Origin of the sequence: Olsenella sp. An285 (assembly GCF_002159625.1) — a bacterium.
GTDB lineage: Bacteria > Actinomycetota > Coriobacteriia > Coriobacteriales > Atopobiaceae > Thermophilibacter > Thermophilibacter avicola.
This window is the reverse complement of sequence record NZ_NFIZ01000007.1, coordinates 1-57,671: the sequence shown is the minus strand read 5'-3', so window position 1 is coordinate 57,671 and position 57,671 is coordinate 1. Positions and strand designations below refer to the sequence as shown.

The window sequence follows — 57,671 nt, the reverse complement described above, 5'->3', positions numbered from 1 at the left end:
TGCGGGAATGGTCTCGCGGGGCCACCGCTCTTCTCGCGGCGATTTGATCATTGCGTATTATGCCCACGATGAGTCCGCCTGTCGTCGAAGCGGGCCCGGGAGACGCGGAAGCGAGCTCACGCGCCTCCCTCGCATCACTACAACCCCTCACCCCCCTCTTGACGTTCGTCCGAAATCGGACTAACCTAGCTCCTCGCACACGGCGAGATAACGGCCTACGCAGGGGGGAAGACTCGAAATGGCAAACGAACCCGAGGTCACAAGCGCACGAGCGCTCGACGTGCTCTACCAAAAGACCGACAAGATCTACTACGAGTTCGCGCGCGGCTGCGGCCTCTCGGAGACGGCGTACTGGATTCTCTATGCCCTTGAGGTGTCCGGCGGTAGTGTCACGCAGTCGACCATCGCGGAGGAGTTCTCGTACTCCAAGCAGACGGTCAACTCCTCGCTCAAGACGCTCGCCTCCCGCGGCCTGGTGGAGGTGACGCCCGCGGCGCCCGGCAGCCGCGCCAAGCTCGTCACGCTCACGGCGGCGGGCCGCGCCTTCAGCGACGAGCGCATCGTGCCCGCCATCGCCGCCGAGGACCGCGCGTTCCGGAGCCTCTCGCCCGAGGAGCGCTCCGAGTTCCTGCGCCTGGCTGCCGCCTACACCGCCGCCATCGACCGCGAGCTCAGCTCGCTATGACAGATAACCCTGTCCCCTTTGTCATGAGAGAGGAGAATCGTTGAGCCAGAGCAACCGCACGACCAGGGACTACAGCAAGCGCACGTCCGCGCGCCTGCTCGTGAGCCTCCTGTCTCCGTACAAGAAGCTGCTCCTAGCCATCCTGTTCACGTCCATCTGCGACATGACGGGCATGCTCTACATTCCCACGCAGCTCTCCGCCATGGTCAACGTGGCGGTGAACACGCGCGACATGAGCGCCCTCATGGGGCACGGCGTGGCCATGCTCATCGCCGCGCTCGTGGGCTCGGGCGGCTACATCACCTCGGTCTTCCTCGCCTCGCGCCTCTGCGCCAAGGTGGGGCGTGACCTGCGCACGCGCGTCTACGACCACTCGCTCGCGTTCTCGGGCTCGGACTTCAACTCCTTTGGCACCGGCTCCATGATCACGCGCACGCTCTCCGACGCCAACGTGGTGCAGCAGACGCTGCTCATGTCCATCCTCATGATCTTCCCCGTGCCCATCGCGTGCGTGATCTCCATCTGGCTCGCGTTCTCCACCGACGTCGTGATGGGCTGGGTGCTCCTGGCCGTCACGCTTGCCATCATCGCCATCTCGGTCGCGGCCGTGGCCAAGTCCGCGCCCATCTTCACGCGTCTCCAGGGCTTCATCGACAACATGAACACGCGCCTGCGCGAGTCCATCACCGGCGTGCGCGTGATCCGCGCCTTTGGCAAGGAGCCGCACGAGCGCGCCCGCCTGGACGAGACCTTCACCGAGTACGCGAGCAACGCCATCCGCGTGAACCTGGTCTTCGCGGTCACGGACTCCATGACGTTCTTCCTCATGAACGTGGTCGAGGCCACCATCATGTGGGTGGGCGCGGACCGCGTGGGCGCCCACGCCATGCAGATCGGCTCGATCTCCGCCCTGGTGGAGTACGCGATGCTCATCATGATGTTCATGATGATGGCGCAGTTCGCGATCCTGCAGGTGCCGCGCGCCCTGGCGTGCCTCACCCGCGCGGCCGAGGTCCTGGACGTGGAGCCGGAGATCGAGGACGCGGCCGCCCCCGCGGCGCTCCCCGCGGCGTGCGAGGCCGGGGACGAGGTCGCCCGCTTCGACCACGTGAGCCTGCGCTTCTCGGACGCGGACGAGGACACCCTGCACGACATCTCCTTCGCGCTGCGTCGCGGCCAGACCACGGCGATCATCGGCAACACGGGGTCGGGCAAGTCCACCATCGCCAAGATGCTCCTGCGCTTCAACGACGTCACGGGCGGCAGCCTCTCCTTCAACGGCGTGGACGTGCGCCGGATCACCCAGGAGGAGCTCCGCGGCCGCATCTCTTACGTCCCGCAGAAGGCGTGGCTCTTCTCGGGCACCATCGCGGACAACCTGCGCCACGGTGACGCCGACGCCACGGACGAGCGCCTCTGGCACGCGCTCGACGTCGCGCAGGGCGGCTTCGTCCGGGAGCTCGCGCACGGCCTGGGCACCCGCGTGGCACAGGGCGGCACGAACTTCTCCGGAGGCCAGCGCCAGCGCCTGGCAATCGCCCGCGCGCTCGTGCGCCGGGCTGACCTCTACGTCTTTGACGACTCGTTCTCCGCGCTCGACTACAAGACCGACGCCGCGCTGCGCCACGCGCTCGCCGGCGAGCTCACGGACGCCGCGACGCTCATCATCGCCCAGCGCGTGAGCACCATCCACGACGCGGATCAGATCGTGGTGCTGCGCGACGGCGAGGTAGTGGGCCTGGGGACCCACGACGATCTCATGGAGACCTGCCCCACCTACCGTGCCATCGCCGACTCCCAGACGAGAGGGGGAGACGCCAATGCCTAGCGAGAAGAACCTCGAGCTCGACGAGCTCGATCAGCTCAAGCGGGGCCGCGGGCCCCAGACCAAGGCCCAGCCGGGGCCCGACGAGGAGCTCGACGTCCCCTCCGACGCCCTCGGCACCGCGGCGCGCCTTTGGTCCGCTGCCGCGGGCCAGCGCTGGAGGCTCGTGGTGGCCGCGCTCTGCTCGGTGCTCTACGTCGCCGGCAGCCTGGGCGCCACCGCCTACAGCGCGGGGCTCATCGACCACCTCTGGGCCAACATCCAGGCGGCCTTTGCCGCGGGCGAGCCCTTCGTGGTGTCGCTGGACAACGCCGGCATAGAGATCCTCACCTTCATGGGCATCTGGACCGCGGCCTGGGCGGCCTACACCGTGCAGGCGCTCGTCATGGCGAGCTTCGCCGAGCGGCTGAACCTTGGCCTGCGCGGGCAGATCGCAGACAAGCTCTCGCGCCTGCCGCTCTCGTACTACGACGCGCACCAGCCCGGTGACACCATCAGCCGCGCCACCAACGACCTCGACAAGATCTCCGAGGTCCTGCAGAGAGGCCTGCTCCAGCTGCTCATCGCCGTGTCCATGGTGGGCGGGGCCATCATCCTCATGGCCACCTACGACCTCATGCTCACGGGCGTCTTCGTTGCCTTTGCCCTCGTGGCCTCCGGCGTGACCAAGCTCGTGACCGCCCAGACGCTCAAGCTCGCGGCGGCTCGCCAGGCCGCGCTCGGCGAGCTCACCGGGCGCGTGGAGGAGGCCTACAGCGGCCGCGCCGTCATCAAGGCCTTCGGTCGCGAGGACGCCAGCATGGCCGAGATCGCCGCCGCGGCCGAGGACCTGGCGGAGACCTCCGCCACCGCGGACTTCGTCACCAACGGCATCGCCCCGGCCATCCGCCTGCTCATGCGTCTCTGTCAGGTGACCGTGGGGCTTCTCGCCGGCGGCATGCTCGTGATGGGGCAGATCTCCGTGGGTGTCTTCCAGGCGTTCTTCCAGTACGTGATGCAGGCCTCCGAGCCGCTCACGCAGCTCTCCCTCACGGTGAACATGCTGCAGGGCGCCCTCGCCGCCGCCGAGCGCGTCTTCGCGCTCGTGGACGAGCCCGAGGTCGTGCCCGACCCCGCCGTTCCGGCTCCGCTGCCGGAGCCCGTGCGCGGGCGCGTGGCCTTCGAGCACGTGCGCTTTGGCTACGCTTCGGACCGCCCGCTCATGCGCGACGTCTCCCTCGTGGCTGAGCCCGGCCAGAAGGTGGCCATCGTGGGCGCCACGGGCGCCGGCAAGACCACCCTCATCAACCTCCTCATGCGCTTCTACGAGGTCGACGGCGGGCGGATCACGCTCGACGGCGTGGACACCCGCGAGCTCACGCGCGCCGAGCTGCGCCGTCAGTTTGGCATGGTGCTGCAGGACGCCTGGCTCTTCGAGGGCACCATCACCGAGAACATCGCCTACGGCAAGCTCGGCGCCACCCGCGAGGAGGTGGAGGCCGCCGCGCGTGCCGCGCACGTGGACTTCTTCGTGCGCACCCTGCCGCACGGCTACGACACCATGCTCTCCAACGACGCCGAGAACATCTCCCAGGGACAGCGTCAGCTCCTCACCATTGCCCGCGCCATGCTCACGGACCCGGCGATCCTCATCCTCGACGAGGCCACCTCGAGCGTGGACACTCGCACCGAGCAGGCTATCGTTCGCGCGATGGAGGCCATCATGGAGAACCGCACGAGCTTCGTCATCGCGCACCGACTCTCGACGATCGTGGACGCCGACCTCATCCTCGTGATGGAGAAGGGCAACATCATCGAGCAGGGCACCCACGAGGAGCTGCTCGCGGCGGGCGGCGCCTACGCCGAGCTCTATCGCTCGCAGTTCGCGTAGCGGGCGGGGCGGCGGGCCGAGGTCCTTCTCGGCACCGCCGTCCTTCTCGCCGTCCTTGGTTGCCCGCCCTCGCGGAGCGTCCGCAAACGCCCAATAAGAGCTTCTGCCAACAATTGGCCCGAGTTCGGCCGGATTGTTGGCAGAAGCTCTTTCTCGGTGACGCGCCACGACGAGAAGAACCACGTGCCGAGAAGAACCGCGGCCCGTCACGAAAAACGGCGGCCCCGAGGGACCGCCGCCGTCACTCCGTCAGACGCGCGAGACCTAGTCGCAGGCGCCGCAGCTCTCGCACTTCTCGCTCTTGGGCGCGCCGCCCTTGTTGCGCTGGTCGGTGTTGTAGAAGCCGGAGCCCTTGAAGACGATCCCGGAGGGGTCGAAGACGCGCTCGGCCTCGTGCCCGCAGCTGGGGCAGCTGACCTTGGGGTGGGCGCTCATGGGGTGCTCCACCTCAAACGTGGCTCCGCAGTCCGGGCAGTGATAGTCGTAACGTGCCATGGTTCCCTCCGTGACGCTGAATCTCAGGGCGCGCGACCTCATCGCGCAATCAAACGCATGTTACTTTACCCAACGCGCGCGCTTTTCTCGGCGAGAATCGCGCTTGGCACGCAAATCCCCGACTGGCGCGCGCTATCATGGGCGCCGCGGCGGCCGCCGCGAGGGCGCGAGGGGAGAGGCGATGGACGTAGCGGGTGCGATCTTCGACTGCGACGGGACGCTGGTCGACTCGATGGGCATGTGGGCGCGCGTGTGGGACTGGCTGTGCGAGCGCCACGGTGCCGAGCCCGTGCCCCTGGCGGAGATAGAGTCGCTCTCGTTTCGTGACACGTGCGCGCTCCTGCACGAGCGCCGCTCGATCGGCGGCTCCGTGGACGAGCTCTACGAGGAGGCCTGCGCGCACGTTCGCGAGTCGTATCGTACCGAGGTCGCCCTCATGCCGGGCGCGCGCGAGTTCCTGGAGGAGCTCTCCCGCGCCGGCGTGCCCATGGTGATCGCCTCGTCCACGCCCGTCCGCGAGCTCAGGTGCTGCCTGGAGGCCCACGGCCTTGCGGGCTACTTCCGCGACGTGGTGAGCACCGAGGACGTGGGCGGCCGCGACAAGGAGTTTCCCGACGTCTACCTCGAGGCCCTGCGGCGCCTGGGCACGCCGCTCGAGGGCACGTGGGTCTTCGAGGACGCGCCCTTTGGCGCGCGCACCTCCCGCCGTGCGGGGTTTGCCGTCGTGGGCCTCATGAACGATCACGACGGCCGGCGCGAGGAGGACGTGCGCCCGCACTGCGACGTCTTCGTGCACGGGTTCGCCGAGCTCTCGCTCGCCCTGCTGCGCGACTACGAGCGGCCCGCGACGGTGACAGGCGCCCCGATGCGCGCCCTTCTGGTGGCGGGCTCGCCCGAGCCGAGCTCGCCGGCGCTCGTGGCCTCGCTCGCCGCCGAGGCTGACTACGTCGTCTGCGCGGACGGCGGGGCGGACGCGTGTCGGGCTGCGGGCGTGGCGCCCGACGTCTTCTGCGGCGACTTCGACTCCGCCACGGGCGAGGCCGCCGCGTGGGCCCGCTCCGTCGCGCGCTCCTGCGTTCCCTTTCCAAGCGAGAAGTACGCCACGGACCTCGCGCTCGCGCTGGACTGCGCCCGCCATGAGGCGGCACGGCGCGGTTCTCCGCTCTCCGTCACGCTCACGTGCGCCTCGGGCGGCAGGCCGGACCACGCGCTCGCCGTGGTGGGGCAGCTCGCGGGCGCAGGGTGCGCCGGCGCGCGGATCGTGGAGGACGGCTACGAGATGAGGGTCGTCTCCGCGGCGGGGGAGCGCGAGTGGCGCCTGGGGCCGGGGGCCGTCGGGCGCACGTTCTCCGCTATCGCGGTGGCCCCGGGCACGCGCGTGGACGAGCGCGGGATGCGCTGGGAGCTCGAGGACAAGCCGATGGACCTTCTCGGCGACCTGGGCGTTTCCAACGTGGTCACGAGCGCGAGCGCCTGCGTCGCCTGCCGCGCGGGCGCGGTGGCGTGCTTCCTGCTGCGGGGCGAGGGCGCGTGAGTCCGGCGCTTTGCCACCACAGGTAGTCCGCGGCAACACAAACGCCACAATTCTTTGGGGTTGACCGGGGTTTTCACTTGCGGCTTCACGGGTGTGTGCTATATTCGTACGGCTATGAAAGATGCGGGCGCGAGAGAGCGCCGCGCCCCTGAGGAGGTACGAGCATGTCCAAGGTTTGTGAGTTCTGCGGCAAGCACGCCGTTGCGGGTCATTCCATCAGCCACTCCCACCGCGTGGTTAATCGCACGTTCAAGCCCAACATCCAGCGCGTCACCGTGGTCGTCGACGGTCACCGCCGCAAGGCCAACGTCTGCTCCCGCTGCCTCAAGTCCGGCAAGATCGCCCGCAGCTAGCACGTTTCTCATCGCATCGCAGGGGGAGGCCTTCGGGTCTCCCTATTTTTTGCCGCGCGTCGGGCGTCGTGCGAGCTGTGGTTCTTCTCGCCGCGCCGCCCGAATGCCGCGCCCGTCAGAATCTCCCGGCGATTGGGCAACATCTTTGATGCCAACGGCCCCGCGCGTGGCCCCGCGCCTGTCTGTCGGCTTGTGGAAACTCCTGTTACTTCAATTCATACAAGCAACAATTTGTCATTGGTTTTGAGCGAGACGCGCGTCGGCCCCAAGTCATAAAATGTTTTGCCCAATCGCCGGGGTGGTGTGACGAGACGGCCAAACCCGGGGACGCCCCGCTGGGGGAGTACCCAAAGGCCGCCGTTTTTTGCCCATCGGGCCGTCTGCCCTGGGGTCCTCGCCCGGCTCACGGCCCCATAACGCCCCGCGCGGCGAGAAGAGCGCCCGGCGCGGCGCCCTCCCGCGAGCCCATGCGAATTGTTCCAGACGCGTTTCAGGTTCGAAGCCGCGCCGTTTCCGCTTGGCTCACTTTTGTTTCTTTTGTGACGTTCTTCCGCTCCACGGGACTAAAGTAGCCCGTGCATTGACCCCACGGGAGGGAGAACATCATGACCATGGCAGACATTTCCAGGCGCCGCTTTGTCCAGGCGATGGGCGCGATCTCCGCGACCAGCGCGTTCGCGCTCGCCGGCTGCAACAGCCAGCGCGCCAGCGAGGCCGGCGACTCCGGCAACGAGGGCAGCTCCGAGGGCGGCGTCGCCGACACCATCACCTTTGCCCAGGGCGCCGACCCGCGCGGCCTCGACCCCGCCTACGTCGACGACGGCGAGTCCGCGAAGATCATGTGCAACATCTACGACACGCTGCTCAACTACGACACCGAGTCCTGCGACATCGTCCCGGGCCTGGCCGACCTGCCGGAGATCTCCGATGACGGCCTCACCTACACCTTCAAGCTGCACGAGGGCGTCAAGTTCCACGACGGCACCGACTGCAACGCCGAGGCCGTGAAGAAGAACATCGACCGCCAGCTCGAGCCCAACCGCACCGCGGACATGCCGTACGCCGGCTTCGTCTACGGCGCAGAGGACACCAACAATGGCGTCGCCTCCGTCGAGGCCACCGACGACACCACGCTCGTCATCACCCTGCGCGCCGCCTCCACGGCCTTCATCAAGAACATTGCGATGGCCCTCGCCGCGCCCGTCGTGGCCCCCTCGGCCTACGAGAACGGCGCCAACTCCATCGAGAACCCCATCGGCTCCGGCCCCTACAAGTTCGTCTCCTGGGAGAAGGGCCAGAACGTGGTCCTCGAGGCCAACGAGGACTACTGGGACACCGAGAACGCCCCCAAGACCAAGAACGTCATCTTCCGCTTCATTGCCGAGAACTCCAGCCGCGTGACCGCCCTCACCAACGGCGAGGTCGACATCATCGACGGCATCGACGCCTCCGTGGTGCCCACCATCACCGACGCCGGCTTCTCCCTCTTTGAGGAGGACGGCATGAACATCAACTACCTGGCGTTCCGCAACGACTCCGGCCAGTTCACCACCGTCGAGGCCCGTCGCGCCTTCTGCCAGGCGGTGAACGTGGAGGAGATGGTCCAGAGCCTCTACGGCGACTACGCCGGCGTCGCCACCTCCGTCATGCCGCTCTGGATGGCTCCCTACGACGAGGCCGTCACCCAGACCGCCTATGACCCCGAGGCCGCCAAGGCCGCCTTCGAGGAGCTCGGCATCACCGAGGTCTCCCTCTACACGTACTCCAACGTGCGCCCGTACAACTCCATCGGCGGCACCGCGCTCGCCGAGGCCATCCAGGGCTACCTGCAGGAGGTCGGCGTCACGGTGAACATCTCCCAGTACGACTGGACCACCTACCAGACCAAGGTCGAGACCGACTCGTTCGACTGCTGCCTCTACGGCTGGGTGGGCGACAACGGCGACCCGGACAACTTCATGAACCTCCTCGCCGACTCCAACGTCTCCATGAACGTCGGCCGCTACGACAACGACGAGTACAAGGCCCTCATCCAGCAGGGTCTCGCCACCGAGGAGGGCGAGGAGCGCGACAACATCTACCTCCAGTGCGAGCAGATGGTCGCCGACCAGATGCCGTGGATGGTCATCTCCCACTCCAAGAACCTCGCGGGCTACAACCCCAACGTCCAGGGCTTCTACTACCACCCCACGGGCGTCGTCCACCTGCAGGGCGTCACCAAGACCGCCTAGCGGACAAGCGCGGCTCTCGATCTGACCGAAACGGGAACGGGCCGACCTGCGCGGCCCGTTCCCTGCTATGCGCCGGCGCGCCCGCGCCGAGCCACGAGTGAAAGGAGGAACGCGTGCTCAAGTACGTGCTCAAGCGCATCCTGCTTGCGATACCGGTGCTGCTGGGCGTCTCGATCATCGTCTTTCTGATCATGCGCGTGTTCTCTGCCGACCCGGCGCCCGTCGTCCTGGGACAGCACGCCACCGCCGAGGCCATGGAGGCGTGGCGAGACGCCAACGGCCTCAACGACCCCATCCTCGTCCAGTACTTCAACTTCCTCACGGGCGCCCTCACCGGCAACCTGGGGGAGAGCTACTACACGCATGCGGCCGTGACCGACGAGCTGCTCTCGCGCTTCCCGGCCACCGTCGAGCTCGCGCTCGTGGCCATCATCATCGCCGGCGTGGTGGGCGTCGCCCTGGGCGTGGTCTCCGCCACGCACAAGAACTCGCCCGTCGACGGCCTGGCCACGATCCTTGCCCTCGTGGGCGTCTCGATGCCCATCTTCTGGCTGGGCGTGCTCTTCATCATCCTCTTTGCCGGCGTGCTCCACGTGCTGCCCAGCTCCGGCCGCATCGACCCCTTGCTGCAGCCGGTGGGCGGCACGGGGCTCTACCTGCTCGACACGCTGCTCTCCGGCGACTTCGAGGCCTTCGTTGACGCGGCGCGCCACATCGTGCTGCCGGCGCTCGCGCTCTCCATGTACTCGATGGCCGTCATCACGCGCATGACGCGCTCGAGCATGCTCGAGACCCTGAACGAGGACTACGTCCGCACCGCGCGCGCCAAGGGCCTCAAGCGCGGGCGCGTGAACAAGCACCACGCCCTGCGCAACGCCATGCTGCCCGTGACCACCGTCATCGGCCTCCAGCTGGGGAGCCTCCTCGGCGGCGCCATGCTCACCGAGACCGTCTTCGCCTGGCCGGGAATCGGCAAGTACGTCGTGGACTGCATCCTCAAGTCGGACTACCCGGTGGTCCAGGGCGCGGTCCTTCTCATCGCGGTGATCTTCGTCGTGATCAACCTCGTGGTGGACGTCATCTACGCCTACCTCGACCCGCGCATCACCTACGGCAAGGAAGAGGGGTGATAGGCATGGCAGAGGCAACCGTCCAGGCGCCGCAGGGTCCCCAGGCGGACCAGAAGGGCGCGGCCGCCGAGAAGACCGAGTCGCTGTGGAAGGACGTCTGGTACTCGCTCAGGAGAAACGTCCCCGCCATGGTGAGCCTCGGCGTGATCGTTCTTCTCGCCATCGTGGCGATCGTCACCTTCGTTGCGCCGCAGGTGCTCCCGTACGACCCGTACCAGCAGGACCTCTCGGTCTCCTTCCAGGGCCCGAGCCCGGAGCACTGGTTCGGCACGGACCAGCAGGGCCGCGACATCTTGTGCCGCATCCTCGTGGGCAGCCAGATCTCGCTCACGGTGGGCCTGCTCTCCGTGGCGATCTCGCTCTCCATCGGCGTCACGCTGGGCGCCATCGCGGGATACAAGGGCGGCGTGGTGGACACCATCATCATGCGCGTCATGGACATGATGCTCGCCATCCCGTCGATCCTTCTGGCCATCGCCTTCATGGCGGCCCTGGGCCAGGGCATCGACAAGGCCATCGTGGCGATCGGCCTCGTCTCCATTCCCGAGTACGCGCGCATCGTGCGCAGCCAGGTGCTCGCCGTCAAGCAGTCCGACTACGTGGCGGCCGCGCGCGTCATCGGCGACTCCGACGCCACGATCATCTTCCGCCACGTGCTTCCCAACGTCATGCCGTCGATCATCGTACGCGCCACGCTGGGCATCTCGAGCGCCATCCTCGACGCGGCGGCCCTGGGCTTCCTCGGCCTCGGCGTCCAGCCGCCGGCGGCGGAGTGGGGCGACATGCTCGGCCGCGGCCGCAACTACATCTTCTCGGCCCCGCACGCCATGATCTTCCCGGGCCTCGCCATCACCGTGACCGTGCTGGCGTTCAACCTGCTCGGAGACGGCATCCGCGACGCCTTCGACCCCAAGAGCAGGAACAGGTGATCACATGGCACTGCTAGAGGTACACGATCTCGTCACCGAGTTCCCCACGCGCAAGGGCGTCGTGCGCGCCGTCAACGGCGTGACCTTCGACCTCGAGCGCGGCGAGATCCTCGCCGTGGTGGGCGAGTCCGGCTCGGGCAAGTCCGTCACGTCGCTCTCCATCATGGGGCTCCTCCAGGAGCCGGGCCACGTGGCCGGCGGCTCCATCACCTTCGACGGCAAGGACCTCCTCGCCGCCTCCGAGGCCGAGATGGAGCAGGTCCGCGGCGGGCAGATCTCCATGATCTTCCAGGAGCCCATGACCTCGCTCAACCCCGTCTACCGCGTGGGCGACCAGATCGTCGAGGCCATCCGCACGCACACCAAGATGAGCAAGAAGGACGCCTGGGCGCGCGCCGTCGAGATGCTGCGCGTGGTGGGCATCCCCAGCCCCGAGGAGCGCGCCCGCGACTTCCCGCACCAGATGTCCGGCGGCATGCGCCAGCGCGTGATGATCGCCATGGCGCTCTCGTGCGACCCCAAGCTCCTCATTGCCGACGAGCCCACCACCGCCCTGGACGTGACCATCCAGGCGCAGATCCTCGACCTCATCTACAAGCTGCGCGACGAGTTCAACATGGCCGTCCTGCTCATCACGCACGACCTGGGCGTGGTCTCGGAGGTGGCAGACCGCGTGGTGGTCATGTACTGCGGCCAGGTGGTGGAGGAGGGCGAGAAGTTCGAGATCTTCGAGCGCCCGCTGCACCCCTACACGCTGGGCCTGCTGAACTCCATCCCGCGCCTGGAGGACGAGTCCTCCGAGCGCCTGTACATGATCAAGGGCTCCGTTCCCAACCCGCTGGACATGCCGGCGGGGTGCCCCTTCTCCGACCGCTGCGACCGCTGCACCGAGCGCTGCCGCACCGAGCGCCCCGAGCTCACCACCGTGCCCGGGACCACGCGCCGCGTGCGCTGCTTCCTCTACGAGGACGAGGCCGAGGTCGAGCGCGCCGTCCAGGCAACCGTTGACGCGCACCAGGTCAAGGCCTCCCTCGAGGCGCAGGAGCGCGCGAGGATCCAGGAGGCCATGAGGGCCGCCGCGCGCGGTCGCGGGGACGACGAGACCACCGGGGAGGTGCGCTAGATGGCAGACAACAGGAGCGACAACCTCATCGAGGTGCAGCACCTCACCAAGAGCTTCGTCGCCGACACCAACTTCTTTGGCAAGCCCACGTCCTTCGTCCAGGCGGTGGACGACGTGAGCTTCACCATCCGCCGCGGCGAGGCGTTTGGCCTGGTGGGCGAGTCCGGCTGCGGCAAGACCACCATCGGAAAGATGCTCGTGGGCCTGCTCAAGCCCACCAGCGGCAAGATCATCTTCGAGGGGCGCGACATCACCGCCATGAGCACCAAGGAGCGCCGCAGCCTCTGCAGCGACATCCAGCTCATCTTCCAGGACCCCTACGCGAGCCTCAACCCGCGCATGACCATCGCGCAGATCGTGGCGGAGCCCATCCGCACCAACAAGCTGCTTCCCGAGGACAAGATCGAGGCGCGCGTGGACGAGCTCCTGGAGTGCGTGGGCCTGGCGTCCTACATGAAGAACCGCTACCCGCACGAGTTCTCCGGCGGCCAGCGCCAGCGCGTGGGCATCGCGCGCGCCCTCGCGGTGAACCCCAAGCTCATCGTCTGCGACGAGCCGGTCTCCGCGCTGGACGTCTCCATCCAGGCGCAGGTCCTGAACCTCCTGGACGACCTCAAGGACCAGTTTGGCCTCACGTACCTCTTCATCGCGCACGGCCTCAACGTGGTGAAGCACATCTCCGACCGCGTGGGCGTCATGTACCTGGGCCGCCTCATGGAGATCGCGCCCAAGAACAGCCTCTACAGCGAGCCCCTGTGCCCGTACACCCAGGCGCTTCTCTCGGCGATCCCCAGTCCCGACCCCAAGCTCCAGCGCCGTCGCATCATCCTCGAGGGCGACGTCCCGAGCCCCATCGACCCGCCGGCCGGCTGCCGCTTCGCGAGCCGCTGCTTCGCCAAGGTGGGCGCCTGCGACGTTGCCTCGCCCAAGCTGCGCGAGGTCCTGCCCGACCACGCGTGCGCGTGCCACCGCTACGACAACGTGGCCGCCGCGCGCGTGCGCGAGCTCGCCGTTGCCATGCAGCACGAGGCGGCTCGCCCGAGCTACGGGCGCGGTTCCGACCTCGTTAACGCAGACCCGGTCGTGGCGCCGGACGCAGAGTAGGGGAGTCCCGGCTGCGCGTTCTTCTCGGCAATTCCGGGTTTTGGACTGTCGCTCCCCCGCACCCGATGGTTTGGGTGCGGGGGAGCGACGTTTTGCGCCTCCGGAGTGTCGCGCTTTTGCACCGCAGCCGCTGGCGTGCGGGAAAGCGACAGTTTGCGGGCCCAGACCGTCGCGCTTTTGCACCCCAACCGTTTGCGTGCGGGAAAGCGACAGTTCTCGGACCCAGACCGTCGCGCTTTTGCACCTCAACGGCTGGCGTGCGGGAAAGCGACGAAACGTGCCGAGAAGGACGGCGCCTCGCTACGGCATCATGGTCAGGCGGCGGTACGCGTCGGCGCCCGCCAGCAGCACGCGCTCGTCGAAGTCGAACGTGTCCGCGTGGAGCGGCGTGCCGGTGCCCGTGCCCAGCAGCAGGAAGACGCCGGGCAGGTGCCGCTGGTAGAAGGAGAAGTCCTCGGCAATGAGGAGCGGCTCCGGCACGCGGGTGAGCTCGGGGAGCGTCGCCTCCACGGCCGAGTAGAGCGAGGGGTCGTTGGCCACCGGCGGATAGCCCTCGGAGAAGGTGACGCTGACCTCGCAGCCCTCCGTGCGCGCCGCGTTCTTTGCGAGCGTGGTCACGGCCTCGCGCGCCCGGTCGAACATATCGTCGGAGAAGACGCGCAGGCTGCCCTCGGCGCGAGCCGCCCCGGCGATGGCGTTTCGCACCGTGCCGGCCTCGAGCCGCCCGAAGCGCAGCAGGCACGGCTCGCCCGCCTCCTTCTGGAGCCTCCCGCACATGGCCTCGGCCGAGGGGACGAAGCGCGCCGCCGCCGCCAGGGCGTCGCGGCCCTCGCGCCAGCGGGCGATGTGGCTCGAGCGGCCGGCGTACTCCACGGTCACCTCGCTCGAGCGGGCGAGGAGCGCCCCCGGGCGCGACGCCAGGGAGCCCGCCGGCAGGTCCGGCCAGAGGTGGAAGCCAAAGATCCGGTCGGCCCCGCAGCGCTCGAAGACCCCGCTCTCGCAGACCAGCCTCGCGCCCCCGGTGGTCTCCTCGGCGGGCTGGAACACCACGAGCACGTTGCGGGGCAGGTTGGCGGCGCTCGTCCCCGACACGCGGCCGGAGACGACGTCGTCCACCCAGGTGGCGGCCGCGAGCGCCATGGCCATGTGGCCGTCGTGGCCGCAGGCGTGCATGCGGCCGGGGCGCGTGCTCGCGTACGCCGCGCCCGTGCGCTCCGTCACGGGAAGGGCGTCCATGTCCGAGCGCAGGGCCGTCGCGCGGTCGCGGCCCAGGTCGAACCACGCGCAGACGCAGCCCTCGCAGGGCTCGAGCACCTCGCAGGAGAGCCCCTCCAGCACGCCGCGCACGTAGGCGAGCGTCTCCGGCAGGTCAAAGTCGAGCTCCGGGATGCGATGGAGGTCGCGCCTCCAGGTGCGCAGACGCTCGAGCTCAGGGTTCTTCTCGTCAGGCATCTCTCTCCCCGCTGTCAGGTTTTTGTTGCCAGTGTATCAACCGGAGGCAGAGTGGAAGCATCCCGTCACAAAGCCGTGCTACAGTGGCAACACTCGATAGAGGCGCGGGCAAGAAGGCTCGCGGGGCAGCCGGCAGGCGTCACGACCCCGCGGGGAGGCGAGCCCGCCGAACTCCGCTCCCGGGCACGGGCGCGGGGTGGGCCTGCGGGGAAGACCCGCAGGACTGTCTGCAAGCAACTGCAGGAGCGCTATCAGGGAGACGTGCATGGAACACGCAGCTAAGCACCCGTTTGTGAGCAAGGAGCAGCTCGTCGCCATTGCCGAGCGCTATCCCACGCCCTTTCACCTGTACGACGAGGCGGGCATCCGAGCCAACGCGGAGGCGGTGCTCGATGCCTTCTCGTGGAACCCGGGCTTTCGCGAGTACTTCGCCGTCAAGGCAAACCCCAACCCCGCGCTGATCAAGATCCTGGCCGAGTACGGCTGTGGCTGCGACTGCTCCAGCTACACGGAGCTCCTCATCGCGCGTGCCCTTGGCATCACGGGCGAGAAGATCATGTTCTCCTCCAATGACACGCCGGCGGAGGACTTTGCCCTCGCGCGCGAGCTCGGCGCGATCGTGAACTTCGACGACATCAGCCACATCCCCTTCTTCGAGGAGGTGGCAGGCCCCGTCCCCGCCACCGTGAGCTGCCGCTTCAACCCCGGCGGGCTCTTCCGCCTTGCCAACGGCATCATGGACAACCCGGGCGACTCCAAGTACGGCATGACCGAGGAGCAGCTCTTCGAGGCGTACCGCATGCTGCGGGACCGCGGGGCGAAGGAGTTCGGGCTGCATGCTTTTCTCGCTAGCAACACGCACGGCAACGACTACTACCCCGCGCTCGCCCGCATCCTCTTTGAGCTCGCGGTTCGCCTCTCGCGCGAGTGCGGCGTGCACGTGGGCTTCGTGAACCTCTCCGGCGGCGTGGGCATCCCGTACCGCCCGGACGAGGAGCCCTGCGACATCCGCGCCATCGGCGAGGGCGTGCGGCGCGCCTACGAGGAGGTCCTCGTGCTCGCGGGCATGGGTGACGTGGCCATCTTCTGCGAGATGGGCCGCTTCATGCTGGGGCCGTACGGCTGCCTGGTCACGCGCGCCATCCACGAGAAGCGGATCTACAAGGACTACCTGGGCGTGGACGCGAGCGCCGTGGACCTCATCCGCCCCGCCATGTACGGCGCCTACCACCACATCACGGTGATGGGGCAGGCGGGCGGACCGGACAAGTCCGCCTGGGCGGCTACGCGCACCTATGACGTCACGGGCTGCCTCTGCGAGAACAACGACAAGTTCGCCATCGACCGCGAGCTTCCCGAGGTCGAGCGCGGGGACCTGCTCGTCATCCACGACACCGGGGCCCACGGGTACTCGATGGGCTACAACTACAACGGTCGGCTCAGGTCCGCGGAGGTGCTGCTGCGCGAGGATGGCTCCACCGAGCTCATCCGCCGCGCCGAGAAGCCCTCGGACTACTTCGCCACCCTTGACCTGCAAATCTGACAAGGGGACAGTCCCTTTGTCATGTTACGTGAACCGAAGAAAGGCAACGCCATGGACATGACCAACCTCACCGGATCCATTGTCGCGCTCGTCACGCCGTTCAACGAGGACGGCTCCATCGACTTCGAGGGCCTCGAGCGTCTCGTCGACTTCCACCTGGAGAACGGCACGGACGGCATCCTCGTGCTCGGCACCACCGGCGAGTCCTCCACCATGACCGACGAGGAGGACCTTGCCGTCGCGCGCTGCGTCATCGAGCGCGTGGCCGGTCGCGTGCCCGTCATAGGCGGCGCGGGCTCCAACGCCACCTTCGAGTCCGAGCGCAAGGCCGCCGGCCTGGTCAAGCTCGGCATCGACGGCCTGCTGCTCATCACGCCCTACTACAACAAGTCAAACGAGGAGGGCATCTACCGCCACTTCACCGCGGTCCTGGACAAGGTGGACGTCCCCTGCATCCTCTACAACATCCCCGGCCGCACCGGCTGCTCCATCAGCGAGAAGAACCTCGCGCGCCTGGCCGCCCACCCCAACGCGTGGGGCCTCAAGGAGGCCTCCGGCTCCATCGAGTACGCGACCATGGCGGCCCAGTACCTCTCCGACGACTTCCGCATGTTCTCCGGCAACGATGACATCGTGGTGCCGCTCATGAGCCTTGGCGCCAAGGGCGTCATCTCCGTGTGGGCCGACGTCGCGCCGGCCACGGTGCACAAGATGTGCGCGGACTTCCTCTCCGGCGACATCGCGGCGGCCCGCGCGACGCAGCTCGAGAACCTCGAGCTCATCCACTCGCTCTTCTGTGAGGTCAACCCCATTCCGGTGAAGTGCGCCCTGGCCGAGATGGGCCTCATCGGCGAGTACTACCGCCAGCCGCTCTGGACCATCTCCGACGTCGGCCGCGCCCGCGTGGTCGCCGCCCTCAGGGGGGCTGGTCTCCTTGGCTAGCGCGATCGTCGTCGGCGGCTCCGGCCGCATGGGGCGCCTCGTGCGCGAGGAGCTCGTGGCGCGGGGCTTCGAGCTCGTTGGGTCCTACGACGTCGACAACATCGCCGACCTGGACGGGGGAGCGCCCGCGGCGGACGTCGTCGTGGACTTCTCCGCGCCGGCGTCCCTTTCGCACGTGGTGGCGTACGCGCAGCGCACGGGTGCGGCGGTCGTCTCCGGAACCACCGGTCTTTCCGCCGAGCAGCTCTCCCAGCTCCGGGCACTTGGCGAGAAGAACCGCGTGATCTGGGCCTCCAACTACTCCCTGGGCGTGGCGGTCCTGCGCCGCGCCACTGCGATGGCCGCCGAGGCCTTGGCGGACTGGGACGTCGAGATCGTGGAGACGCACCACAACCAGAAGGTCGATGCCCCTAGCGGCACGGCGAAGGCCCTTCTCGCCGCCGTGGATCCGTCGGGGGAGCGCCCGGTGGTGGACGGTCGCTCCGGCATCGTGGGCGCGCGCGTCCCCGGGGAGATCGGCATGCACGCGCTGCGCGGAGGTACCGTCGCCGGCACGCACGAGGTGCACTTCTTCGGCACGGACGAGGAGGTCTGCCTCACGCACCGCGCCGCGAGCCGCCAGATCTTCGTGGCGGGCGCCGTCCGCGCGGCCGAGCGCCTGCTCGAGCGCGACCCCGGCTTCTACGACTTCGACGCCCTGATGTTCGGGTAACCTAGCGAGAGCGATACCACCGCCTCTGGTACCCCGACCGCCGGAAACTGGGGGCGCGTGCGGGTCGACGGTTCTTCTCGCCCGCGAGTTCTTCGCGCGTTCTCAGCGCGAAGCTGTCCGAGCGGGGAGAAGAACCGTCGACCCGCCCCCCATGCAACGAAAGGAGCCACTCCCTTGAACGCCCAGGAGATCATCGACTTCATCGCCAACGCGCCCAAGAAGACGCCCGTCAAGCTCTACGTGCGCGAGCGCTGCGGCATGCGCCTGGACTGGGGGAGCGCCCACGTCTACGGCGGGCGCGAGGGCAAGATCGTCTTTGGCGAGTGGGCCGAGCTCTCCGCCATCATCCAGAGGAACGCCGAGTGCATCGAGTACCTCGACGTCGAGGCCGACCGCCGCAACTCCGCCGTGCCCCTGCTCGACGTGCGCGGCGTGAACGCCCGCATCGAGCCGGGCGCCATCATCCGCGACCGCGTGGAGATCGGCGACGGCGCGGTGATCATGATGGGCGCGATCATCAACATCGGTGCCGTCGTGGGACCGGGCACCATGATCGACATGGGCGCCGTCCTCGGCGGACGCGCCACCGTGGGCGCCAACTGCCACGTGGGCGCGGGCACCGTCCTCGCCGGCGTGGTGGAGCCCGCGAGCGCCGTGCCCGTGGTCGTGGAGGACAACGTGATGATCGGCGCCAACGCGGTGGTGCTCGAGGGCGTGCGCGTGGGCGAGGGGGCCGTCGTGGCCGCGGGTGCCGTCTGCGTGGAGGACGTGCCCGCCGGCGCCGTCGTGGCGGGGGTGCCCGCCCGCGTGATCAAGATGCGCGACGCCCAGACAGACTCCAAGACCGGCCTCGTGGAGGCGCTGCGCAGGCTGTAGCCGCAGCGCGCCGGTAGGGGCGTTCTTCTCGCCATCGCCGCCCGTCGAGTGCGCAATGTACAGAAATCCCGGAGTTCCCGAGACGTTCCCCCAGCTGGGCGTCAGGGAAGTCCGGGATTTCTGTACATTGGCTCGCGGAGGGTGGGAACGGGCGCGCCGAGAAGGGCGTGCCGTCGCGGGCGGGCACCGAGAAGTGCGCAGCGAGCCGCGAGGTCTCAACTGCGCCGGCGCTGCGCTATACTTGACGAAATGTGTGTGCGAAACTTCCGCCAGCGAGAGGAGACCACATGTCTGGTGTCGTTCCGGGAACGCTGAGGGTGTCCAACGACTGCATCGCCGACCTTGCCGGCTACGCCGCGCTCGAGTGCTACGGCGTCGTGGGCATGGCCGAGATTGACGAGCAGGCCGGCGTCGCCCGCCTGCTCCCGTCCTTCCGCCTGAGGAAGGGGATCGACGTGGCCGCCTCGGGCGGGCGCGTCTCGGTTGACCTCCACGTGATCGTCGAGCAGGGCGTCAACATGGCCTCTGTGGTCGGCAACCTCACGAGCTCCGTGAAGTTCCTGCTCAAGCAGATCGCCGAGCTGGAGAACGTTGACGTCAAGGTGCACATCGAGGGCCTCCGCAACGCCCGCTAGCACTCCGAGAAAGAACCGAGGTACTCGAAGATGATTTCGACCGTCATCCGCACCTGCTTCCCCGCCGCCGCCAAGGTCGTGGCCGACCGCGCGGAGGAGATCAACAAGCTCAACGTCTTCCCGGTGCCGGACGGAGACACGGGCACCAACATGTCGCTCACCCTCAACACCGTGGTGAAGGAGGTCGAGGCACTGCCCGCGGGCGCCTCGATCGACGACATCGCCAAGGCCATCACGCACGGCTCGCTCATGGGCGCGCGCGGCAACTCGGGCGTCATCACGTCTCAGATCCTGCGCGGCATCGCGGAGGGTCTCACGGACGCCAAGAACCAGGACAAGCCCACCCCGGGTGACATCGCCCACGCGTGGCGCCGCGGCGTGAAGGTCGCCTTCAAGGCGGTGCGCAAGCCCGTCGAGGGCACCATCCTCACCGTCCTGCGCGACGTCTCCGCCAAGGCGGACCAGCTCGAGAAGAGTCGCGACCTCACCTGCCGCGAGATGCTCGACGCCCTGGTGGTGGAGGCCTACGAGTCCGTGGCACGCACGCCCGAGCTGCTTCCCGTCCTCAAGGAGAACGGCGTCGTGGACTCGGGCGCCTTCGGCTTCGCCGTCTTCCTCGAGGCCTTCGTCAACGCCGCCACCGGCAAGGCCGGCGAGCTCACCGACTTCAAGACCACCGTCGACGCGAAGGCCGACGTCTCCGCCAAGGTCCAGATCGAGCTCAACGACGACTGGGAGGGCTCCGAGTTCCGCTACTGCAACGAGTTCCTCTTCAAGGCCGAGAAGCCCTTCGACGTCGACGAGTCCCTCGCGCACCTGGCCACCCTGGGCGACTGCGAGCTCATCGTGGGCGCCTACCCCGACTTCAAGGTGCACGTGCACTCCAACGAGCCCAACCGCGTGCTCGAGTACATGCTCCAGTTTGGCCAGGTCTACGAGGTCTTCATCCACAACATGGACATGGAGTCCCACGACCGCACGGCCAAGATCGCGGCCGACCAGGCCGAGGCCGCGGGCCAGGCCGAGGGGCTGCCGCACAAGGCCCTGGGCTTCGTGGCCGTGGCCGCAGGCTCCGGCGAGGAGGAGATCCTGCGCTCCCTGGGCGTCGACGTGGTGGTCTCCGGCGGCCAGACGATGAACCCGTCCACCGCCGACATCCTCAGCGCCATCGAGCAGGTCAACGCCGACAGCGTGATCGTGCTCCCGGGCAACGGCAACATCCGCATGGCCGCCGAGGCCGCCGCGAGCGCATGCGAGGGCGCCAAGGTGGCCGTGGTGCCCACCAAGACCGTGCTCCAGGGCTTCTCCGCCATGTTCGTCGTGGACCCCGAGGGCACCCTCGAGGACAACGTCGAGGCCATGACCGAGGCCATCCAGGACGTTCGCGGCGGCGAGGTCACCACCGCCGTGCGCGACTCCCAGGCGGCGGACGGCAGCCCCATTCACGCCGGCGACGTCATGGGCATCCAGGACGACTCCATCGACGTCGTGGGCTCCTCCGTGGAGCAGGTCACCCTCGACCTCATTGCCAAGATGCAGGACGAGGAGGAGGGCGACTCCCTCACCATCCTCGCCGGCCAGGACATGGACGACGAGGCCTTCGAGAGGCTCGTCGCCGCCATCGAGGAGGCGCAGCCCGACCTCGAGGTCGACCCGCACCGCGGCGAGCAGCCCCTCTACCCCGTGATCTTCTCCATCGAGTAGGGCTCCGGGGGCTCTTGGGGGCGCGTCTTTCCATAGCAACGGCAGCGGAGAGGGTGCAGAGAACCTGCGCCCTCTCTGACTCTGTCTCGAGGCTGCGCTACGTCTCCGGCGCGCGTCTCGAGGCGCTCGAGCGGCTGGGGCTCCATCGCGTTCGCGACCTGCTGCTCCACATACCTCACCGTTACCTCGACTTCACGCACGTGACCAAGATCGGGCTTGCGGACGTGGGCCAGGACGCCACCGTGGTGGGCACCGTCGACCGCGTGAGGCTCAAGCGCCCGCGCCCCCGCATGCAGATCGTCGAGGTCTCCGTCATGGACGAGACGGGCGTGCTCGTGGCAACGTTCTTCCGGCAGCCCTGGATCGCCGAGCAGCTCAAGCCCGGCGACGTGGTGGCGCTCTCCGGCAAGGTGACCTTTGCCTACGGCTTCAGGCAGATGAAGGCCCCCTTCCACGAGGTCGTGGGCTCCTCGGCGGACGCCGGCGGCTACGCGCGCGTGCTCCCCGTGCACCCGGTGGGGGAGGGCGTCACCGCCTCCTGGATGCGGCGGATCGTGTCATCCGCGCTGCGTGACGTGGGTGACGTCTGCGACTGGCTCCCGGCCGCGCTCTGCGCCCGCCACGGGCTCGTGACGCTCGGGCGCGCCCTGCGTGACGTCCACTTCCCGCCGTCGCTTCCCGCCGCGGAGGTCGCGCGCCGGCGGCTTGCCTACGACGAGCTCCTGAGCCTCCAGCTTGCGCTTCTCACCAGAAGGAGCGTGGAGCTCGCGCACGCCACCCCCGTGGAGCACGTCACGGACGGCCCCCACGTGCGGGCCCTTCTCGACGCGCTGCCCTTCTCGCTCACGGACGAGCAGCGCGCCGCCGCGGACGACATCCTGGCCGACATGGCCGCCCCCCGCGTGATGAACCGCCTGCTCCTGGGAGACGTGGGCACGGGCAAGACCGCCGTTGCCGCCGTGGCCCTGGCCGCCGTTGCTGACACGGGGACGCAGGCCGCCGTCATGGCCCCCACCTCGGTCCTCGCCCGCCAGTACGCGGAGAAGCTCGGGCCCGTCCTTGATGCGGCGGGGGTGAGCTGGGCCCTCGTCACCGGCTCCACGCCGGCTGACGAGCGCGTGCGGGCGGAGGCCCGCGCCGCCGCCGGCGAGCTCAGCGTGGTCTTTGGCACCACGGCCCTTCTCTCGGAGGGCCTGGAGTTCCGGGCGCTCTCCCTCGTGGTCATAGACGAGCAGCACCGCTTTGGCGTGGACCAGCGCGCCGCCCTCCGGCGCAAGGGCCCCGGCGCGGACCTCCTTGCCATGACGGCCACGCCCATCCCGCGCACGCTCGCGCTCTCGCTCTACGGGGACGTCGACCTCTCGCGGATACGCCGCCGGCCCCGCGCCGGAGCCGGCATCACCACCAAGGTGGTGCCGCCGGAGAGCCTCGACCTCGCGTGGGGCGCGGTGCGCGACGCGGTGGCAGCGGGCCACCAGGCATACGTCATCTGCCCTCTGGTCGACGAGAAGGACGACGGCTCGACGCTCGACGACGTCCCCGAGGCCCTGCGCGCGGCGCCCGCGCGCCCGCGCTCGGCGGCGGCAACGCTCGAGGAGCTTCGCTCGCAGGTGCTTCCCGGCCTTGCCTGCGACATCCTCACGGGGCGCATGGCCCCGGCCGAGAAGGACCTCGCGATGGAGCGCTTCCGCGAGGGGAGGACGCAGGTGCTCGTGGCCACCACGGTGGTGGAGGTGGGCGTGGACGTCCCCAACGCCACGGTGATGGTCGTGCTCGATGCGGACCGCTTTGGCCTCGCCACCCTGCACCAGCTCCGTGGCCGCGTCGGCCGCGGGGACGTGGCGGGCACGGTGTACCTGAGCTGCGCCGCCGGGCGTGACAGCCGTGCGCGACAGCGCCTGGCAGCGCTCGAGGCCACCTCCGACGGCTCCGAGCTCGCCGAGCTCGACCTGCGGCTGCGGCACGAGGGCGAGGTTCTGGGGTATCGTCAGAGCGGCGGCGTCACGCTGAGGATCTCGGACCTCGAGGCGGACGCCGACCTCGTGGCGGCCGCGCACGAGGACGCGCGCGAGATCGCCGCGGGGGACCCGCGCCTCTGCGCGCCGGAGCACCGCGCGATGGCGCTCGAGGCCAGGGAGCGCTTCGGCGCATACTTCGAGGAGCTGGAGGGAGCATGAGGATAGTCGGCGGCAGGTGGCGCGGGCGCGCGATAGAGGCGCCCTCGGGCCGTGGGACCACGCGTCCCACCACGGACAGGGCGAGGGAGTCCATAGCCTCGATGATCCTCTCCGCGGCGGGCCTCGACCTCACGGGACTCTCCGTGCTGGACGCCTTCGCGGGCTCGGGCGCCATGGGCCTCGAGCTCCTCTCGCGCGGTGCCGCGCGCGCCACCTTTGTGGAGAAGGACCGGCGCGTGGCGGGCATCGTCCGCCGCACGGCGGCCGGCTTGGGCGCCACCGCTGACGAGGCGCGCGTGCTCGCGGGCGACGTCTTCGCCCTCGCGGAGCGCGGGCTTGCCGGGGCGCCCTTCGACGTGGTATTCCTTGACCCGCCCTATGCGGTGGGGGCCGACCGCGTGGGAGGGCTCGTGGAGGCCCTGGCCTCGAGCGCGCAGCTCGCGCCCGGCGCCATCGTGGTCTACGAGCACGCCTCCGCGGAGCCCGGGATCTCCTGCGAGGGCCTCGAGCTCAGAAAGTCCAAGACGCACGGAATCACGACCGTCGACCTTCTCGTGGCGCGGTCTGGAGGGAGCGAGTCATGAGCGGCACCAACGGTGACACCATCACGCACGTCGTCGTCCCGGGCACCTTCGACCCGGTTACCTTTGGACACCTCGACGTCATCCGCAGGGCCAGGCGCCTCTTCCCGCGCGTCACCGTCGCCGTGGCGGCGTCGGTCAACAAGCGCGGTCGAGGCACCGCCTTCACGCTGGACGAGCGCGTGGAGATGATCCGCGAGGCCATTTCGCTCGAGGGGCTGCCAAGCGACATTGAGGTGCTTCCCTTCAGCGGGCTTCTCGTCACCTTCTGCCACGAGCTGGGCGCGGGCGGCGTGGTCAAGGGCCTGCGTGCGATGACCGACTTCGAGTACGAGCTCCAGCAGGCCGACCTCAACAGCCACATGGCGCCAGACCTCGAGTCCGTCTTCGTCATGTCGAACCCCAAGTACGGCTACGTCTCTTCCTCCATCGTGCGCGAGATAGCCGCCATGGGGTCCGACGTGAGCATCCTCGTGCCCGCCAACGTGGACGCCCGCCTGCGCGCCCACTTCGCCGCCTCCTGACAAAGGGTGACAAAGGGGACAGGGTGGTTTGTCAGCATTGACAGATTGCTCAGGTCAAACTGTCAACCCCACAAGGTGGCTTGACAGTTTGACCTGAGCAATCTGTCACGAAGCCCGCCGTCTGCAGACGAACGCCCCTGGCGCCTTTTTCAGGAAACTCTGCGCGACGTGGTTCAACTCATGGCACACGTTTCGTGTTATCACCGCTAATCTGCTATGATGCTCGATACAGATGCTTCGAGACGCCACCGTGCGTCGATGAATCACGCGAAAGGACCACAGATGCAGCCAGGTGAGGAAATCGAGAGCTTGGTGGACGAGCTCGAGCAGATCGTGAACGAGGCCAAGTCCCCCCTCATGGACAACGGCCAGAAGAAGATCGTGGACTCCCAGGACGTCTACGAGATTCTGGACGAGATTCGCCGCGTCTTCCCGCAGGAGTTCTCGGACGCGCGCCGCATCCTCAAGGAGGAGCAGGAGACCCTCTCCCGCGCGCAGCAGCAGGCCGACTCCATCATTGCCGACGCACAGCAGCAGGCCATGATTCTCGCCGGCGACCAGGAGATCGTCCGCCTGGCCCAGCAGCAGGCCGAGGGCATCCGCGATCAGGCCGCCCAGTACGAGCGCGACACTCGCTACAACGCCGAGGAGTACGCGGACACCGTCCTCGCGCACCTCGAGGAGAACCTCAAGTCCCTCACGAGCTCCGTCACTCGCGTCCGTCAGACGCTCGACGAGAACTCCGGCCCGCGCAACACCACCAACAACGTGCCCTGGTAGCCATGCGGCCCCTCATCATCTCCCTTGACGATCGTCTCGCCAGCGCGGGCGACACCTGGCAGTGTGCCGGTCACCTGGACGAGGCGGGCTATGTGCTCGGCGACCACGAGTTCGCGCTCCCCGAGGGCGCGGACTACGACCTCGTGCTCACCAACACGGGCGAGGGCGTGCTCGCCACGGGCATGCTGAGCGCCCACGTGACGGGAACCTGCGATCGCTGCCTGGAGGAGGCCTCCTTCGACATCGACGCGGAGGTTGACGGCTACTATCTCTTTGAGGAGCCCGAGCAGCTCTCCGAGGACGAGGACGAGGCTGACTTCGAGCTCGTCTCGCCGGACCGTACGATCGACCTCTCCGGCGCCCTGCTCTCCTCCCTCGTGATGGAGACGCCCTTCGTCGTGCTCTGCAGGGAGGACTGCGCCGGCCTCTGCCCGGTCTGCGGCGCCAACCTCAACGAGGTTGACTGCGGGCACATGGCCCAGCTCGACGCCGAGCGCGAGCAGGAGCGCCTCTCGGCGTCGCCCTTCGCCGCCCTCGCAGGGCTCGACCTCACGGGCTCCGACGAGGCCCCCGCGGCAGGCGCCGCCCCCGAGGAGTGAAGAATTGCTGATGGGACGTTCCCCGAACGGGGGAGTCGTGCTATAGTGTCTCCTCGCATGACTGGAGACAGCCTGCCTCCGTGGCGAGCGGAGGGGCAGAGTTTTGTGAACAGGAGAGTCTGACATGGCAGTACCCAAGCAAAAGAAGGGCCGCGGCGCCACCCACACCCGTCGTTCGGCTAACAGCAAGCTCGAGGCCGCGGCTCGTTCCGTGTGCCCGCAGTGCGGCGCCCCCAAGCTCCCGCACCACGTGTGCCCCAACTGCGGCTACTACAAGGACCGCGAGGTCGTCGTCACCGAGTAGCCCGTTCTCCGGGACAGATCGTCTTGCCAGGCCGGCCCCTCGCGGGTCGGCCTTTTGCGTTCGCGGCCTTGAGGTCCTTCTCGCTCTCCCGCGTCTCTTTCCAGGCGCCGAGACCTCGCCCGCACTTCTCGACCGCACTTCTCGCCCACACCTATGAGTGCGGTCCGGCCCGCACTCGCTGCCAGCATTTGATGGCATCCGCCGAGAAGTGCCTCGCACTCGAGGTGCCTGAGCACTCGTATTGCCCGCACTCCTTTCCGGCACTCATGAGTGCGGGACAGGGGTGTCTGCAGACTCTCTGCGCCTGGCGTGAGGTGCGTCGCGTCCCGCATGGCGCGTCGTTTCGCACGACGAGGGTGCGGCGGGCGAAGCGCGCCTCGCACGACACGTCTCCGCACTCGGCGAGAAGAACGTCCGGTCGCTGGTTGCGTCATAATGAATGGGTTCGAAAGAGGGCGCAGCATGAGCCGAAGGGGGAGTCATGACAACCATCTGCGTTGACGTCATGGGGGCGGACAAGGAGCCCGCCGTCCTGCTCGAGGGCGTGGCATCCGCGCTCGAGTCCGATGCCGATCTCAAGGTGCTCGTCGCCGGCGCCGCCGACGCGGTGGAGCCGTTCTGCGCCTCCCACGACCGCGCCCGCGCGCTCGTGACCACCGAGGTCATCACCATGTCCGAGCACCCCGCGCAGGCCGTGCGCAAGAAGAAGGACGCGAGCATCGTGCGCGCCGCGGCGGCCGTCCACGCGGGGGAGGCCGACGGCCTCTTCTCGGCCGGGTCGACCGGTGCCGTCCTCACCGCCGCCACCTTTGGCGTTGGGCGCCTCAAGGGCATCAAGCGCCCCGCGCTCTCGCTGCCGTTCCCCGGCGTCTCCGGCAGGCCCACGGTCTTTCTGGACATGGGCGCCAACGCCGACGTCAAGCCCGAGGTGATGGTGCAGTTCGCCCACATGGGGCGCGCCTACTCCCGTGCGGTGCTGGGCGTGGCCGAGCCGCGCGTGGGCCTGCTCTGCAACGGCTCGGAGGAGACCAAGGGCTCCGAGATGGCGCTCGCCTATCACGCCGCTCTCGCGGCGGGCGACTGCGGCTTCGCGGGCAACGCCGAGGGCACGGACCTTCTTGCCGGCACCTTCGACGTCATCGTGGCGGATGGCTTCACCGGCAACGTGGCCCTCAAGTCCATCGAGGGCACGGGCAAGTTCGTCATCTCGCGCCTCAAGGCCGCGATGGGGGAGTCCGCCAAGAACAAGATAGGCATGGCGCTCCTCGCGGGCTCGCTCAAGGGCCTTGCCGCGGAGCTCTCCGGAGACCAGTACGGTGGCGCCGTCCTTCTTGGCCTGCGCGCGCCGGTGGTGAAGGGCCACGGCGCCACGAGCGCCAGGGCGGTGTGCCAGGGCACGCTCGCGGCCGCCGCCGCGGTGAGGGCCAACCTGACGCAGAAGATCGCCGACGCCTGCGAGGCTTCCCGCTGACCCAGCCGCCGTTGCACAAAACGGGACGTGCCCGTTTTGTGCAAGGATCTGCACGTTTCGGGCACGTCCCCTTTTGTGCAAGTAACGGGTAGAATCACATGAGAAACAACCGGGGCCACGCCCCGAGGCAAGGAGGTACACATGGATCGCGACGCAATTCTCGCCAAGGTCATCGAGGTCGTCGACGACACGCTCTCCCTGGGCGAGGACGTCACCCTGAGCGAGGACACCAACCTCAAGGAGCTCGGTGCGGACTCCTTCGACCTTCTCGAGCTCGTCACCGCGCTCGAGGACGAGTTCGGCATCCAGATGGCCGACGAGTCCGTGGGCCAGATCGTGACCATCGGCCAGGTCGTCGACGGCATCGCCGCGGCACAGTAGCGAGGCGCCCCTCTTGAAGATGCACCAGCGGGTGGTCCAGGCCGAGCAGGTCTGCGGCCACCACTTCTCCAACGAGGACCTCGTCATATCGGCCCTCACGCACCCCTCGGCCGCCGAGGGGAAGTCTCACGCCGCCTCCTACGAGCGGCTCGAGTTCCTGGGCGACTCCGTCCTGGGAGCCATCGTCGCGCGCGACCTCTTCCTCCGCTTTCCGGAGATGGACGAGGGCTCGCTCACGCAGGCCAAGATCAGCCTCGTCTCGGGCAAGATGCTCTCCACGGTGGCCGAGCGCCTGGGCCTCGCCCCGCTCATCCTCATGGGCGAGTCCGAGAAGGGCACCGGCGCCCGCGGCATGCACTCCGCGCTCGAGAACGTCTATGAGGCCCTCGTGGGCGCCCTCTATCTGGACGCCGGGTACGACGTCGCTCACGAGTTCGTCATGAGGACGCTCGGCCCCGAGGTCTCCCCGGCGCTCGCCGAGAAGCCCATCAGCCCCAAGTCCCGCCTGCAGGAGATCACGCAGCGCGAGTGGCACCGAGGCCCCGAGTACAAGCTCGTGGCCGAGGAGGGCCCCGCGCACGACCCCACCTTCACCTCGGTGGTGATGGTCGACGGGCGGCGCATCGGGCGCGGCTCGGGCTCCTCCAAGAAGTCCTCGGAGAGCTCCGCCGCCGTGGATGCCCTCGTGCGGCTTGGCTACGCGACGGAGGGTGACTTCTCCGGCGCCGGCATCACCAACTAGCTCGAAAGGCATCCCACCCCGTGTATCTGAAGTCGCTCACGCTCAAGGGATTCAAGTCCTTCGCGGACAAGACCCAGATGGTCTTCGACCCGGGTCTCACCGTCGTCGTTGGCCCCAACGGCTCGGGCAAGTCCAACGTCTCCGACTCCATCCTCTGGGTCCTGGGCGAGCAGAGCGCCAAGCAGCTGCGCGGCCAGGCCATGGAGGACGTGATCTTCTCGGGCTCCTCCGCGCGCGGAGCGGTGAGCGTGGCCGAGGTCACCCTCGTGCTCGACAACTCGGACCACACGCTGCCGATTGACTTCTCCGAGGTGGGCATCACCAGGCGCATGTACCGCTCCGGCGAGTCCGAGTACCTCATCAACGGCGCGCCGTCGCGCCTCATGGACGTCCAGGACATCCTGCACGACTCCGGCCTGGGCAAGGACACCCACTCGATCATCTCCCAGGGCAAGCTCGACTCCATCCTCTCGAGCCGCCCCGAGGAGCGCCGGGCCCTCATCGAGGAGGCGGCGGACATCTCCAAGCACCGCCGCCGCAAGGAGCGCAGCCAGAGGAAGCTCGCCTCCATGGACGAGAACCTCACGCGCGCCAAGCTCCTCTCGCGCGAGATCGCGCGCCAGCTCCGCCCGCTCGAGCGCCAGGTGGACAAGGCCAAGCGCAGCCACGAGCTCACCGACGAGCTCAAGGGGCTCACCATCCAGCTCGCGGTGGACGACCTGCGCCAGCTGCAGGGCGCCTACGAGCGCCTCTCCGCGCGGGGGCGCGAGGCGGACGCCGCGATCGAGCTCGCGCAGTACCGCCACGACGAGAAGTCCGCGGAGCTCGAGAAGCTCCAGCTGCTCCTCGAGCAGAAGGGCCTCTTCGTCGGCGACCTCGGCGAGCAGCGCCGCCGCATGCAGGACGTCCTGGGCAGGATGGACGCCGACATGCGCCTTCTCGAGGAGAAGGGCAAGAACATGGTGGCGCGCCTCTCGGACATGCGCATGCAGCTCTCCACCATGAAAAAGCAGCGCGCCGACGCCGTGGCAGAGCACGAGCGCGTGGAGTCTGACCTCTCCGACCTGCGGGTCCGCGAGGAGGACCTCAGGGCGAGCGTCTCCGAGCTCTCTGCGGCCTCCCACGCCGCCGTGGAGCGCCGGCGCCAGCTCGACGCAGAGATGAGCCGGATAACCTCCGAGGAGCGCGCGGCGCGCTCCGAGGCCGACCGCGAGACGCTCGCCTACGCCAAGCTCGAGGAGCAGATCTCGAGCGCCGAGGTGGAGGACCAGATGTTCGTCTCGCGCCTCGAGCAGCTCGACGAGGGCGTGCGCACCGCCGAGGAGGCCCTCGCCGAGCGCGAGCGTGCCGCCGAGAGGCTCGAGTCCGAGCTTGCCGGGGCCCGGTCGCGCGCGGCCGAGCTCGAGGGGCGCATAGCGTCGGCCTCCGCCGAGCTCGAGCGTGCGCGCGCGGCGGAGCGTGACGCCCGCTCCGAGCTCTCCTCCGCCGAGGCCACGCTCTCCGCTCTGCGCTCGGTGGACGCAGACGTCGAGAAGTCGAGCCCGCTCGTGGCCGCCCTCGCGGACGCCGCCGGGGATGAGGTGCAGTGCCGCCTGGCGGACCTCATAGACGCCGAGAAGGACGTGGAGTCGCTCGTCGAGCGCCTTCTGGGGGACGACCTCGCCGCCCTCGTGGTCGCGGACGCCGACTCCGCGTCGGCGCTCGCGGAGCGCGCCGCGGGCATGGGCGAGGCCGAGGGCAGGGCCACCATCCTGTCGCGTGCCGCCGTCCGCGCCACCGCTGCCGAGGGCGCCCCGGGCGTCCCGCTGGTCGAGCGCCTGCGCGTGGAGGACGGGTCGCGCTCCCTCCTCGAGGCGCTTCTCGGTAGCGTGCGCCTCGTTGGGAGCGCCGCGGAGGCCGTCGCCGCGCAGCGGAGCTTCCCCGGGCCCACGTACGTCTCGCCGGAGGGCGTCGTGGCGCTGCCGGACGGGCGCGTGCGCGTTGGAAGCGCGCCCTCGAGCGAGGCCGGCGCCCTCGAGCGCAAGAGGCGGATCCGCGAGCTCGCCGCCCGCGTGCCCGCCCTCGCGGAGGCGCTCGAGACGGCCTCCGCCGAGGCCTCCGACGCCGAGATCGCGCTCGCCGAGGCCCGCGACGGGAGCGCGTCCGCAAAGGGCGAGGTCGCGCGTCTCACCGCCGAGCTCTCCTCTGCCACCTCCGAACGCGGCAGGCTCGAGGCCCAGCTCTCGTCCGCCGCCTCCGAGCGCGCCCAGGTGACCAAGCGCCGCGAGGCCTCTCGCCAGCGCGCCGTCGAGGCGCGCGAGAGGATCGAGGGGCACCGCGCCGCCGCCCGCGCCGCACGCGAGCGCGCCGACGAGCTCGCCGCCTCCCTCTCCGAGCGCTCCGAGGAGCACGAGGAGGCCATCCGCGAGCAGGGGAGGGCGAGCCGCGCCCTCTCTGACGCCCGCCTGGAGCTCGCCATGGCAACGGAGCGCAGGGGCAGCCTCGCCACGCGCGAGCGCGAGCTCGCCAGGCGCGTCTCCGACCTCTCGGGGCGCATCTCCGCCACCGAGGGCGGGTCGCGCGCCCTCGAGGTGGTGCGCCTTCGCGTCGACCCGCTGCACGAGCGCTACGAGGCCCTGCGCGCCCGCGCCGTCGAGTGGGCCGCGCGCCTCAAGGACCGTGCCTCGCTCGCAGAGGCGGACTCGGACTCCCTCAAGCGCACCATCGGCGACGCCAAGGCAGCCGTTGCCGAGGCAGCCTCCGAGCTCGAGCGCGCCCGGGCGACCGCGGCCGACGTCAAGGTTGACCTCGGGAAGCTCGAGGTCCAGGTGGAGACCGCGATCAACGCCATCACCGCCACCGGCGCCATCCTGGACGACGCCCTGGCCATTCCCTCGCCCGAGGACCGCGACGCCGCCGAGCGGCGCGTGGCCGAGCTCAGGCGCCAGATCGACTCCATCGGCCCCGTGAACGAGGTCGCCATGGACGAGTACCTGCGCCTCAAGCAGCGGGCGGACTACATCAACGAGCAGGTGGAGGACCTCGAGAGCGCCTCGAAGTCCCTGAAGAAGATCACGGCTGCCATCGAGCGCAAGATGCGCAACCGCTTCCTCGTGGTCTTCGAGCAGGTCAACGAGAACTTCTCGCAGATCTTCTCGCTGCTCTTCCCCGGCGGCCAGGCGCACATCGAGATGACCGACCCGGAGAACCCCTCCGAGACGGGCATCGAGATCGTCGCGCAGCCGCGCGGCAAGCGGCTCTCCAAGATGATGCTCATGAGCGGCGGCGAGAAGTCCCTCACGGCCCTCGCCCTGCTCTTTGCGGTATACAAGGTGAGGACCGTCCCGTTCTACGTCTTCGACGAGGTCGAGGCGGCGCTCGACGACTCCAACCTCTCAAAGCTGCTCGACGCCATCGAGCAGCTCAAGGAGTCGACGCAGCTCATCGTCATCTCCCACCAGAGAAGGACGATGGAGCAGGCAGACGTTCTCTACGGCGTGTCCATGCAGGCCGACGGCGTGAGCCGCGTGGTCTCGCAGCGACTCGACCGCACGACAGGAAAGGTGGTTGATGCCTAGATGGGCTTTCTCGACAACCTGAAGAAGGGCCTCCAGCGCTCACGCGAGGCCATCAACGAGATCTTCTACATGGGCGGCGAGGTCGACGAGGACTTCTGGGAGGACCTCGAGGACACCCTCGTCATGGGCGACATGGGCGCCGAGGTTGCCATGCGCGTGACGGACGACCTGCGCGAGCAGGCCGCGCGCGAGAACCTCACCCGCGCCGAGCAGCTGCGCGACGCGCTCGCTCGCCGCCTGGCGGCCGAGTTCCCCGATGCCGGGCGCGACCCCTTCGAGGACGTGCCCTCCTGCGTGCTCTTCGTGGGCATCAACGGCGCCGGCAAGACCACCACGGTGGGCAAGCTCGCCGGCCGCGCCCGCGAGGCCGGGCTCTCCTGCCTCATCGGCGGGGCGGACACCTTCCGTGCCGCCGCCATCGAGCAGCTCGAGGTCTGGGGGCAGCGCGCCGGCGTCGAGGTGGTCACGCGCGAGCGCGGTGCGGACCCGGCGAGCGTGTGCTACGACGTTGTTGAGGAGGCCGAGCGCCGCGGCTCCGACCTCGTGCTCATTGACACCGCGGGGCGCCTGCACACCTCCTCCGACCTCATGCGCGAGCTCGCCAAGGTGGTCAACGTCACCCGCAAGCGCTGCCAGGGCATGCCCGTCAGCGTGGTCCTGGTGATTGACGCCACCACCGGCCAGAACGGCCTCAACCAGGCCAAGGAGTTCAACGACGCCCTCGAGCTCGACGGCCTCATCGTCACCAAGCTCGACGGCACCGCCAAGGGCGGCATCGCCCTTGCCATATCCAGCCAGCTGGGCCTCCCCATCTACCGCATCGGCGTTGGCGAGACCCTCGACGACCTCCAGACCTTTGACGCGCTCGACTTCTGCCGCGCGCTCGTGGGCGAAGGGATGTAACCATGGCAGTATTCAGCTCGCTCTCCGACCGCCTCCAGGACACCTTCGACAAGCTGCGCGGCAAGGGCCGCCTCACCGAGGACGACATCAACGTCGCCATGCGCGAGATCCGCATGGCCCTTCTCGAGGCTGACGTCAACTATCGCGTGGTCAAGAGCTTCGTCGGTCGCTGCAAGGAGAAGTGCCTCGAGTCGGACGTCCTGGACTCGCTCACGCCCGCGCAGAACGTCGTGCGCATCGTACTCGACGAGCTCACCGTGCTGCTGGGCTCCACCGACTCCAAGCTCACGCTCGCCCAGAACCGCACGCCCAACGTGATCATGCTCGTGGGCCTGCAGGGCTCGGGCAAGACCACCGCGGCGGCCAAGCTCGCCTACCTCCTCAAGAGCCAGGGCCACAGCCCGCTGCTCGCCGCGTGCGACACGCACCGCCCGGCGGCCGCCGACCAGCTCGCCACCCTCGGCGGCGAGATCGGCGTCTCGGTCTTCCGCGGGGACGGCAAAGACGCCGTGGCCGTGGCCGAGGGCGCCATCCGCGAGGCCGTTGACCACCTCAACGACATCGTGATCGTGGACACCGCCGGCCGCCTGCAGATCGACGAGGAGATGATGCAGGAGGCCGTGGCCATCAAGCAGGCCGTGCGCCCGGACCAGATCCTCATGGTCGTGGACGCCATGACGGGCCAGGACATCGTGAACGTGGTCACGGAGTTCGCCAACCGCGTGGACTTCGACGGCGTGATCATGTCCAAGCTCGACGGCGACGCGCGCGGCGGCGGCGCGCTCTCCGTGCGCGAGGTCACCGGCAAGCCCATCAAGTTCGTCTCCATGGGCGAGAAGCCCGACTCGCTGGAGGTCTTCCACCCCGACCGGATGGCCAAGCGCATCCTGGGCATGGGCGACGTGGTGGGCATCATCGAGCAGGCCCAGAAGATGGCAGACGAGCAGCAGCTCGAGGACGCCGAGCGCATGCTGCGCGAGGGCTTCACGATGGACGACCTGCTCAAGCAGATGCAGCAGATTCGCAAGATGGGCGGCCTCGCCAAGATCGTGGGCATGATCCCGGGCATGGACCGCGCGCTCGCCCAGGCTCCGCAGGCAGTCGACGACTCCCAGATGACCCGCATCGAGGCCATCATCCACTCCATGACGCGTGAGGAGCGCGCGAGGCCCAAGATCATCAACGGGCAGCGCCGCAAGCGCATCGCCGCGGGCTCCGGCCGCAGCGTCCAGGAGGTCAACCAGCTCATCAAGCAGTGGTCCGAGATGAACAAGATGATGAGCAAGATGAAGGCCATGGCCGCGCAGGCAGGCGCCGGCAAGAAGGGCCGCCGTGCCATGCAGCAGATGATGCGCGAGATGGGCAACATGGGAGGCATGGGTGGCCCCGGCGGGAAGCTGCCGTTCTAGGGGAGCGTTCTTCTCGACCGCCCTTCTCGCTTCTTCGTTCTCAGTCTTGGGCGCGGCCGGACGTTTCTTCACGTGAAACCGTCCGGCCGCGCCCAAACTCTGTCGGGCCGGCACTCGTCTGGGGCCCGCCCGGACGAAACGGGACGCAGGATCGTCCGCACGTGCCCAAGAGAGGAGGCCCCGCCTGCGTATGCCGGCGGGGCCTCCGAGCGCGCGGTTCTTCTCGCCCTAGTAGTGCACCACCACGCAGTCTCCCACGCGGGTGAGCTCGTAGAGCTCGGCGGCCTTGCCAGCGGGCAGGTTGACGCAGCCGTGGCTGCCGTTGCCCTGGTAGATGGTGCCGCCAAAGTAGTAGCGCCAGTCGGCGTCGTGCAGGGCCACGAGGTTGCCCACGAAGGGGATCCAGTAGGTGACGTAGCTCTCGTAGTCGGGCTCGCCGTCTCCGTTGTAGTCCAGGCCCTTGAGCGTCTGGTTCATGCCCTTGTTGGCGTTGATGGGGTTGACGCCGGTGGGGGTGTCGTAGCCCTGGGTGGGGTCGCCCGTCACGCAGTCGGACTCCCAGATGAGCGCGCCGGAGTCGTCGTACATGCGCACGTGCTGCTCGGAGATGTCGATGTCGATGTAGCGGTTGCCCCAGTCGCGGCCGTTGGCGTCTGCCACGACGCCCGAGCTCTGGCGCAGCGGAATCTCGAGCGCCTGAGCGGACCCGCCCCTGATCGCGTCGAGAAGGACCGTGGTGGTCTCGGCCTCGTTGGTGATGATGCCCCACGTGCCGCCAGAGACCGTGATCTGCTTGCCGTCGGGGCGCGTGTAGGAGCGCTCCTTGCCGGCGGTGTCGAGCGCGCCAACGTTGGCGGTGACCCACTCGCTCACGGCCGTCTCGTCCAGTGTGACGGAGAGGTCGTCCCCAAAGCGGACCCAGCTGGCGATGAGGTCTGCGGGGATGTCGAGCACCTGGGTCCCGTTGAGGGAGAGCGTGGTGCCGGCGGCGCCCAGGAGCGCGTTGGCGGCGTTGAGGGTCTCCGTGAGCGAGGTGGCGTCCTCGAGGCAGTCGTCGCCGATGGTCACCTCGGTCTCCCCGGCGAGCACCGCCTGCTTCATGACCTCGATCACGGCGTCAGCGTTGAGGTGCTTTGCGGTGGCGCGCTCGTCCAGCACGAAGGCACCCTGCTCGGCGCTGTAGAGGATGCCGTGGTTCTCCAGCTCGGAGGTGTCCTGCGTCACCGCCTCGACCGCCGGCGTTACGATGGCGGCGAGCTTGGCCTCGTCGAAGGAGGAGCTCTCCTCGGCGGTGAGGTCCTTGGGGCTCATGAGGTCGAGCGGCCAGTTCCAGGCGCTCAGGCCCTCGGTGGCCTCCTCGACGTAGGCGTTTCCGTCGCAGGTGAGGCCAAGGTCCGCGGCACTCACCGTGAGGTCGAGGCCGTTGCCGGAGGCGTGGAGGGTGTAGCCGTCGAGAGACGAGCTCTTGCGCGCCGCCACGTCCTCATAGGTCTGCATCGAGACGTCCTCGCCGTTGAGCGTGGTCCCCGGGAGGAACTTGCCGTCAAAGTAGTCCGCGCCGGCGACGTAGCCGGCCCCCGCGAGCACGAGCACGCCGGCGGGGATGAGCCACAGCAGCTTGCGGCTGCGGCGGGGCCGGGGACTCTCGTCGTCGGGGCCGCCGACGGGGGAGTCGTCTGCCGCGGCGGGCTCGGGGGAGGTGATGACCTCGGTCACGGCCACGTGGGGAGTCGTGAGGTCCTGGGCGTCGTCGAGGGCGGAGTCCGAGTTCTCCCCGATGTTGAGGATGGGGTCGCCGTCCTCGGGGCTGGGGAGAAACGCGGTCCTCGCGGCGCTGAGCGTCTTGATCGCCTGGGGCGCGTCGGGAAGCCCGGAGAGGTCCGAGATCTCGGGGACGGAGGCGAGCTCGCGTGTCGCGGGCGTGACGGGAGGCTCGACGGCGGTGTCCTCGGCGGCCGCCGGCTCGGCGGCCGACGCCTCCTCGGGCGCGCCGTCCTTCTCCGCGTCCTTCTCGGCCTCGTCGACCGCCGGGGCGACGTCCTCCTTCGGGGTCGCCGCAGCGGCCGCAGCCGGGGTCTCCTGCGGAAGTTCCACGGAGGGGTCCTTCTTCATATGTTTGGGCATGATTACCTCTTTGAGAATCGAATCCGACACCGCGTGGGTGTGCGTGAGCTATCGTAACCTAGGATTGCCCGCGCGGGGCCATCATTTGCACTCTGCATCGAAGGAGGAAACATGGCCGTGCCCGTTCGTCTCGATGATCTGGGGGACCCTCGGCTCGACGCCTATGCGCGGCTGACCGAGCACCAGCTCAGAAGCCTCGTCGAGGAGGAGCGCGCCATGCTGGTGGCGGAGACTCGACTTGTGGTTGAGGCTGCGCTCGACGCTCGCGTGGAACCGCTCTCCTTCCTCGTTGACGAGCGCCACCTCGAGTCCGTCCGGGACCTCCTCGGGCGCACGGGAGACGACGTCCCCGCCTTCGTGCTCCCTCACGACCAGATGGAGCGCCTCACCGGCTACCGCGTCACGCGCGGCCTCCTCTGCGCCATGCGTCGCCCGAGACCGCGGTCGGTGGAGGAGGTGCTCGAGGGGGCGCGCTACGTCGCGGTGATCGAGGACCTCGTGGACGTGACCAACGTGGGCGCGCTCTTCCGGAGCGCGGCGGCTCTGGGGGCAGACGGCGTCATCCTCTCGCCCCGCTGCGCCGACCCCTATGTGCGTCGCGCGGTGCGCACCTCCATGGGCACCGTCTTCAGCGTCCCCTGGGCGCGTGCCAAGAAGGACGACTGGCCCGAGGCGACCATCGGCGCCCTTCGCGAGCGGGGGTTCTCGGTCCTCGCGCTCGCCCTCGAGCCGGATGCGGTTCCGCTTGACGACCCCTCCCTCAAGGAGGGCTCCGGCCGCCGCGCGCTGCTCTTTGGCAGCGAGGGCTACGGGCTCTCGCGGCGAGCCCTTGATGCCTGCGACCGCAGCGTCATCATCCCCATGGCCCACGGCGTCGACTCTCTCAACGTTGCGGCCAGCTCCGCCGTGGCCTTCTGGCAGCTCTTCCGGTAGGGGGCTTGCCGGCGAGCGGCCTTGTTGTCGGGGGGCTGGCTTCCCCGTTGCGGTTATCGGGTCCGGGGCACGATCCCGGGGCGCTGCGTTGTGAAGATCGGGGCTGGGGCACGCGCATTGGGCGTGACGCCTCCCGGCTGGCAACCGGCCCTTTCCCAAGCGTTAATGAATTAACGTACAGTTGGCCTAGGCGAGAAGAACCGCCGCCAGAGTTGTGACCCAGCCCCAAATTACGCGACCCCTTGCTCCAGCGGCGTGCCCCAGCCCCAAAATCCGTAGCGTGCGACGATGCCCCGCCCACCATCGCGAGGGGTGACGCTGTCTCGACACGACGGACGCCCCGCCCTCGTGCGACTTCTGCGAAGCAGTGAGCACTGAGGGCGGGGCGTCCGAGCGTCGGGTCTCTGTGAGGCTACTCCGTCGGCGTGGGCATCTTGGGGGCGAAGCCGTCGTCACGGGTGAGGATGTTCATGAACTCGTCACCCGTGATGGTCTCCTTCTTCTGGAGATAGTGCGCGATCTCGTGCAGCTTGAAGCGGTTTTCGCGCAGGGTGCGCAGCGCGGTCTGGTGGCCCTCCTCAACGAGGCGCTGCACCTCGGCGTCGATCTCCTGGGCGGTCCCCTCGGAGCAGGTGAGCTGCTGCCCGCCGCCGAGGTAGCGGCTCGCGGGCTGGCCGAGCTGCACCATGCCAAAGCGGTCCGACATGCCGTACTGCGTCACCATGGCGCGCGCGAGCTGCGTGGCCTTCTCGATGTCGTTGGAGGCGCCGGTTGTCATCTCGTTGAAGATGAGCTCCTCGGCCGCGCGGCCGCCGCAGAGGACGGCGATCTTGTCCTTTGCCTCCTGGCGCGTGGTGAGGAAGTGCTCGTCCTCCTCGACCTGCATCGTGAAGCCGAGCGCGCCCGAGGTGCGCGGCACGATGGTGATCTTGGAGACGGGTGCGGAGCCCTTCTGCATGGCCGCCACGATGGCGTGGCCGGTCTCGTGGTAGGAGACGACCTCCTTCTCGTGCTGGGAGAGGACGGTGGACTTCTTCTTCTCGCCGGCGATGACCACGTCCACGGACTCGAGCAGGTCCTCCTGCGTCACGCGCTTGCGCCCCAGGCGCACCGCGCGCAGCGCCGCCTCGTTGATGATGTTGGCGAGGTCCGCGCCGGAGGCGCCGGGCGTGGAGCGCGCGACCACGCCGAGGTCGATGCCGGGCTCCATCTTCACGTCGTTGGCGTGAATCTGAAGAATGGCCTCGCGGCCCGCGAGGTCCGGCAGCTCTACCGGGATGCGGCGGTCAAAGCGGCCCGGGCGCAGGAGCGCCTGGTCGAGGGTCTCGGGCCGGTTGGTGGCCGCCAGAACCACGATGCCCTTGTGGTTGTCGAAGCCGTCCATCTCGGAGAGGAGCTGGTTCAGGGTCTGCTCGCGCTCGTCGTTGGAGCTGAGGGAGGAGTCGCGGCGCTTTCCCACGGCGTCAATCTCGTCGATGAAGATGATGCAGGGGGCCTTCTCGTTGGCCTGCTTGAAGAGGTCGCGCACCTTGGCGGCGCCGCGTCCGACGAACATCTCGACAAAGGCCGAGCCCGCGATCTGGAAGAAGGTGACGCCCGCCTCGCCGGCGACGGCCTTGGCCAGCAGCGTCTTGCCAGTGCCCGGAGGGCCCACGAGCAGCGCGCCGCGGGGGCAGCGCGCGCCGATCTCGTTGTACTTCTCGGGGTTCTTGAGGAAGCTCACGATCTCCTGGAGCGACTCCTTGGCCTCGTCCTGACCGGCGACGTCCCTGAAGGTGACGCCCGTGTCCTCGCCCTTGATCTCCTTGGCGTTGGACTTGCCCAGACCGCCGCCCATGCCAAAGCCGCCCCCGCCGAAGTTCATCGAGGGGCCGTCGTCGCCCATGGCCTTCTTCATGCGGCGGTTGAGCCACCAGCCGATGCCCAGGAAGATGAGGATCGGCAGGCCGTAGGAGATGAGCATGTAGAGCCACAGGCTGCTCGAGGTGTCGGGGATGTTGGCGTCTGCGTCCACGCCGTGCTCGTCGAGCCGGGTGATGAGCGTGTCGTCGTTGGGCCACATGGTGGTCTCGTAGATCTTCTCGCTCTCGCCCTCGCCGGTGGTGAAGGTGAGGGTGTTGTCCCCGGTGTTGAGGTCGACCTTCTCCACCTGGTTGGAGTCGACCATGTTGAGGAACTCTGTGTAGCTCACCTCCTGCACGGTGCGTGCCGTGAGGCTCGTGCCCAGCGCCTGGCTGATCGCGAGGTAGGCGATGAGCGCGATGAGGATGTAGAGCAGCATCGAGCGCCGACGCTTGTTCTCGTTCATGTCCATCGTGTGTATTGCCCTTCGTGCTCGGTGACGTATGGCTTTTCTGATACCCACATCATCCGCCAAGTTTCACCCGAACGGGACGGTAACCGCAAGAAACCCCTACTTCGGCGCCCATCCGGCGCCCTCGGCGTGCTACTATGCCTACCTGAGGCGTTGACGGGGAGAGTACCCGGGGGCGCGCGGCCAAGAGAGAGCGGGGACGGTGGGAGCCCGCGGTCGCGTCCCGGCGAAGATCACCCCCGAGCCGCGGCCCGAAAGCGCGAGCGAGTAGGCGTCGCCGGAGTGGCCGCCGAGACAGGCCAGCCGAGTAAGGCGGATATCCGCTCGCTGGGTGGTTCACAAGCGAAGTCGCGTGGCGCGCTTCGTCCCAGCAGGAGGGACGGGCGCGTTTTTTCGTGTCCGAGGAGGTTGACAAAGGGACTGTCCCCTTGTCAAGTGAGGAGGAGAGCGTGGCGAAGAACGAGTACAAGAAGACGACCAACCTGCCGAGCACGGGCTTTCCCATGCGCGCCAGCCTGGCCCAGAACGAGCCCAAGCGCCTGGCCATGTGGGAGGAGAACCACGTCTACGAGCAGATGATCGCCAAGAACGAGGGGCACGAGAAGTTCGTCCTGCACGACGGCCCCCCGTATGCCAACGGCCCCATCCACCTCGGCCACGCGCAGAACAAGATCTCCAAGGACATCATCAACCGCTACTGGTCCATGCGCGGCTACCAGACGCCGTACGTGCCCGGCTGGGACTGCCACGGCCAGCCCATCGAGCACAAGGTGGAGACCATGCTCGGCACGGAGAAGTTCAACCAGCTTCCCACCGAGAAGATCCGCGAGCTCTGCCGCACCCTCGCCGTCGAGCAGGTGGACACCCAGCGCCAGGGCTTCAAGCGCCTGGGCGTCCTGGGCGAGTGGGACAACCCCTACCTCACCTACGTCAACGACTACGACGCCACGGACGTCGAGATCTTCAAGGCCATCTTCGACGCCGGCGCCATCGTGCAGGGCTCCAAGCCCGTGCACTGGTGCTCGCACTGCCACACGGCGCTCGCCGAGGCGGAGATCGAGTACGGCGACGAGGTCAGCCCCGCCATCTTCGTGCGCTTTGAGATGACCACGGTGCCGGGGGGACTGGAGGCGTGGGCCGGCAAGCTCTTCGTGGACATCTGGACCACCACGCCCTGGACGCTTCCCGCGGACGACGCCGTCATCCTTCACCCCGAGGCCACCTACGTGGCGCTCGAGCACGACGGCCGCGCAGAGATCGTGGCTGAGGCGCTCGCGGCGCGCTGCTGCGAGAAGTTCGGCTACGGCGAGCCCGTGCTCGTGCGCGGCGAGGACGGCGAGCCGTGGCGCGCCACGGGCGAGGCTCTCGCGCACAACCGCTACAAGCAGCCCATCTTTGCCGACCAGGGCGAGACCGGCGAGTTCATCTTCGCCGACTACGTCACCCTGGACGACGGCACCGGCATCGTCCACTGCGCGCCCGGCCACGGCGTCGACGACTACCTCGCCGGCCAGAAGTTCGGCATCCCCACGGTCATGCCGGTGGACGACGACGGCCGCTTCTTCGTTGGCGACACGATGGGCACGGGCGGCCCGTGGTCCGGCATGGAGGTCAACGAGGCCAACCCCAAGATCATCGAGTGGCTGCGCGAGCGCGGCACGCTGATCCTGCACGAGGACATCAACCACAGCTACCCGCACTGCTGGCGCTGCAAGGAGCCCGTCATCTTCCGCGCCACGAGCCAGTGGTTCGTCTCCATGGACAAGCCGCTCGCGGGCGGCCGCAGCCTCCGCGAGCAGGCGCTCGAGGAGCTCTCCAAGGTCGCCTTCTACCCCAGCCACGCCATCAAGCGCATCGGCTCCATGGTGGAGGGGCGCCCGGACTGGTGCATCAGCCGCCAGCGCAACTGGGGCGTGCCCATCCCGGCCTTCACCTGCCAGGACTGCGGCGAGACCGTCATGAACGACGACACCCTCGACGCCGTGATCAAGCTCTTCCGCGAGAAGGGCTCCGACTGCTGGTTCACGGACGACCCGGCGAGCTACCTCGGTGACGCCTGCGTCTGCCCCAAGTGCGGCGGTCACCACCTCAAGGCCAACTCCGACATCCTGGACGTGTGGTGGGACTCCGGCGTCTCCCACACCGCCGTCTGCCGTCACCGCGACAACCTCAAGTTCCCGGCGGACATGTACCTCGAGGGCTCCGACCAGCACCGCGGCTGGTTCATGAGCTCGCTCATGACCTCGGTGGGCGCCTACGGCGTTGCCCCGTACAAGTCCGTGGTCTCCCAGGGCTTCACGCTTGACGGTCAGGGTCGCAAGATGTCCAAGTCCCTCGGCAACGTCATCGACCCCAACGCCGAGTGCGACACCCGCGGTGCCGACATCCTTCGCCTGTGGGTGACCTCCGTCGACACCTCCACGGACATCCCCTGCGACGACGCGATCCTCGACCACGTGGGCGAGGCGTACCGCCGCTTCCGCAACACGCTGCGCTTCCTGCTGGGCGAGATCGAGGGCCAGTTTGACCCGGCCACCGACGCCGTGCCCGTGGACGAGCTCATGCCCTACGACAAGCTCACCCTTGCGCGCCTCTGCCAGGTGCACGACCAGGTGAGCGCCGCCTACGAGTCCTACCGCTTCAACGTGGTCTACCGCACGCTCTACGACTACGTGATCACCGAGCTCTCCAACGGCTACCTCAACGCCACCAAGGACCGCGTCTACTGCGGCGAGAAGAACGGCTTCGAGCGCCGCTCCGCGCTCACCGTCTGGGCGCAGATCCTCTCCATGCTCGTGCACGACCTGCAGCCCATCCTCGTCTACACCACCGACGAGGCCATGAGCTACCTCCCGGCGTCCCTGCGCGACGGCCAGCAGTTCGCCGCCCTTCTCGACTGGTACCAGGCGCCCTGGACCGCCGAGGAGTACGAGCGCTACCTGCCCGCCTACGACGCGGTGGTCGAGGCCCGCGCGGCCTTCACCAAGGCCTACGAGACCGCCATCGCCGACGGCACGCTCTCCGAGAAGACCCCGCAGGCCGCCCGCGCCACGCTCGCCGCGCCCGCCGAGGCCTACGAGCTCCTCGCCGGCGAGCTTGGCTGCGACCTCGCCGAGCCCTTCGTGTGCTCCGAGGTCGAGGTCGTCCCCGGTGACGAGCTGGCGTGCTCCGTGGAGCCCGCCCGCGGAGAGAAGTGCCCGCGCTGCTGGAACTTCCGCGAGCTGGGCGAGGACGGCCTCTGCCCGCGCTGCCACGACGCCGTGGCCGCGCTGGGGGAGTAGCTCTTGTCGGCCTCTCGCGACTCTGCGTCCGGCGCGCGCAGGCTCGCCCTGTTCTGCCTGGTGGCGGGGGCTGTCGTTGCCCTCGACCAGGCGAGCAAGGCGGCTGCGCGCGCCGCTCTCGTGCCCGGTGAGCCCGTCACGCTGATCCCGGGCGTGATGGACCTCAGCCTCGTGTACAACACTGGGGCCGCCTTCTCCCTGGGGGAGGGGGCGGGTCCCCTCTTTGTGCTCGTGGCGGCTGCGATCACGTGCCTCGGCCTGTGGGTCGCGTGGCGCCGCACGGACGTTCCGCTGCCGCTTGCGCTCGTGCTCGCCTCGGTGGCGGGCGGGGGCATCGGCAACGCGATCGACCGCGTGGCCCTGGGCGCCGTCACTGACTTCTTCAAGACCACGTTCATGGACTTTGCCATCTTCAACGTGGCGGACATCTTCGTGACCTGCGGCGTCCTGGTTGCGCTCGCGCTCTTCTGGCGCTGGGACAGCGCCCGCGAGCGCGCCGAGGCGGGGGAGTGACCCATGCCTCAGCGCATCGTCAACCTGCTCGTGGGGCCGGAGTCGGACGGCATGCGGCTGGACGCGTTTCTTGGCAACGGCGAGGGCATGCCCAGTCGCTCGGCCTGCGCGCGCCTGGTGGAGGAGGGCGGCGTCACCATCAACGAGACGCCTGCCACGAGCAAGTCCGAGAAGGTCCTTCTCGGCGACCGCGTCCGCGCTACCATGGACGAGCCCGAGCCCGCGGGCGGGCCGCTCGCGCCCAACCCCTACATCCCGCTCGACATCCGGTTCGAGGACGAGTACCTCATCGTCCTCTCAAAGCAGGCGGGCCTCGTCTGCCACCCGAGTCCCGGCCACGTGGACGACACGCTGGCCAACGCCCTCGTGGCGCACTGCGGCTACGACCACCTGGGCATGCTCCAGGGCGAGGAGCGTCCCGGGATCGTGCACCGCCTGGACATGGACACCACGGGGCTCATGCTCGCCGCAAAGGACGACGACACGCAGAAGGCGCTCCAGGACCTCATTCGCCTGCGCGTGCTCGACCGGCGCTACGTCACGCTGGTCCACGGCTACGTGGCGCACGACGAGGGAACCATCGAGACCGGCATCGCGCGCTCCACGCGCGACCGGATTCGCATGGCGGTCTCCGACGCGCCCGGCGCCCGCGAGGCCATCACCACCTTCCGCGTGCTGGAGCGCTACGAGGCCGGCCGGCGAGACGAGGGCTACACCCTCATGGAGTGCCACCTCTACACCGGGCGCACGCACCAGATTCGCGTGCACATGCGCCACATCGGGCACGCCCTGGTGGGCGACCCCCTCTACGGGCGCGGCGACGACCGGCTGAACCTTGGGCTCAGGCGCCAGTTCCTGCACTCGTGGCACGTGCGCTTTGACCATCCCGTGACGGGTGAGGCCATCGAGGTCGCCGACCGCCTGCCGGACGACCTTCTCGCTATACTGGAGGCACTGAAAGATCGCTCCATGGGACGCACCGCGGCGGGGGAGGAGATCTGTCCCGCGCTCGGCGTCACGGAGTAGGACCCGAGGGATTGTGGGCACGATGGAGTTCAACAGGCTCGGCCTCACGCCGATCGTCATCTTCAACCTGATCATCTGGCTCTTCTTCACGCTCGCGTACTTCTATCAGATCGTGTACATCCTCCGCGTGATGCTCAAGGGCACCGTTCGCCTGCCGGAGGCAAAGAAGCAGCACCGCTACGCCTTCTTCATCTCCGCGCACAACGAGGAGCTCGTCATCGGCGAGCTCGTGCGCTCCATCCTCAACCAGGACTACCCGCGCGAGCTCATGGACGTCTTCGTGGTCTGTGACGCCTGCACGGACAACACGCACGCCGTGGCCGAGGAGGCCGGCGCCATCGTCTGGGACAGAAACGACCTCGCGCGCCGCGGCAAGAGCTGGGCGCTCGACTACGGCTTCGACCGCATCCTCAACGAGTACGGCGACAAGTACGAGGCGTTCGTCGTCTTTGACGCGGACAACCTCGTCTCGCGCGACTACATCAAGGTCATGAACCAGGCCTTCGACGCGGGATACCTCGTCTGCACCGGCTACCGCAACTCCAAGAACTTCGACTCCAGCTGGATCAGCGCCGCCTACGCCCTCTGGTTCATGCGCGAGGCGAAGTTCCTCAACAACGCTCGCATGATGGTGGGCACGAGCTGCGCGATCTCCGGTTCCGGCTGGATGGTCTCCGAGCGCATCGTGCGCGGAATGCACGGCTGGGACTTCCACACCCTGACCGAGGACATCCAGTTCTCCACGTTCTGCTGCGCCAACAACGTGCAGATCGGCTACGCGCCCGCCGAGTTCTTTGACGAGCAGCCCGTGACGCTCAAGGCGTCCTGGACGCAGCGCATGCGCTGGACCAAGGGCTTCTACCAGGTGTTCTTCAGCTATGGACGCGACCTTGTGAAGGGCATTTCCAAGGGTCGCTTTGCGAGCTACGACATGCTCATGACCGTCGCGCCCGGCATGATCTTGACCCTGCTCTCCTTCTTCGTGAACGCCACCTACCTCATCGTGGGGTCGCTCTCCCACGGCTTCATCGCCACCCAGGGCGAGCTCGACATGTGCGTGGGTTCGCTCATCATGACCTTTGCCTCGATGTACATCGTCTTCTTCATCCTGGCGGTCATCACCACCATCTCGGAGCGCAGCCACATCCACGCCAAGAAGAAGTGGCGCGTCTTCACCAACCTCTTCACGTTCCCGCTCTTCATGATGACCTATATCCCCATCACGGTCGTCGCCCTCTTCAAGAAGGTCGAGTGGGTCCCGACCAAGCATGACATCGTCGTCAACGTCGACGACGTCGTCGGCGGCGCGTAGCCCTCGCGCACCCGAATGCCTATTTCAGGCACGTCCCGTTTTGTGCAGGCAGAAGATCCGGCGCACTCTCGCTCAGGGGGTGCGCCGGATTTTCGGATGTCACGTGACGCGGCTTCGGACGCGACGATACCCTGAGCTGCGACGTTCTTCTCGTCCCTACGATGGTCTCAGCATCGTGGAAGGAGAAGAACATGAAGAGAAGGACCTCTGCCAGGAAGGCCTACTCGCTCTTCAGGCCGAGCGCACGCAATCTCGTGCTGGCGCTCGACGTGGCATCGGGGACCGTGCTCTCGGCAGGTGCGGCGTACCTGATGGGCACTATCGTGGACGGATTGGCTTCGGGCGGGCTCGCGCCCGGTGAGATGGCGGCGCGGCTGGCGGCGTTTCTCGGCGTGTCGCTCGCGGCTGCGCTCGCGAAGTTCGCCCTCGACGACTGGCTCCCGCTCAGGGCCAACCTCCGCGCCGAGGTGGATGCCTCCGACATGGCTATAGACCAGCTGCTGGCCATGCCGCAGCGCTCCTTCGAGCGCCATGACGCCGGACACTACCTCAACGTGGTGAACAGCGCGGCGTTTGGCTACGGCTCGATGTCGGTCTACCTGAACGTGAACGTCGTGGGGTGCTCGATTGCGGTCGTGGCGCTGCTGGGTTGCGCCGCGGCGATTGACGTCCTTCTTGTCCCGGTCTTTCTCTGCGGGCTGATCGTGTACTTTGCGGTCAACTGGGTCCCCATGCACTCCGCCGGGCGCCTGCTCATGAAGATGATGCCCGCGCGCGAGGCGTGGCAGGAGGAGGTCCGTCGGCTCGTTGAGGAGAAGCGCGTCGCCATCGCTGGGGGAGCGGAAGGGTTCTACCTGCGGCGATTTGAGGAGCGCACGAACGCGTTCCGCGCCTTTCTCCGTCGGCACCGCCTCGCCGACGCGACGCAGGCGACGCTTCCCGCAGCCGTCTCTCCTGCGCTCCAGGTTGCGGCGCTTGCCGCGTGCGTGGCGCTCATGGTGGCGGGCAGCATGACGCTCGGGTCCGTCGTTGCGGCGTGGCAGCTCTTCTCGCTGCTGCAGTCGCCCATGGCGGACATCTGCTCGCTTGTGAGCTTCTACGTTTCCTGCCGGCCAAATCTCGTGCTGCTGCGCGACCACGCCGGAGAGGCCGAGGAGCCTTCCGGGTTCGAGGCGCTCGCAGCGGACGAGAAGGACCTGGTGGCGCGCGTGGATGGCACGCTCTGGGCCACGCCGGAGCGTGGCGAGGAGGGCAAGCGGCTCTGGACGGGTGAGTTCGAGGTGCGTCCCGGCGAGCTCGTGGTGGTGAGGGGTGCCAACGGATCGGGGAAGTCCCGTCTGCTCGACCTCGTCCGCGGGCTGTCCGACCCCGCGGACCTCGACGGGGCGGCGGCGCTCTCGAGCGATGCCCTCCACGCGGCCTACCTCACGTATCCGGTGCCCGTGGTGCCCGGCACGCTCGAGGACAACCTCCTTGGCGCCGCGGCGGACCCAGAGGTCGCGCGCCTGCTCGACCTGGGGGACCTTCCGGAGCGCGCCATCACCGACCAGCCGCTCAACCTCTCGCTCGGCGAGCGCCAGAAGCTGGGGCTGCTGCGCGCGCTGTCGCGCCCGGAGCCGATCGTGCTGCTGGACGAGCCGCTTGCCAACCTCGACGTGGCGACGTCAGCGAGGATCTGTGCCTACCTTGTCGGCCTGCGCGGTCGTCGCACCGTCGTGGCCATCATGCACTCGGACGACCTCGACGCCGCGGCGGACCGTATCTACGCGATTCGCAACGGCCGCCTAACGCGTCTGTAAATTGGGGACAGTCCCCAATTTACAGATTCATCCCTAGGGCGCGAGCGCGCCGGATTGGTGAAACCATGATCAAGAAGAGTGAATATCCGCTCGTTGACGCGAGCGTTAGCAATGTCGCAAAGGCCATAGGTGCCGCGGCGTCCACGATGCTCGCTGCGGCAACGAGCATCGTCGTGGGTCGCGTCGTCGACCAGCTTTCGAGCGGGGTGTCGTACCTCGGGGCTCCACTCGCCGTCGCCCTCATCCTTGCGCTGGCGTCCGCTGCCGCTGCGGTTCTCCTCGGTGAGTGGATGCCCGCGTGTCTGGAGGTGCGCTGCTTCCTTGACGGTGCCGAGACATGTGCCAAGGACATCCTCGCCGCTCCGCAGCGCGCCTTCGCGCGGCACGAGAAAGGCCACTTCGTGAACGTTCTCATGAATTCGACCGACATCTATGGCACGATCTCTGCCTGCGCGAACGTGCGCATCCCGGGCGCGGTGCTGTCGCTTCTGGGCATCGTTGCCATTGCGGCGCTGATCGATCCGCTGATGTCTGTGCTGGTAGTCATCTACGCCCCCGTCTTCTGGCTCGCGCTGCGGCTCCCGTCGCGGGCGCTTGCCGAGCTCCAGCGCGACGTCCTTCCCGTGCAGGACGCCTGGCTCGGCGAGTCCAAGCGCATCGTCGAGAACAAGCGCTCCGTCAACGCGGACGGCGCCGAGGGGTATTTCTCGGCGCGTTATCGCGGGCGCTCCGAGGCGTTCCTGCGAACGGTGATGCGTTATCGCTTCCTCGAGCTGCTCATCTCCAGCCTTCCCGCGCTGCTCTCCTGCGTGCTCGCGGCGGCGATGATGGGGGTCGCAGCGTGGCGCTGCCTGACGGTCGGGGCGGGCGTGGGCCAGGTGCTCGTGGCGTACTCGCTCGCGCAGCTCGTGCAAGCGCCGCTCACTGCCATCGCGCAGCGCGTGGCGCAGGTGCGCGGCAACCTGCCGCACGTCGAGCGCCTGCGCGAGGTGGCCGCAGCAGCGGCGGAGCCCTCCGGCTTCGAGACGCTTGCGGCGAACCAGGGCGGCACGCCCGTGGCGCGCGTCGACGGCACGCTCTGGGCGACGCCCGAGCGCGGTGCGGGGGGAAAGCGCCTCTTTGCGGGTGAGTTCGAGGTGCATCCCGGCGAGCTCGTGGTGGTGAGGGGTGCCAACGGATCGGGCAAGTCCCGTCTGCTGGACTTCCTGCGCGGGCTCTCCGACCCGACCGACCTCGACGGCGAGGCGGCGCTCGCGCCCGAGCTCCTTGATGCTGCCTACCTCACTTATCCCGTTCCCGTGTTTGCGGGGGACCTTCCGTACAACCTCCTTGGTGGCGCTGCGGACCCGAAGGTCGCGGAGGTGCTCGACCTGGGGGACCTTCCGGAGCGCACCATCACGGACCAGCCGCTCAACCTCTCGCTCGGCGAGCGCCAGAAGCTGGGGCTGCTGCGCGCGCTGTCGCGCCCGGAGCCGATCGTGCTGCTGGACGAGCCGCTCGCCAACCTCGACGCGGCAACGTCAGCAAGGCTCTGCACGTACCTTGCGGACCTGCGCGGTCGACGCACCGTCGTGGCCATCATGCACTCGGACGACCTCGACGCCGCGGCGGACGCAATCTACGAGGTCCGTGACGGCAGCCTAGCGCGCGTCAAGTAGGGGCGGTCTCCTGCCATCTCCGGAAAATAGCTCGCATTGGGTTCCTGAAAGAATTGTCGCAACAGGGGAAACGCGGCAAGCGCTCGCTTCTTCAGGTTCCCAATGCGAACTAATTTCCGGCGCCCGCCCGCCACTCGGCCGGTCCGCACCCAAACTGCGCCCGGAAAGCGCGGTAAAAGTTGCTCGTCCCCGAGTAGCCCACCTGGCGGGCCACCTCGCGCACCGGCAGCCGCGTCGCGCGCAGCAGCATCGCGGCGCGGTCCATGCGGTGCCTGGTCACGAGCTCGGTGAACGTCATGCCGCAGCGCTCGTGGATGAGCTCCGAGAGGTAGGTCGTGCTGTAGGAGTAGCGCCGCGCCAGCCCGGAGAGGCTAGCGGACTCAGGGCGCGCGGCGATGTCCTGCAAGATCACGGCGAGAACCTCGTCAGCCCCCTTGGGCCCCTCCTCGGGGACGACGGGGGAGACCAGGGCAACGATGGCGACGCCCAGCGCCTCCACCACCTGCTCCCAGCCGTCGCGCCGCTCCACGTAGGCCACCGCCGCGGCGGCAAAGAGGTCGACCATGAGCTCCTTGTTGGGGTCGGGAGCGTTGACGCGGCGCACGGCGTGCCTCTTCGTGGCAGTGGTCGTGAGCATGCGAAAGAGCGGTGAGTCCTCATCCGCGATGGGCGTAAGGCTCTGCACGAAGCACTCAGTAATAAAGTACAGCGCCAGAAACACCTTTCGATCGGCGTCCGGGCGCGCGGCGTCTCCGCAAAGCCCGCCGAGCGGCGCCGTCATCGAGATGATGTCGTAGTCACCGGGGTTGCGCGGCAGCTTGCCCTCTTCGTCCTCGAACCAGGCCAGCATGAGGACGTTTCGTCCGGGCCGCGGCTCGCGTCGCGCCGTCTCGTCAATGATCTGCCGCACTGCCGCGGCAACGCGTCCGCTCTCCATGGGAACCCCCCTCTCGACCCGTCAAGTATACGAGGACGCGTCCTTCTCGGCGTGTCCTTATCGTGAGCAGGTAGTTCTCGGCAAACGGTGGCTGAAAAACCCGTGAGCGGATGCTACAATGACTCAAATTTCGTTACGGGGTTGTTTCCGCCGCGGGCGGGGAGAGGAGCCAGCACATGGCCACGTTCTTCGAGGGGGAGTCCCACACCTTTTCCGAGTACCTGCTCGTCCCCGGATACTCCTCGGCGGAGAACATTCCCGCCAACGTCTCGCTCAAGACGCCGCTCGTGAGGTTCCGTCGCGGCGAGGAGCCCGCGCTCTCCCTCAACATCCCCATGGTCTCGGCCATCATGCAGTCCGTCTCCGGCGTTGACATGGGCGTGGCGCTCGCCATCGAGGGCGGCCTCGCCTTCATCTACGGCAACCAGACGCCCGAGTCCGAGGCGGCCATGGTCAAGGCCGTGAAGGACCACAAGGCCGGCTTCGTGGAGTCCGACTCCACCCTCACGCCGGACATGACCATGGAGCAGGTCATGGAGCTCAAGGAGCGCACCGGCCACTCCACCATGCCCGTCACCGACGACGGCTCCTCCCGTGGCAAGCTCCTTGGCATCGTGACCAGCCGCGACTACCGCCCCAGCCGCGACGACCACCAGAAGAAGGTCCGCGACTTCATGACCCCGCGCGAGAAGCTCATCGTGGGGGACAAGGACATCACCCTCAAGAAGGCCAACGACGTCATCTGGGACAACAAGCTCAACGCCCTGCCCGTCGTGGACGAGAACGACCACCTGGTGGGCATCGTCTTCCGCAAGGACTACGACCAGCACAAGTCCAACCCCAACGAGCTCCTGGACGCCAACAAGCGCTACATGGTCGGCGCCGGCATCAACACCCGCGACTACGCCGAGCGCGTGCCGCTGCTCGTGGAGGCTGGCGCTGACGTCCTGTGCATCGACTCCTCGGAGGGCTTCTCCGAGTGGCAGAAGCGCACCCTCGAGTGGGTCCGCGCCAACTACGGCGACTCGGTCAAGGTGGGCGCCGGCAACGTCGTGGACGAGGACGGCTTCCGCTTCCTCGCGGACTGCGGCGCGGACTTCGTGAAGGTGGGCATCGGCGGCGGCTCGATCTGCATCACGCGCGAGACCAAGGGCATCGGCCGCGGCCAGGCCTCCGCGGTCATCGACGTCTGCCGCGCTCGCGACAAGTACTTCGAGGAGACCGGCATCTACGTTCCCGTCTGCTCCGACGGCGGCATCGTCTACGACTACCACATGACGCTCGCCCTTGCCATGGGCGCCGACTTCATGATGCTCGGTCGCTACTTCGCCCGCTTTGACGAGTCCCCCACGGAGCGCGTGAACGTCAACGGCCAGTACATGAAGGAGTACTGGGGCGAGGGCTCCGCGCGCGCCCGCAACTGGCAGCGCTACGACCAGGGCGGCGCCACCAAGCTCGGCTTCGTCGAGGGCGTCGACTCCTACGTGCCCTACGCCGGCTCCCTCAAGGAGGGCGTGGGCCAGACGATCTACAAGATCAAGTCCACGATGTGCAACTGCGGCGCGCTCACGATCAAGGAGCTCCAGGAGAAGGCGCGCCTCACGCTCGTGAGCTCGACCTCCATCGTTGAGGGCGGCGCGCACGACGTCGTGGTCAAGGACTCCCAGCACAGCGTGAGCTACCGCTAGTCTGGCGAGAAGAACGTGGCTTTGCGGCCGCCCCGGGGCATGCGCCTCGGGGCGGCCGCGCTTTTGGTCCCGTGCCGCGCACTTCTCGCAGGAACACCTCGGCGGCCATGCGAGTTGCTGCTACAATGGCACGGTTGACCATCGCACACAAAGGAGTCACGCAGATGAGCGACGCCGAGAAGAACTTCGAGGTCCCGGCCTACGACGCCGAGGCCATCGAGACCAAGTGGCAGGCGGCCTGGGAGGCCGACGAGCTCTACAAGACCGAGGAGGACCCGAGCAAGCCCAAGAAGTACGTGCTCGAGATGTTCCCGTACCCCTCGGGCGACCTGCACATGGGCCACGCGCGCAACTACACCATCGGCGACGCCATGGCCCGCCAGGCCCGCATGCGCGGCTTCGACGTGCTGCACCCCATGGGCTACGACGCCTTTGGCCTGCCCGCGGAGAACGCTGCCATCAAGCACAACACGCAGGCGAGCGTCTGGACGCACCAGAACATCGACCAGGCCACCAAGACCATGCGCCGCATGGGCTTCTCCTATGACTACGATCGCATGTTCAACACCTGCGACCCCGAGTACTACAAGTGGGGTCAGTGGATCTTTCTCAAGATGTGGGAGAAGGGCCTGGTCTACCGCGACACCTCTCCGGTGAACTGGTGCCCGGGCTGCCAGACCGTCCTCGCCAACGAGCAGGTCGTCGACGGCAAGTGCTGGCGCTGCGGCTCCATCCCCGAGAAGCGCCCGCTCTCCCAGTGGTACTTCAAGATCACCGACTACGCCCAGGAGCTCCTCGACGACCTCAAGCTCCTCGAGGGCAAGTGGCCCGAGCGCGTTCGCGCGATGCAGGCCAACTGGATCGGCCGCTCCGAGGGCGCCGAGATCGACTTCGCCCTGGCGGACGTCGACGGCGTCACGCCCACCGACACCAAGATCACCGTCTTCACCACGCGTCCCGACACGCTCTTTGGCGTGAGCTTCTTCCTGCTGCCGCCCGAGAGCCCACTCGCCGCCGAGCTCGTGGCCGGCACCGAGCACGAGGCCGCCTTCCTCGAGCTCAAGGCCGCCGCGGAGAAGGTCTCCTCGGTCGACCGCCAGGGATCCGAGCGCGAGAAGCACGGCGTCTTCACCGGTCGTTACGTCATTAACCCTGTGAACGGCCGCCCGGCGCCCATCTGGGTCGCCGACTACGTCCTCATGGACTACGGCACCGGCGCCGTCATGGGCGTTCCCTGCGGCGACCAGCGCGACTTCGACTTCGCCAAGAAGTACGGCCTCGAGATCGCCCCGATCATCTGCGAGAAGGACGACCCGCTGTACGATGAGCTCAAGGACGAGCGCGAGCTCCGCGTGACCTCCGTCGACTGGGACCACGCCATGGAGGCCGAGGGCTACCTCGTGCAGTCCGGCCGCTTCACCGGCATGAAGGGCGGCAAGCACTCCGAGGCCGTCGACGCCATCATCGAGTGGCTCGGGCAGGAGGGGCTCGGCCGCAAGACGGTGCAGTTCCGCCTGCGCGACTGGCTCATCAGCCGCCAGCGCTACTGGGGCAACCCCATCCCGATGATCCACTGCGACTGCTGCGGCGACGTCCCCGTGCCCTACGACCAGCTGCCCGTCACGCTGCCGGACAACCTGGACCTGGGTGCCGGCGAGACGCTCGCCGAGTATGCCCCCTTCTACGAGACCACGTGCCCCAAGTGTGGCAAGCCCGCCCGCCGCATCACGGACACGATGGACACCTTCACCTGCTCGAGCTGGTACTACCTGCGCTACTGCGACCCCCACAACGAGGAGCTGCCCTTCTCCAAGGAGGCCGTGGACCGCTGGATGCCGGTCGACAACTACATCGGCGGCATCGAGCACGCCATCCTGCACCTGCTCTACAGCCGCTTCTTCACCAAGGTCCTGCGCGACCTTGGCATGATCGACTGCGACGAGCCCTTCGACAACCTGCTCTGCCAGGGCATGGTCAAGGACGCCAACGGCGACACCATGTCCAAGTCCAAGGGCAACGTGGTGCCGCCTTCGAGCGTGATCGAGCCCTTCGGCGCGGACACGATGCGCCTGGCCATACTCTTCATCGCCCCGCCCGAGAAGGACTTCAACTGGGACGAGGAGGCCGTCGCCGGCGCCAACCGCTTCATCAAGCGAGCGTGGCGCGTGGTGTGGATGCTCTCCCAGGGTGCGGCCGCCGGCGCCGTGAGCGCGGGCACGCTCGACGCCGCGGGCAGGGAGCTCTGGCGCACCGTCAACGCGATGGGCCTCAAGTGCACGGCGGACTTCGATCGCGGTCAGTTCAACACCGCCATCTCCGCCGTCATGGAGATCACCAACGCCGCGTCCAAGTACGTGAACGACGTGGCCGTCGAGAAGCGCGACCCGGCGCTTTCCTTTGCCGTCGCGAACGCCATCGTGACCATGCTCGCCCCGATCTGCCCGCACTGGGCCGAGGAGCTCTGGCATGGCGCTTTGCACCAGGAGGGCTCCGTCTACAACGCCTCCTGGCCCGAGTTCGACGCCGAGGCCGCCAAGGCGGACGAGGTCGAGATCGCCGTTCAGATCAAGGGCAAGGTGCGCGGCCGCCTGACCGTTGCCGCGGACGCCTCCGACGACGAGATGGCCGAGGCCGCCAAGGCAGCCGTGGCCGAGCAGCTCGCAGGCAAGGACATCAAGAAGGTCATCGTTATCAAGGGCCGCCTGGTCAACATCGTGGCGGTGTAGGCCCTCGCGTCACCTGACGGACCCCGCCGACCTTCCTGCGAGAAGTGCGCTGCGCGGAACTTCTCTCCGGAAGGTCGAGGGCCGGCGCGTGTCGATCATTGCTCTTGGCCGCGAGGGGTGAGCTGACAGTTTGACCTGAGCAGTCTGTCAGCTGGGGGCCGCGTGGTCTGTGCGCCTTGGCTTGTTGCCACAGGACCTTCTCGCCTGGCCCGCTCGCCGAGCGCCCTTGTGGCGGTATCGTGGAGGCGAGGTTGACGCGCGGACCCAAACACCGTAAACTACCTGTGTATTCGAAGCTATAACCGTAGGAAGTGGGGTGGATCTTCTCGCCCCGCTTCCTTTCTGTATGAATCGACGGGAGGTCGCATGCCAAAGCCAGCCCTCGAGCAGGCCATCATCGACGCGCTCGAGCCCCGCGCCGCGGAGCGCGGAATCGACGTCGTCGACGTGGAGGTCGTCGGCGCGAGCAAGGCCCCGTGCGTCCGCGTGCGGATTGACCACGCGGACGAGGAGGCCCCAACCATCTCGCTCGACGAGGTGACCCAGGAGACCGAGTGGATCTCCGAGACGCTCGACGAGCTCGACCCCATTCCGTCGAGCTTCACGCTCGAGGTGTCCTCCCCGGGCATGTCCCGCCCGCTGCGCAAGGCGAGGGACTTCGAGCGCTTTGCGGGGCAGACCGTCTCCGCGAGCCTCGTCCCCGGCGAGGGGCGCCGTCGCTTCACGGGCACGCTCCTCGGCATCGAGGGTGGCATCGTCGCCCTCGAGTGCGACGGCGAGCGCGTGGAGCTCTCCCTCGACGACATCAGGAAGTGCACGATCAAGCCGGACTTCGGCGACGCCGCCAAGGGCGGGCGCGCCAAGAAGAACTAGGAAGGAACCGCCATGGCCTCTGAGATGATGGAAGCCCTCGAGCTCCTCTGCCAGGAGAAGCACATCGACCAGCTCTACCTGATCGACCGCCTGGAGCAGTCGCTCGCCAAGAGCTACACCGACGTCCTGCACCTGCCCTTCGGCGCGCGCGTGACGATCGACCGCCAGACCGGCCGCGTCTATGTCTACGAGCTCGTCCCCAGGGGCGAGGAGGACCCGGAGACCGGCGAGTACTCCGAGTTCGACGAGGTCGACGTCACCCCGCCCGGAACGAGCCGCATCGCCGCGCAGCACGCCAAGGCCGAGATCAAGGCCATCGTGCGCAACGCCGCCCGCCTGCAGATCTACGAGGAGTTCTCGCAGCGCGTGGGCGACATCATCACGGGCACCGTCCTCCAGACCACGCCTGACTTCACCATCATCAAGATCCGCGAGGGCGTCGAGGCGGAGCTCCCGCACTTCGACCAGCGCCGCTACCCCGAGGAGCGCAACGAGCGTCCCGCGGGCGAGCGCTACAGCCACAACCAGCGCCTGCGCGCCATCATCATCGACGTGCGCGACCCCAACTCCACGCAGCCCGTGGTCCGCGGCGAGCGCCAGCGCCCGCCCATCGTGGTCTCTCGCACGCACCCGGACCTGCTTCGCCGCCTCTTTGAGCTCGAGGTGCCCGAGGTCTACGACGGCGTCGTCGAGGTGAGGAGCGTCGCGCGCGAGCCCGGCATCCGCTCCAAGGTGGCCGTCTCTTCCAACGACTCCCGACTCGACCCGGTGGGCGCCTGCGTCGGCCCCAAGGGCAGCCGCGTGCGCACCGTCGTCTCCGAGCTGCGCGGCGAGCGCGTCGACGTGGTCCTCTGGAGCGACGACCCGGCGCGCCGCGTGGCCTCCGCACTCTCCCCGGCCCGCGTCTCCCGCGTGGTCATCGACGAGGAGAACAACTACGCCACCGTCATCGTGCCGGACGACCAGCTCTCCCTCGCCATCGGCAAGGAGGGCCAGAACGCCCGCCTCGCCGCGCGCCTCACGGGCCTGCACATCGACATCAAGAACGAGAGCCTCGCCGCGGGCGTGCTCCGCGACCTGCCGCGTGCCACGATCGAGGAGGACGAGGTCGAGGACGGCGAGTCCCACCGCTGCGAGTACGTGAGCGCCTCCGGCGTGCCCTGCCGCAACATGGCGCGCCCCGGGTCGCGCTACTGCGGCATCCACGAGGCCATGGCCGACGCCGAGGTCTCTGACGACCCCGACTCGCTCATCTAGCGAACACGTCGCATCCACGAGAGGCACGGGCAGCCGCCCGTTGGTTTTTGGAAGGTAGGTCACATGGCAAAGACGCGCGTACATGACCTCGCTAAGGAATACGGGATGTCGAGCAAGGAGATGCTCGGACACCTCCAGGACATGAAGATCCCCGCCAAGTCGGCGTCGTCGACCCTGGAGGACGCCTACGTCTCCATGGTCCGCAAGAAGCTCAAGCCCATCCTCGAGGCCCGTGCGGCGGAGATCGAGGCCGCCCGCAAGGCCGAGGAGGAGGCAAAGGCCGAGGAGGCCCGTGCCGCCGCCGCCCAGGCCGAGGCCGAGCGCATCGAGGCCGAGAAGCGCCGCGAGCGCGAGCGCGCCGAGGAGGAGCGCCGCCGCGCTGCCGCCGAGGCCGAGCGCAAGGCCAAGGAGGAGGCTAGGGCCGAGGCTGAGCGCAAGGCCCGCGAGGAGGCCGAGAAGAACCGCGTGCGCGACAACGCTCCCAAGAGCGTCCCGTCCTTCTCGTCCCTCCTGGACCAGATCGCGCAGCAGGAGCAGATCCTGAAGCAGCAGGCCGAGGAGGCCTCCCAGAAGAAGGCCGCCAGCCGCGAGCGCGGCCAGCGTCGCTCCGAGGGCTCCCACGCCCCCGCGCGCCGCGCCTCCGAGGCCCCGTCCCAGCC

45 protein-coding genes and 1 riboswitch are annotated in these 57,671 nt (G+C 68.3%); of the genes, 40 read left to right on the top strand and 5 right to left on the bottom strand.

Translation table 11 applies throughout. The features are described from left to right. Positions 1-238: 238 nt before the first annotated feature. From B5F79_RS06195 to B5F79_RS06185, 3 genes are read left to right on the top strand one after another with little or no spacing between them, the layout of a single operon-like run. On the top strand, positions 239-685 hold the full coding sequence (locus tag B5F79_RS06195) for a MarR family winged helix-turn-helix transcriptional regulator (RefSeq protein WP_087218924.1): 447 nt from the start codon (positions 239-241) through the stop codon (positions 683-685). A gap of 40 nt (positions 686-725) precedes the next feature. Further along, positions 726-2,513, top strand: a complete 1,788-nt coding sequence (locus tag B5F79_RS06190) for an ABC transporter ATP-binding protein (RefSeq protein ID WP_087218921.1) — start codon at positions 726-728, stop codon at positions 2,511-2,513. Further along, positions 2,506-4,380, top strand: a complete 1,875-nt coding sequence (locus B5F79_RS06185; protein ID WP_087218918.1) for an ABC transporter ATP-binding protein — start codon at positions 2,506-2,508, stop codon at positions 4,378-4,380. The genes B5F79_RS06190 and B5F79_RS06185 overlap by 8 nt, the downstream gene beginning before the upstream one ends. 264 nt (positions 4,381-4,644) lie before the next feature. Here B5F79_RS06185 and B5F79_RS06180 read toward each other — a convergent pair whose 3' ends face one another. Beyond that, positions 4,645-4,875, bottom strand: a complete 231-nt coding sequence (locus B5F79_RS06180) for an FmdB family zinc ribbon protein (protein ID WP_087218915.1) — start codon at positions 4,873-4,875, stop codon at positions 4,645-4,647. A gap of 181 nt (positions 4,876-5,056) precedes the next feature. Here B5F79_RS06180 and B5F79_RS06175 point away from each other — a divergent pair, with 181 nt between their 5' ends. The 7 genes from B5F79_RS06175 to B5F79_RS06145 all read left to right on the top strand — a co-directional run bounded on the left by B5F79_RS06175 (position 5,057) and on the right by B5F79_RS06145 (position 13,279). Continuing rightward, positions 5,057-6,409: a thiamine diphosphokinase gene (locus B5F79_RS06175; RefSeq protein ID WP_158094852.1), complete on the top strand. Its 1,353-nt coding sequence runs from the start codon at positions 5,057-5,059 to the stop codon at positions 6,407-6,409. 164 nt (positions 6,410-6,573) lie between these two features. After that, entirely contained in the window at positions 6,574-6,762 is a 189-nt protein-coding gene (gene rpmB, locus B5F79_RS06170; RefSeq protein ID WP_072371255.1) for a 50S ribosomal protein L28, read from the top strand. Between the two features lie 605 nt (positions 6,763-7,367). Next, positions 7,368-8,993 carry an ABC transporter substrate-binding protein gene (locus B5F79_RS06165; RefSeq protein ID WP_087218908.1) on the top strand — a complete coding sequence of 542 codons (1,626 nt, stop codon included), beginning with the start codon at positions 7,368-7,370 and terminating at the stop codon, positions 8,991-8,993. Between the two features lie 113 nt (positions 8,994-9,106). Continuing rightward, complete coding sequence (locus B5F79_RS06160) at positions 9,107-10,123, top strand: ABC transporter permease (protein ID WP_087218905.1); 1,017 nt, start codon at positions 9,107-9,109, stop codon at positions 10,121-10,123. A gap of 5 nt (positions 10,124-10,128) precedes the next feature. Continuing rightward, on the top strand, positions 10,129-11,052 hold the full coding sequence (gene nikC, locus B5F79_RS06155; RefSeq protein WP_241147262.1) for a nickel transporter permease: 924 nt from the start codon (positions 10,129-10,131) through the stop codon (positions 11,050-11,052). 4 nt (positions 11,053-11,056) lie between these two features. Further along, the gene (locus B5F79_RS06150) at positions 11,057-12,175 is read left to right on the top strand and encodes an ABC transporter ATP-binding protein (RefSeq protein ID WP_087218898.1); all 1,119 of its coding nucleotides are present in this window, start codon (positions 11,057-11,059) and stop codon (positions 12,173-12,175) included. Beyond that, positions 12,176-13,279, top strand: a complete 1,104-nt coding sequence (locus B5F79_RS06145) for an ABC transporter ATP-binding protein (protein ID WP_087218895.1) — start codon at positions 12,176-12,178, stop codon at positions 13,277-13,279. Positions 13,280-13,579: 300 nt separating this feature from the next. Here the strand turns inward: B5F79_RS06145 and B5F79_RS06140 are convergent, their stop codons facing one another. Continuing rightward, the gene (locus tag B5F79_RS06140; protein ID WP_087218892.1) at positions 13,580-14,731 is read right to left on the bottom strand and encodes an amidohydrolase; all 1,152 of its coding nucleotides are present in this window, start codon (positions 14,729-14,731) and stop codon (positions 13,580-13,582) included. An 89-nt stretch (positions 14,732-14,820) separates the two neighbouring features. After that, positions 14,821-14,990, top strand: a riboswitch (Lysine riboswitch). A 6-nt stretch (positions 14,991-14,996) separates the two neighbouring features. Here B5F79_RS06140 and B5F79_RS06135 point away from each other — a divergent pair. From B5F79_RS06135 to ffh, 18 genes are all read left to right on the top strand, one after another. Then, positions 14,997-16,274 carry a diaminopimelate decarboxylase family protein gene (locus tag B5F79_RS06135; RefSeq protein WP_087218889.1) on the top strand — a complete coding sequence of 426 codons (1,278 nt, stop codon included), beginning with the start codon at positions 14,997-14,999 and terminating at the stop codon, positions 16,272-16,274. Positions 16,275-16,325: 51 nt separating this feature from the next. After that, positions 16,326-17,216 (top strand): 4-hydroxy-tetrahydrodipicolinate synthase, encoded by an 891-nt coding sequence (gene dapA, locus B5F79_RS06130; RefSeq protein ID WP_206391056.1) that lies wholly within the window; start codon positions 16,326-16,328, stop codon positions 17,214-17,216. Further along, positions 17,209-17,928 (top strand): 4-hydroxy-tetrahydrodipicolinate reductase, encoded by a 720-nt coding sequence (dapB, locus tag B5F79_RS06125; protein WP_087218886.1) that lies wholly within the window; start codon positions 17,209-17,211, stop codon positions 17,926-17,928. Before dapA ends, dapB begins: the two co-directional genes overlap by 8 nt. A gap of 174 nt (positions 17,929-18,102) precedes the next feature. Beyond that, positions 18,103-18,804 (top strand): 2,3,4,5-tetrahydropyridine-2,6-dicarboxylate N-acetyltransferase, encoded by a 702-nt coding sequence (gene dapD / locus B5F79_RS06120; protein ID WP_087218883.1) that lies wholly within the window; start codon positions 18,103-18,105, stop codon positions 18,802-18,804. Positions 18,805-19,091: 287 nt separating this feature from the next. Further along, on the top strand, positions 19,092-19,439 hold the full coding sequence (locus B5F79_RS06115; protein WP_087218880.1) for an Asp23/Gls24 family envelope stress response protein: 348 nt from the start codon (positions 19,092-19,094) through the stop codon (positions 19,437-19,439). Positions 19,440-19,469: 30 nt separating this feature from the next. After that, positions 19,470-21,143, top strand: coding sequence for a DAK2 domain-containing protein (locus tag B5F79_RS06110; protein ID WP_087218877.1), 1,674 nt, complete (start codon positions 19,470-19,472; stop codon positions 21,141-21,143). Between the two features lie 14 nt (positions 21,144-21,157). Next, entirely contained in the window at positions 21,158-23,320 is a 2,163-nt protein-coding gene (locus B5F79_RS06105) for an ATP-dependent DNA helicase RecG (protein ID WP_087218874.1), read from the top strand. Continuing rightward, positions 23,317-23,904, top strand: a complete 588-nt coding sequence (gene rsmD, locus B5F79_RS06100; protein WP_087218871.1) for a 16S rRNA (guanine(966)-N(2))-methyltransferase RsmD — start codon at positions 23,317-23,319, stop codon at positions 23,902-23,904. Before B5F79_RS06105 ends, rsmD begins: the two co-directional genes overlap by 4 nt. Beyond that, the gene (gene coaD, locus B5F79_RS06095; protein WP_087218868.1) at positions 23,901-24,425 is read left to right on the top strand and encodes a pantetheine-phosphate adenylyltransferase; all 525 of its coding nucleotides are present in this window, start codon (positions 23,901-23,903) and stop codon (positions 24,423-24,425) included. The genes rsmD and coaD overlap by 4 nt, the downstream gene beginning before the upstream one ends. A gap of 282 nt (positions 24,426-24,707) precedes the next feature. Continuing rightward, positions 24,708-25,205: an ATPase gene (locus B5F79_RS06090; RefSeq protein WP_087218865.1), complete on the top strand. Its 498-nt coding sequence runs from the start codon at positions 24,708-24,710 to the stop codon at positions 25,203-25,205. Positions 25,206-25,207: 2 nt separating this feature from the next. Continuing rightward, positions 25,208-25,804, top strand: a complete 597-nt coding sequence (locus B5F79_RS06085; protein ID WP_087218862.1) for a YceD family protein — start codon at positions 25,208-25,210, stop codon at positions 25,802-25,804. Between the two features lie 124 nt (positions 25,805-25,928). After that, positions 25,929-26,108 (top strand): 50S ribosomal protein L32, encoded by a 180-nt coding sequence (rpmF, locus tag B5F79_RS06080; RefSeq protein WP_087218859.1) that lies wholly within the window; start codon positions 25,929-25,931, stop codon positions 26,106-26,108. A 481-nt stretch (positions 26,109-26,589) separates the two neighbouring features. Then, positions 26,590-27,579, top strand: a complete 990-nt coding sequence (plsX, locus tag B5F79_RS06075) for a phosphate acyltransferase PlsX (protein ID WP_087218855.1) — start codon at positions 26,590-26,592, stop codon at positions 27,577-27,579. A 141-nt stretch (positions 27,580-27,720) separates the two neighbouring features. After that, on the top strand, positions 27,721-27,960 hold the full coding sequence (locus tag B5F79_RS06070; protein ID WP_087218852.1) for a phosphopantetheine-binding protein: 240 nt from the start codon (positions 27,721-27,723) through the stop codon (positions 27,958-27,960). 13 nt (positions 27,961-27,973) lie between these two features. After that, on the top strand, positions 27,974-28,702 hold the full coding sequence (gene rnc, locus B5F79_RS06065; RefSeq protein WP_087218849.1) for a ribonuclease III: 729 nt from the start codon (positions 27,974-27,976) through the stop codon (positions 28,700-28,702). Between the two features lie 20 nt (positions 28,703-28,722). After that, complete coding sequence (gene smc, locus B5F79_RS06060) at positions 28,723-32,259, top strand: chromosome segregation protein SMC (RefSeq protein ID WP_087218846.1); 3,537 nt, start codon at positions 28,723-28,725, stop codon at positions 32,257-32,259. Continuing rightward, positions 32,260-33,162, top strand: coding sequence for a signal recognition particle-docking protein FtsY (ftsY, locus tag B5F79_RS06055; RefSeq protein ID WP_087218843.1), 903 nt, complete (start codon positions 32,260-32,262; stop codon positions 33,160-33,162). Positions 33,163-33,164: 2 nt separating this feature from the next. Further along, complete coding sequence (gene ffh / locus B5F79_RS06050) at positions 33,165-34,571, top strand: signal recognition particle protein (protein ID WP_087218840.1); 1,407 nt, start codon at positions 33,165-33,167, stop codon at positions 34,569-34,571. 228 nt (positions 34,572-34,799) lie between these two features. On the opposite strand, the gene B5F79_RS06045 is transcribed toward ffh, so the two are convergent. After that, positions 34,800-36,695, bottom strand: a complete 1,896-nt coding sequence (locus B5F79_RS06045; RefSeq protein WP_143786255.1) for a L,D-transpeptidase family protein — start codon at positions 36,693-36,695, stop codon at positions 34,800-34,802. A 111-nt stretch (positions 36,696-36,806) separates the two neighbouring features. Here B5F79_RS06045 and B5F79_RS06040 point away from each other — a divergent pair, with 111 nt between their 5' ends. Continuing rightward, positions 36,807-37,628 (top strand): TrmH family RNA methyltransferase, encoded by an 822-nt coding sequence (locus tag B5F79_RS06040; RefSeq protein WP_206391053.1) that lies wholly within the window; start codon positions 36,807-36,809, stop codon positions 37,626-37,628. A 412-nt stretch (positions 37,629-38,040) separates the two neighbouring features. Here the strand turns inward: B5F79_RS06040 and ftsH are convergent, their stop codons facing one another. After that, on the bottom strand, positions 38,041-39,942 hold the full coding sequence (ftsH, locus tag B5F79_RS06035; protein ID WP_206391051.1) for an ATP-dependent zinc metalloprotease FtsH: 1,902 nt from the start codon (positions 39,940-39,942) through the stop codon (positions 38,041-38,043). 503 nt (positions 39,943-40,445) lie between these two features. On the opposite strand from ftsH, the gene ileS reads away from it, so the two are divergent. From ileS to B5F79_RS06005, 6 genes are all read left to right on the top strand, one after another. Continuing rightward, on the top strand, positions 40,446-43,223 hold the full coding sequence (gene ileS, locus B5F79_RS06030) for an isoleucine--tRNA ligase (protein WP_241147266.1): 2,778 nt from the start codon (positions 40,446-40,448) through the stop codon (positions 43,221-43,223). A 3-nt stretch (positions 43,224-43,226) separates the two neighbouring features. After that, on the top strand, positions 43,227-43,736 hold the full coding sequence (gene lspA / locus B5F79_RS06025) for a signal peptidase II (RefSeq protein ID WP_087218831.1): 510 nt from the start codon (positions 43,227-43,229) through the stop codon (positions 43,734-43,736). A gap of 3 nt (positions 43,737-43,739) precedes the next feature. Beyond that, the gene (locus B5F79_RS06020) at positions 43,740-44,762 is read left to right on the top strand and encodes an RluA family pseudouridine synthase (RefSeq protein ID WP_087218828.1); all 1,023 of its coding nucleotides are present in this window, start codon (positions 43,740-43,742) and stop codon (positions 44,760-44,762) included. Positions 44,763-44,784: 22 nt separating this feature from the next. Further along, complete coding sequence (locus tag B5F79_RS06015; protein ID WP_087219062.1) at positions 44,785-46,074, top strand: glycosyltransferase family 2 protein; 1,290 nt, start codon at positions 44,785-44,787, stop codon at positions 46,072-46,074. Between the two features lie 191 nt (positions 46,075-46,265). Next, a complete protein-coding gene (locus B5F79_RS06010) occupies positions 46,266-47,873 on the top strand; it encodes an ATP-binding cassette domain-containing protein (protein ID WP_158094851.1) in 1,608 nt (535 codons plus the stop codon). Between the two features lie 65 nt (positions 47,874-47,938). After that, a complete protein-coding gene (locus B5F79_RS06005) occupies positions 47,939-49,531 on the top strand; it encodes an ATP-binding cassette domain-containing protein (RefSeq protein WP_087218821.1) in 1,593 nt (530 codons plus the stop codon). Between the two features lie 109 nt (positions 49,532-49,640). Here B5F79_RS06005 and B5F79_RS06000 read toward each other — a convergent pair whose 3' ends face one another. After that, positions 49,641-50,468: a helix-turn-helix domain-containing protein gene (locus B5F79_RS06000; RefSeq protein WP_087218818.1), complete on the bottom strand. Its 828-nt coding sequence runs from the start codon at positions 50,466-50,468 to the stop codon at positions 49,641-49,643. 176 nt (positions 50,469-50,644) lie between these two features. Between B5F79_RS06000 and B5F79_RS05995 the strand changes: the two genes are divergently transcribed. From B5F79_RS05995 to B5F79_RS05975, 5 genes are all read left to right on the top strand, one after another. After that, entirely contained in the window at positions 50,645-52,156 is a 1,512-nt protein-coding gene (locus B5F79_RS05995) for an IMP dehydrogenase (protein WP_087218815.1), read from the top strand. Positions 52,157-52,320: 164 nt separating this feature from the next. Further along, the gene (gene leuS, locus B5F79_RS05990) at positions 52,321-54,882 is read left to right on the top strand and encodes a leucine--tRNA ligase (protein ID WP_087218812.1); all 2,562 of its coding nucleotides are present in this window, start codon (positions 52,321-52,323) and stop codon (positions 54,880-54,882) included. A 366-nt stretch (positions 54,883-55,248) separates the two neighbouring features. Continuing rightward, positions 55,249-55,755, top strand: coding sequence for a ribosome maturation factor RimP (locus B5F79_RS05985; RefSeq protein WP_087218809.1), 507 nt, complete (start codon positions 55,249-55,251; stop codon positions 55,753-55,755). Positions 55,756-55,767: 12 nt separating this feature from the next. After that, positions 55,768-57,012, top strand: coding sequence for a transcription termination factor NusA (nusA, locus tag B5F79_RS05980; protein WP_087218806.1), 1,245 nt, complete (start codon positions 55,768-55,770; stop codon positions 57,010-57,012). Between the two features lie 63 nt (positions 57,013-57,075). Then, positions 57,076-57,671: translation initiation factor IF-2 N-terminal domain-containing protein (locus tag B5F79_RS05975; protein WP_206391048.1), on the top strand; the 596-nt coding region annotated here is incomplete at its 3' end.

What these genes read in the sequence shown, in the direction of transcription:
- leuS (WP_087218812.1), top strand. Translation starts at nt 52,321, where the DNA reads ATGAGCGACGCCGAGAAGAACTTCGAGGTCCCGGCCTACGACGCCGAG.
- B5F79_RS06185 (WP_087218918.1), top strand. Translation starts at nt 2,506, where the DNA reads ATGCCTAGCGAGAAGAACCTCGAGCTCGACGAGCTCGATCAGCTCAAG.
- B5F79_RS06145 (WP_087218895.1), top strand. Translation starts at nt 12,176, where the DNA reads ATGGCAGACAACAGGAGCGACAACCTCATCGAGGTGCAGCACCTCACC.
- B5F79_RS06110 (WP_087218877.1), top strand. Translation starts at nt 19,470, where the DNA reads ATGATTTCGACCGTCATCCGCACCTGCTTCCCCGCCGCCGCCAAGGTC.
- ftsY (WP_087218843.1), top strand. Translation starts at nt 32,260, where the DNA reads ATGGGCTTTCTCGACAACCTGAAGAAGGGCCTCCAGCGCTCACGCGAG.
- rpmF (WP_087218859.1), top strand. Translation starts at nt 25,929, where the DNA reads ATGGCAGTACCCAAGCAAAAGAAGGGCCGCGGCGCCACCCACACCCGT.
- ileS (WP_241147266.1), top strand. Translation starts at nt 40,446, where the DNA reads ATGCGCGCCAGCCTGGCCCAGAACGAGCCCAAGCGCCTGGCCATGTGG.
- B5F79_RS06010 (WP_158094851.1), top strand. Translation starts at nt 46,266, where the DNA reads ATGAAGAGAAGGACCTCTGCCAGGAAGGCCTACTCGCTCTTCAGGCCG.
- B5F79_RS06000 (WP_087218818.1), bottom strand. Translation starts at nt 50,468, where the DNA reads ATGGAGAGCGGACGCGTTGCCGCGGCAGTGCGGCAGATCATTGACGAG.
- B5F79_RS06150 (WP_087218898.1), top strand. Translation starts at nt 11,057, where the DNA reads ATGGCACTGCTAGAGGTACACGATCTCGTCACCGAGTTCCCCACGCGC.
- B5F79_RS06090 (WP_087218865.1), top strand. Translation starts at nt 24,708, where the DNA reads ATGCAGCCAGGTGAGGAAATCGAGAGCTTGGTGGACGAGCTCGAGCAG.
- plsX (WP_087218855.1), top strand. Translation starts at nt 26,590, where the DNA reads ATGACAACCATCTGCGTTGACGTCATGGGGGCGGACAAGGAGCCCGCC.
- coaD (WP_087218868.1), top strand. Translation starts at nt 23,901, where the DNA reads ATGAGCGGCACCAACGGTGACACCATCACGCACGTCGTCGTCCCGGGC.
- B5F79_RS06195 (WP_087218924.1), top strand. Translation starts at nt 239, where the DNA reads ATGGCAAACGAACCCGAGGTCACAAGCGCACGAGCGCTCGACGTGCTC.
- ftsH (WP_206391051.1), bottom strand. Translation starts at nt 39,942, where the DNA reads ATGGACATGAACGAGAACAAGCGTCGGCGCTCGATGCTGCTCTACATC.
- B5F79_RS06040 (WP_206391053.1), top strand. Translation starts at nt 36,807, where the DNA reads ATGGCCGTGCCCGTTCGTCTCGATGATCTGGGGGACCCTCGGCTCGAC.
- rpmB (WP_072371255.1), top strand. Translation starts at nt 6,574, where the DNA reads ATGTCCAAGGTTTGTGAGTTCTGCGGCAAGCACGCCGTTGCGGGTCAT.
- B5F79_RS06175 (WP_158094852.1), top strand. Translation starts at nt 5,057, where the DNA reads ATGGACGTAGCGGGTGCGATCTTCGACTGCGACGGGACGCTGGTCGAC.
- B5F79_RS06045 (WP_143786255.1), bottom strand. Translation starts at nt 36,695, where the DNA reads ATGCCCAAACATATGAAGAAGGACCCCTCCGTGGAACTTCCGCAGGAG.
- B5F79_RS06115 (WP_087218880.1), top strand. Translation starts at nt 19,092, where the DNA reads ATGTCTGGTGTCGTTCCGGGAACGCTGAGGGTGTCCAACGACTGCATC.
- B5F79_RS06165 (WP_087218908.1), top strand. Translation starts at nt 7,368, where the DNA reads ATGACCATGGCAGACATTTCCAGGCGCCGCTTTGTCCAGGCGATGGGC.
- B5F79_RS06180 (WP_087218915.1), bottom strand. Translation starts at nt 4,875, where the DNA reads ATGGCACGTTACGACTATCACTGCCCGGACTGCGGAGCCACGTTTGAG.
- B5F79_RS06020 (WP_087218828.1), top strand. Translation starts at nt 43,740, where the DNA reads ATGCCTCAGCGCATCGTCAACCTGCTCGTGGGGCCGGAGTCGGACGGC.
- B5F79_RS05985 (WP_087218809.1), top strand. Translation starts at nt 55,249, where the DNA reads ATGCCAAAGCCAGCCCTCGAGCAGGCCATCATCGACGCGCTCGAGCCC.
- nusA (WP_087218806.1), top strand. Translation starts at nt 55,768, where the DNA reads ATGGCCTCTGAGATGATGGAAGCCCTCGAGCTCCTCTGCCAGGAGAAG.
- B5F79_RS06135 (WP_087218889.1), top strand. Translation starts at nt 14,997, where the DNA reads ATGGAACACGCAGCTAAGCACCCGTTTGTGAGCAAGGAGCAGCTCGTC.
- ffh (WP_087218840.1), top strand. Translation starts at nt 33,165, where the DNA reads ATGGCAGTATTCAGCTCGCTCTCCGACCGCCTCCAGGACACCTTCGAC.
- B5F79_RS06085 (WP_087218862.1), top strand. Translation starts at nt 25,208, where the DNA reads ATGCGGCCCCTCATCATCTCCCTTGACGATCGTCTCGCCAGCGCGGGC.
- nikC (WP_241147262.1), top strand. Translation starts at nt 10,129, where the DNA reads ATGGCAGAGGCAACCGTCCAGGCGCCGCAGGGTCCCCAGGCGGACCAG.
- rsmD (WP_087218871.1), top strand. Translation starts at nt 23,317, where the DNA reads ATGAGGATAGTCGGCGGCAGGTGGCGCGGGCGCGCGATAGAGGCGCCC.
- dapA (WP_206391056.1), top strand. Translation starts at nt 16,326, where the DNA reads ATGGACATGACCAACCTCACCGGATCCATTGTCGCGCTCGTCACGCCG.
- B5F79_RS06005 (WP_087218821.1), top strand. Translation starts at nt 47,939, where the DNA reads ATGATCAAGAAGAGTGAATATCCGCTCGTTGACGCGAGCGTTAGCAAT.
- B5F79_RS06140 (WP_087218892.1), bottom strand. Translation starts at nt 14,731, where the DNA reads ATGCCTGACGAGAAGAACCCTGAGCTCGAGCGTCTGCGCACCTGGAGG.
- B5F79_RS06070 (WP_087218852.1), top strand. Translation starts at nt 27,721, where the DNA reads ATGGATCGCGACGCAATTCTCGCCAAGGTCATCGAGGTCGTCGACGAC.
- B5F79_RS06015 (WP_087219062.1), top strand. Translation starts at nt 44,785, where the DNA reads ATGGAGTTCAACAGGCTCGGCCTCACGCCGATCGTCATCTTCAACCTG.
- B5F79_RS05995 (WP_087218815.1), top strand. Translation starts at nt 50,645, where the DNA reads ATGGCCACGTTCTTCGAGGGGGAGTCCCACACCTTTTCCGAGTACCTG.